We start from the raw sequence: 56,964 nt of genomic DNA, 5'->3' as shown, positions 1-56,964 counted from the left end.
ATCAGCACGACGAGGCTGCCCGCCGGCAGTTCGGCAAACGCGGCCAGCACGGCGTCGGGCGTGACGTCGTCGAAATCGATGAAGGCGGCGTCCGGCAAGGCCTGGCGATACGCTTCCGTCAGCACGACATTGAGCCAGCTGCGCTTGTCGCAGACGATCAGGGCCGGTTCGTCGGGGCGGTGGCAGATGGCCATGGCCAGCAGGTCGGCCACGTTTTGCGCGGCCACTTCGGTGGCGGCGGCGCTGATGGCGTCGAGCCGGCTGGTGTCATTCTCGGGAAGCGTCATGGTGCGGAGGTGGGGGACGTGAAGTAATCGCAGCATTATAAGGTGATTGCCACTGGCCACACCATTCCCCATCCGGCGGAGGGCAGGCGGCTGCCGCGCCCCTGATTACTTGTGTAGTGCTTTCCAGCAATGTATTATTTGATAAATGGTATTGCAGGGCATGGCAGCGAGCCTGGGAGTGGCCCGGCGCAGCGGCAAACGCATGCGCACGGCGGCTCGCTTCCAGTGATGCAGGGACAACAAGCCAACAGGCGATGATGAAGAGTGTGAAGTGATGAGCATAATCGGACAAGATATTCCCATGGAGCGGCCGGATACGGATGGGCGCGCCGCCGTCTTCGTTCCCGTCACGGGCGTCAAGGAAGATGTCCTGTTGACCATACGCAAGGGTGCGGCCATCGTCGGCTTTGCCAACCACGACCGTACCATCACCGTGTATTTTGAAAGCAACCGCTTTGACGATCCCGTGCTGGCCAAGTGGGAACACAAGGCGCGCAAGGCCTACGACCGGCTGGTCGATAATGCGCCCACCGTGTCGAAACTGACCACCAGCCCTGCCAATTTCGAGCAGATCGGTTATATCAATGGCAAGGGCATCACCATCCGCCGCATGGAAAGCCTGCAGCGCTGGCTCGCGTATTCGGATGCGATGGAGACTTGCCCGGCAACGGATATCATTCCGCGCACGGTGATAGCGAAACCTGAAAGCGTTAAAGTTTAAGAGCGGCGGATACAACGCCCTGGGCGTTGTTGCCTGCCCTGCATTTACCTCGCTGTACTGAAGTACTGTCTTCGGGGCGGCACCTGGCCCTGGGCATTTTCTCAGCGGCTCCTGGTCTGCGCGCATGAGTATCCAATGGCGCCGCTGGCGCTAATCCGACCTGCGCGACCTACGCCTGACCTCGCTTATCACTACACCACCACGATATTCGCCTGCGCCTTGAGCGGGCAGGGCAGGGTGTCGTCGAAGGTGATTTCGATGGCGCTGGCGACGAACATGCCGCCGATGTGCTGGGCGGCGATTTCGGGCGGCGTGCCGGGCTTGGTCAGGTTGACGTCCTGGGCGAAAACGAAGACGCGCCAGGTGCCGTAGACCTTTTGATCATATTGCAGCAAGGTGCGGTAAGCCCGCTTCAGGTCCAGGCTGCCTGCGTAGACGCCATCGTTGGCGCCCGGATCGAAGCCCAGACCGTCATCGGTCAGCGATTCGACGAAATACAGGCCCTGCGGCGCCTGGAACAGCACGAAGGCATACAGCTCCGTGCCGCGGAACACATTGCCATTGTCGCGCTTGAAGCTGGCACGCAGCCACAGCGGTTCGTAGGCTTGCACGACGGCGGGCGTATCTGTTTCCACGGGCCCCGCCAGGTGGATGTTGACCTGCGTTTCGTTCACGGCATGCTGGTAGGTGGCGCCCGTGGTGAAGCGCTCGTACTGCCAGCTGATGTCGGCCGTGTAGGGCAGGCCCGCGTTTGGCGCTTCCGGCAGCACCCATTTCGCCACCACGCGCTCGGCCAGGGTCAGTTCGCCGGCGGCCGGTGGTGTTGCTTCCTGGCCACGCCAGAACGGGTCCGCGATATCGGAGCAGGCGACGGCGATGGCGCCCGAGGCGATGGCCGAGGCCACGCCCGCCACCGTGAATTCGGGCTGGCCCGAGCCGGCCCCTTCCAGCGAGCAGCAGTCGACGCTGGGATCGGTTTCCTCGAAGGTGCCGCCCACGCTGAAGCTGGCCTTGCCGGAACCGAGCGCGGCCGAAATGATGGCTACCAGCGCAGCAATGATGGCGATGATAATGGCGAGTATCTTCCACCACGGGTCGGCAAACGGCAGCTCGCCATGCGTGCCCGCGTAGGCGGGGTTCGGCGTCCAGACGAGGGTCATGCCGGTCGGCACGATGGGCCCCAGGCCGGGCGGGCAGCGGCAGTCTTTCCCGTCGCCGCCCGTGCTGCCCCAGCGCTTGCCGGGCAAATGGCCTTGCGGCTTGGACAGTTCCAGTGTGCCTTCCTCGACCGTGCACGTGTACGTGTTGGTGGCGCTGTCGAAGCGCGTCTGCGAGACGAAGATTTGCTGGATCGAGCGGTGCGGCGTGTAGCCGTCCGCCTTGGCGACGAAGCTGACGAGTCTCTTGCCGGGCGCGGCATGCTGGAAGTCGGCATCCCACATCACCAGCATGGCCGCGCCGGCGGGAATGCTGGCAAAGAAGAAGGTGCGCGCCACGGGCACGATGCCGGGGTCGCCCACGCTTTCCAGGTACACGGTGACATTGTTCAGGGCGCTGCTGGACATATTGGTGACGTGGGCGGCGATGCGCAAGCCATAGATGGCATTGTCGAAGATGCCATCGGGCAGCATGATGTTGGTGACGGGCTCGATTGCGAACGGCCGCGTCAGCACCTGCAGGGGGGTATCGCTCATGATGCTTGCTCCTCGGGGCTTTGCTGGTCTTGCGCTTGCTCTTTCTCCAGGTCGGTGACGATATACGTGATGCCGCCCACGACCTTGCCTTCCTGGCTCTCCAGCACGCGCAGCAGCGCATACTGGCGGGGCGGCAAGGCTTCGGCGCGCACGCTCAGGTACGCGGCCTGCGCCTGGCCGCGCGGCACTTCCAGCGCCAGCTTTTGCTCGCCGGGCGCATCGCCATTGCAGTGGGGCGTGCGCGCCAGGCCCGCTATCAGGCGGGCGTCCCTGGCCGGCTGCCAGCGCTCGAGGCCCAGGGTGGCCAGCAAGTGTTCCGGCAGCTCGCCGCCCTGCTCAATCTGCAATTCCACTTTTTTCGTTGCGCGGGGCAGGGCCGCCACCGCGATGGACAGCGATTGCGCGCGCCTTGCCGCCAGCACCACGGTGACATTGCGCTGGGCGATCTGTTCGTGCAGGGTGGGCTGGAAAGGAAAACCGTTGGGCAGGGGATCGGGCAGCGGGTTGATGTCGCCCGCGCCGTGGGCCACGGCCAGCAGGCATTCGTGGCCGCCGTTGACGATGACGGGCACCCAGGGCACTAGGCACAGCACTTCCTGCGTGGCGCCCGGCGGCAAGTCGGCAAACGCGGAGCCGATCTGCGTGGCGGCGCCGACGGCGATCTGGCCGGAAGGGTCAGCCCAGTAAAAGTCCACGCGCACGCCGTTCGAGGCGCTGTTGCCCGTGTTGTACACGCGGCCCCACAGGTAGTTGGCGGTGCCGGCGATGGGCGCGCCGGGCGGACCATTCGGATCATTGCCCGGCACGACCCAGATATCGGCGCTGTCCCACCACCAGGGTTGGCCGTCTTCGATGATCAGGTGGGCTGGCATGGCGTTCTCCTTGTCCTTGGCCGCTGCTGGTAGCTTAGACCGCTGCGGCGGATGCTTTTTGATCGGTATCAAGGCCATGAAACACGGCGCCGTTGCGCCGTTGCCGTGCTTGCGTAAGGTAATATTGCGGCAGAACGCAGTGGAATGACTCCAGGAAAAGGTTGGAATGTGCTTGAAACAGTGAATGACGTTTGCATCAACGCCGCTTGCGGCCGGACCTTGCCGCTGCGCGTGGCGCATTGCCCGTTTTGCGGCGCGCGCCAGATAGCGCAAGCGCCTGTCCTGGAGAAAGCCGTGGCGCCGCCGCCGGTGCCGCGCATGCCGCCGCCCGTGCCCGTCGCGCCTCCCACGCCTGCGCCTGCTCCCATGCCGCAGCCCGCGCCGCAGCCCGCACCCGTTCCCCAGGCAATCCCGCCAGCGCCTGCCGCGCCGGCCAAGGCGCCGCCCGCGAAACCGGCCGTCAAGGGTTCGGTGCCGCCACCTCGCCCGCCCGTGCGCTTGCGCACGTGGATCGCGGCGGCAGTGGTATTGACCGGTATCTGGTTCTTCAACAAGCCCGCCGACAAGCCAGCCAGCGTGGCGGAACAGGTCGAGGCCGCCACGGCGCTGGCGGCGCAGTGCGACCTGGACGGGGCGCGCAGCGCGCTGGCCGTGCTGAAAAGCGCCAAGGCGCCCGCCGCGCACCTGAAACGTTTGCAGGCAAGCATCACCAAGTCCGCCGCCGCCTGCGACAGGCAACAGCAGCGGGCACAGGCGTGGACGGCGCTGCAAGACAGCGTCAGCCAGGCCCTCGATGGGGGCAAGCCGGATCTGGCCGCCACGCGCCTGGCCGCCTACGTGAAACGCTGGGGCGACGATCCCGACACACTGGAACTCGATGCCAAGGTGAAAGTGGCGCTGGCCAGCGCCCAGCTCGACCTGGCCGACGCCTGCCTGGCGCGTTCGGACCGGGTTTGCCTGGAAAACAGCCTGATCGCCGCCGAGCGCTACAAACGGCCGGAACTGGCGGCGCGCACGCAGACGCTGCGCACGGCGTTGTCGCAATTGCTCGAGCGTTCGCTGCTCGATGCGGCCCCAGGAGCGGGTCAATAACCCCAGCATGAAAAACGCCCGCCGCGGCCAGGCCGTGCGGGCGTCGCGCCTGTCGGCGAGCGCGATTACTCTTGCGGCACCAGCGCCAGCGCCGCGCTGAAGTCGCCCATCGGCTTGCCGCCGTTGGCCACCAGCGCCTTGTCGCGCGTGCTCAAGCCATCGAGCACGGGTAACGCAAAACGGTGCGTGATGGCGCGCAGGATGGAAGCCGAATCGTATTGCGTATGATCAACTAATCCCTTTTTTACATACGGCGAGACGAGGATGGCCGGCACGCGCGTGCCGGGACCCCAGCGGTCGCCCTTCGGCGGCGCCGCGTGATCGTAAAAGCCGCCGTTTTCATCGTAGGTGACGATGACCAGCATATTCTTCCATTGCGGACTTTTCTTCAGTTGGGCGATGACGCTGGCGATGTGCGCGTCGCCGTCGGCCACGCTGGCATAGCCTGCGTGCTGGTTCAGGTTGCCCTGCGGCTTGTAGAAGGTCACGGGCGGCAGCTTGCCGGCGCTGGCATCGCTGAGGAACTGGCTGTCGAAGTCGCGCAGGTGGGCGGCGCGGTAGGCGGGCGCCTTCACGGGGTCCATATTCGCAAAGTAATTGAAGGGCTGGTGGTGGAACTGGAAGTTCGGCGGATTCGGGAAGCTGCCGGCGCGCGCGCTGGCCGTGGCCAGGGCCGTCGTGTCTTTCCAGGCGCCCGCATACCATGCCCAGTCGATGTTCTTGCCTGAAAGCAAATCACCGATATTCGTCTGCGTCTGCTGCGGCAGGGTGGTGGCCTTGCCCGTGTCCGCATACAGCTTGCTGCTGTCGCCGGACGCCGGCGCATTGCTGCTGGGCTGGAATGGCGGCTGCATGGTGTTGACGGCATAGAACATGCCCGTGCTGTCGGCCGGCGTCAGCGCGCCGTCATTGGCATACGCAGGGGCGCCGTTCAGGACGGTGCCCGGCGCCGTGGCGGACGGCGTCAGGCGCAGGAAGTTGCCCTTGGCATCGACGTCGATCTTGGCGATCGAACCCTTGGCCACCGAAGTGTCGGCGTTCGGATAGGTGGGCGCGCAGGCGCAGATCAGGTACTGGTGCGTGAGGAAGGAGCCGCCGAAGGCGCCGATGAACAGGTTGTCGGCCAGCGCATATTGCCTGGCGATGTCCCACAGCTGCATCTTGCTGCCGTCGTAATAGCCCATGCTCAAACCGCCCGCATCGGAATAGGCCGTAAACTTGTCGTTGGCGCCGCCGTTGATCTGCATCTGGTTGTTGTAGAAGCGGTGCACGAGGTCGCGCGTGATCACCGATTGCGGCAGGTACAGGGGGCTGGCGGCGTCGTCGATCTGGAACGGCTTGTTCGGCAGGTTGGCCGATTGCGCCTGGGTGATGACGGTACTCTGGCCGGCTGCCGTCATGCCGCCCCAGGTGGGCGGCAGCACGGGCAGGGTGCTGCCGTCGTAGTCTTTCTGCGCCACGTAGGCGGAGGTCGACGTGGGATTGACGCCCGGCACGCCGTTCGCGCCCGGGAACAGGCCGTACAGATTGTCGAAGCCGCGGTTTTCCGCGTAGATGACGACGATGGTCTGGATATTGTTCAGCGCCAGGGCGCCGTTCAGGGCTGCCAGCGCATCGGCGGGCACCGCTTGCGCGCTGGCGCTGGCGATCAAGGCCGTCACGCTGGCGTTTTCCGCCTTCAGCTTGGTCAGTTCGTCGCCGGCGGCCTTGTTGAAGTCGGACGCCAGGCCCGCTTCCGATACGCCCAGGCGCGCGGCCAGCTTGCTGCTGGCGGCCGCAAAGTCGCCGCCGTTGCCATCCATGACTTGCGCCAGTTCCGTCGACAGGGCGCTCACAAACGCGCTGTGGCCGGCGGGAGCGCGCAGCAGCAGTTTTTGCGTCACCTTGCTGCCGCTGTCGCCGATGGCTTCATGGCGGATGGCGTCCGTGCCGATGGTCACCAGCACGGCGCCCTGGCCGTCCAGCGTGTAGCTGCCGTCGGCGGCCGTGCGCACGGTGGCGGAAGCGTTGTCGCACGTCAGCTTGGCGGTGGCGCTTTCCAGGCACACCTGGGCGTTTTCATAGTAGCTGCCGATCACCTGGCCTTGGGTGCCGGGCGTGATCGCATAGTCGCTGCCGCAGGCGGCCAGGCCCAGCGACAGTAACAACGGCAGGGGCCGCAGGGAGGGTTTTGCGTGCAAGTTCATGTTCATGCCTTCTGGGTGGAAAACGTCGCATGCTAGGCAGGCAATATGTCAGCTGCGTGACATGTCAGCGCCTGTTACATGACGTAATGTACGAACTTGATACATGACGTTTTGCGGGGTTTTGTCACGCAGCTGTCACATGCCGTTGCTACGCTGCCAGCCCATGATGAAAACGATACCCCCTCTGCTGCTTGCCATGTGCATGCTGTCCGCTTGCCAGCCCGCGCCGCCGCCGGAAGCCCAGGCCGCCCCCGCGCCTGCCTACCTGGCCGCGGCCTACGCGCCGAGCCTGAAGCTCCAGCCATCGGTGGCGGCAATGACGGCCATGGGCCGTGCCATGTTTTTCGAGCCCGGCCTGTCCGTGTCGGGCAAGCTGGCCTGCGCCAGCTGCCACAGTCCTGAACACGCGTATGGGCCGCCGAATGCGCTGGCGGTGCAGCTGGGCGGCCCGGAATTGAAGGATGCGGGCACGCGCGCGGCGCCCTCGCTGCGCTACCTGCAGACGGCGCCCGCCTTCAGCGAGCACTATCACGACGACGATGGCGACGACAGCGTCGACGCGGGCCCCACGGGCGGGCGCAACTGGGATGGCCGTGCCCAGTCCGGCCATGAGCAGGCGCTGGCGCCGTTGCTGTCGCCGCGCGAGATGGGCAACCGCGACGGGGCCGCCGTCGTCGCCAAGCTGCGGGCCGGCCCGCTGGCGGCGCAGTTCCGCCAGACGTATGGCGCGGATATTTTCGAGCAGCCGGGCCAGGCGCTGCGCTGGGCGCTGATGTCGCTGGAAGTGTTCCAGGAAAGCCCTGCCGACTTCTATCCCTACACGAGCAAGTACGACGCCGTGCTGCGCAAGCAGGTCGCTTTGAGCCCGCAGGAAGCGCGCGGCCTGGCCCTGTTCAACGATGAACGCAAGGGCAATTGCGCGTCCTGCCATATCAGCCAGGTGAGTGCCGGCGGCGCCTTCCCGCAATTTACGGATTACGGCTTGATCAATATCGGCGTGCCGCGCAACGGCAAGCTGCCCGTCAATGCGGACCCGGCGTTCTTCGACCTGGGACTGTGCGGCCCGGACCGCACCGACTTGATGCAGCACAAGGAATATTGCGGCAGCTTCAAGACACCGTCCCTGCGCAACGTCGCCCTGCGCAAGGTGTTTTTCCACAACGGCAGCTTTACCAGCCTGGAACAGGTGCTGCGTTTTTACGTGCAGCGCGACACGGCGCCGCAAAAATGGTATCCAAAGGATAAGAACGGCAAGGTGCGAAAATACAACGATATGCCGCCGGGAATGGAAGCGAACGTGAACGTGGAAGCGCCGTTCGACCGCCAGACGGGCCAGGCGCCCGCCCTGAACGCGGCGGAGATCGCCGACGTGATCGCCTTCCTGCACACTCTGACGGATGGCTATCGGGCGCCCCATCCTGCGCAGGGAAAACATGGCTAAAAAATATCAAGATACCATTGCTTACAACTACGCCACAAAAGCGTGTTTTTATGTGCGTTAGCGCACGCTAGAAAATTTTAGGCAGGTGTATATTGCGAACTGATCTGTGTCTTTTGATAACAATGAAAGGGAATATCATGAAAGTAAGCAAAAATTGGATGACCGTGTGCGCCGCCGGGATGATGGTCGTGGCACTGGCTGCCTGCCAGAAGAAGAGCGATGTCGCCGCAGGCCCTGCGGAACAGGCTGGCCAGAAGATCGATGCGGCCGCTGCCAAGGCTGAAGCCGACATCAAGGCCGCCGCTGCCAAGGCTGACACTGCCGTGAGCCAGGCCGCTGCCGATACGGGTGCCAAGATGGACCAGGTCGCCGCTGACGCCGACAAGAAAATGAGCGAAGCGGCCGACGCCGTCGGCAAGAAAGTGGAAAAAGCGGGCGAAAAGATGCAGGACGCCGCGCACAAGTAATCATCGCGATAACATCGCCAGGGCCGGCCACCGCCGGTCCGCTCCCCGCAGCGGTCGTCAGGTGACGGCGGCTGCGGTCACGCCATCGCTGGCGCCAGCCTGGCTGCCCCGCGTCGCCGTGCCTGTAGCGGCAGTATCGCCCCCGTCCGTTCCCCCCAGCACCACGCTCAAATCGACAAAGCCGTCGCGCCACGCGCGTTCCAGGTCTTGCTCCACCGCTTCCAGGGTCGTTCTTTCCACCTGCTGAAAACCGCGCAAGCCATACGCCCGGTTACGCCCGTGCGCCTTGGCCAGGTACAGCGCCATGTCGATCAGGTTGACGCTGCGTTCCCACGTGAGCGGGCGTCCCAGCGGTGCCAGCGGATAGGGCGCAAAGCCCACGGAGACGTGCACCTGGATGGCCTGCCCCTGGTAGTGGATGCTTTGCGCCGCCATGCCGTTGAGGATGCGCCGCGCGATATCGTCGAGCCCGTCGCGCGCGACAGCCGGCAGGAAGGCGAGGAATTCCTCGCCGCCCCAGCGCACGATCATGTCCGTTTCGCGCAACACGTCGTGCAAGGTTTCGGCGATCGTCGTCAGCACCAGGTCGCCCGCCGCATGGCCGTAACGGTCGTTGATATGCTTGAAATGGTCGACATCGAGCAGGAACAGCGCGCCCACGACATCGGCGCCGCCGTAGGCCGGCTGCGGCTTGCCAGCATGGCTGCGCATGAATTCCTGGAAATGGCGGCGGTTGTACAGGGCCGTCAGCGGGTCGCGCGAACTCTGGCGTTTGAGTTCCTGGTTTTTCACCTTCAGCTGCACGTTCGCATGGCGCACCTTGCGGTACAGCAAGCCGACGATGGCGGACGCCATGGCCAGTACCAGCGCCAGCAGCCACCACACGCGCTGCTGCAGGCGGCGGTTGTCGATTTCCGTGCTCTTGAGCTGATTTTCGCGGCTCAGCAGCTCGATCTGGCGCTGTTTCTTTTCCGCCTCATACTTTTCTTGCAGCTCATATACGGCTTTTTGCCGTTGTTTCTCGAACAACTGGTTCGAGATGCCCCGCTCGCGGTGGTAGGCCGTCACGGCGCCGCGCAGGTCGCCCGCCTTTTCCAGCGCCGTGCCATATTCCAGCAGCACGGCCTGCATGTCCGGCTGGTTGGCCGTGCGTTCGTAGTAGGCCAGGCCCGTGGCCACGCTTTGCTTGCCTTCCTGCAGGCGTCCCTGGCCGATCAGCGCCTGGCCGATGTTCAGGCGCGCCGTCGCTTCCACCTGTTCATTGTTGACCAGGCGCCCCGCCGTGATGGCTTCATTCGCATAGCGCAGCGCGCGCACGTAGTCGCCTTCCTTCAGGTAGCTGTCCGACAGGTTGACGAGGGTAACGGCCACCATGCCGCGCGCGTCCAGCTGGCGTTCCAGCGCCAGGGCCGCCAGCAGGGCGCGCTGGCCCCGCTGCGGCTGCTGCGCGTCGAGCGCCAGCCCGTATTCCGTATTCTTCGCCTGCGCCATGCGGCCCGGCGACGCCAGGGTGCCGGATACGGCCAGCAATTCATCGAGCACCGCGAAGCCCTTGTCGTATTCGCGCATCTGCGTGTACAGCAGGGTGAGGGCATTCAGGGCGGCGGCCAGGCTGGTGGGGGAGTTGCTCTGGCGCGCCAGGTCGACGGCCGCCTGCAGCTTGGCCAGCGCAAACGGGAAATTGCCTTCCTCGGCCCACGACTGGCCCGCGCTGATGGTCGCCTGCACGCGCACGGGCAAGTCGTCCGTGCGGTTGGCGATGCGTTCCGCTTCGAAGGCCAGCAAGTGCGAGGCGCGGCGTTCGTTCAGGGCAAACGTGATGTAGGCCTTGCAGAGCACGCCTTTCGCCAGCGCCACATCGTTCTTGTTGGCGCGGGCGTAGGCGATCAGCTCCTCGGCCAGCTGCATGGCGAGGTCGTTCTGTCCCAGACGCATGCGGACGGTGCTCAGCTGGGTCAGGAATTCCGCGCGCACGGGCAGGGGGGCGCTGCGCGCCTGCGTTTCCACCTCTTGCAGGCGCTGCAGGGCGCGCGCGGGAACGAAGCGGCCATCTTCGCGCACGGCGGCAATCTGCTGCTCCAGGTTGCCGGCCTGGGCGTGGACGGCGGGCGGCAGCAGGCAGGCCAGTACCAGCAGCCAATGCGCCTTTCGCCATGATGCCCGTCTCTGTCTGCCTGCCAACGTCCCGCTCCCGCAATGACCACCTGTCTTGAACAGATTATATTCTGTTGCAATCAAGAAATATCATGCGGTGCGCAGAAATTTGCGAAAGTGCACACGGCAGGCATTGACAAGGCCGCCTTACTGCGCCAGTTGCTGCAGCAGGTACAGGCGCTGGTACAGGCCGCCTTCGATCTGCATCAGGGCGTCGTGCGGCCCCGCTTCCGTGATGCGGCCGTGATTCAGGACGATGATCCGGTCGGCTTCGCGGATGGTCGACAGGCGGTGGGCGATGGCGATGATGGTCACCTTGCCGCGCAATTCGTTGAGGGCCAGCTGCACGATCTGCTCCGTCTGGCTATCGATGCGCGACGTCGCTTCGTCCAGCAGCAAAATGCGCGGCTGGCCGGCCAGCGCGCGGGCGATCGCGATCAGCTGCTTTTGCCCCGACGACAGGCGCGAGCCGCCTTCGCCCAGCGGCGTGTCGTAGCCGTGTTCCAGCGCGGCGATGAAATCGTGCGCATGCGCGGCGCGCGCGGCCGTCTCGATCTGCTGCTGCGTGTAGCCGCGGCCCATGTCGATGTTTTCGCGCGCCGAGGCGGCCAGCAGGAAGGGGTCTTGCGGCACCAGGCCCACGTCGGCGCGGAAATGCTCGTTGTCGATGCTGTCGAGGGCGACGCCATTGATGGCGATGCTGCCCTGTGTGACGGGGTAGAAGCGCAGCAGCAAGGAGAGCAGGGTCGACTTGCCGCTGCCCGTGTGGCCGACGATGCCGAAGAAGGCGCCTTGCGGGATGGTCAGCGACAGGTCGTGCAGCACGGGCTGGTTTTCCACGTAGGCGAACGTCAGGCGGGAAATGTCCACGGCGGGCAGGTCGACGCCCGCTTTCGCCTGCCGCAGGGCCGGTGTTTCCCTTCCCTGCGAGTGTTCGAGCGCCTGCGCTTCGTCCAACAGGGCCGAGACGCGCGCCGTCGCCACCACAGATTGCTGCAATTGACTGAACTGCATGGTGATCTGGATCAAGGGTTCGATCACGCGCGCGATGTAGCTGATGAATGCGTACAGCACGCCCACTTCGACGGCGCCCATCTCGCGCCGGCCGAAGCTGAAGATGATGACGGCCAGCAGCACGATGTTGAGCATGTCGAGCGCGGGGCGCAGCAGCCAGGCATTGGCGCGCAATTCCTGCATGCGCGCCGTGTAATGGTCCTGGTTGATGCCCGTGAAGCGCGCGCCGAAGCGCTTTTCCGCGTTATTCGCCTGCAGCACGCTCATGCCGCCGATCGATTCGGCGATCTGGCCGTTGATTTCGCTGCGCAGGGCGCGCGCGCGCGTGACGGCCGGCGCGCTCCAGCGCTGGTACAGGAAGACGATGACCAGCACGGCCGGCAGCAGGGCCAGCACGATCAGCATCAGCCGCCAGTCGAGGAAGGCCATGGCGGCCATGGTGCCGACCAGCACGATGGAGCTGTCGAGGATGACGAACAGCACTTGCACGTACAGCGATTTCACGGCCTCCGTATCGTTGGTGACGCGGCTGACCAGCTGGCCCGTGATGGCGCGGTCGAAAAAACTCATCGGCAAGCGCAGCACGTGCTGGTACACGGTTTCGCGCAGGCGCTGCACCGAGCGCATGGCCAGGCCGGACAGGCGCACCAGCTGCAGGTAGCGCAGGCCGGAAGCGACCCAGCCCGTCAACAGGCAGCCGCCCAGCAGCAGGGACATGCGCGTCCAGTCCAGATTGCGCGGCAGCAGATGCTGGTCGATCAGGGCCTTGCCCAGGATCGGCCCCGTCACTTCCAGGGCGGCGGCGAGGATCAGCCAGAACGTGGCCCAGTACAGGTGGCGCAGGTCGGGCGCGGCGGCGCGGCGCAGCAGGCCGATGGCTTGCGCGGCCTGGCGGCGCACGGATTGCGTGGCGGTGGTGGCGTGGTCGTTCTTAGATGGCATCGAGGCTGGCCTCCAGTTGTTGATAGCGCCACTGGCTGGCGTACCAGCCGTCGCGCTGCATCAGCGCGTCGTGGTTGCCCGTTTCCGTCACGTGGCCGTCGCGCAGCACCAAAATCAGGTCGGCGTTGACGACGGCGCTCAGGCGGTGGCTGGCGATGATGGCGCTGCGCTCGGGGCGGCGCGCGCGCAATTCTTCCAGGTGCTGCAGGATGCGCGTTTCCGTGCCCGTGTCGACGGCGGACAGCGCATCGTCGAGCAGCAGCAAGCCGTTGTCGGCCAGGAGAGCCCGGGCAATCGCCACGCGCTGGCGCTGGCCGCCCGACAGGGTGATGCCTTTTTCGCCCACGTGGGTCTGGTAGCCGTCGGGGAATTGCAAAATGTCTGCATGGATGTCGGCCAGCTGCGCCGCCCGTTCCACTTCCTCGCGCGTGGCGCCGGGACGGGCCAGGGCGATATTGTCGGCGATGGTGGCGGAAAACAGGAACGATTCCTGCGGCACCCAGCTGATGGCAGCGCGCAGCGCGTGTAAGGTATAAGCGTCCAGCGGCTGGCCATTCCACGTGGCCGTGCCCGATTGCGGCGTGACCTGGCGCAGCAGCACCCGCAGCAGGGTCGACTTGCCGCTGCCCGTGGGGCCCACCAGACCCAGGGTCTGGCCCGGCTGCAGGCGCAGCGAGATGCCGGACAGCGCGGGCGCCGTCTGGCCTGCGTACGCAAAGCCGATGTCCTGCAATTGCAGGAGGCCGGGCGTGAGTGTGGCGATGCTGCCATGGTCGTCGATAGCCAGCGGCGCGTCCAGCATCGGCTGCAGGCGCTGCCAGGCGGCGCGGCCCCGTTCGATCAGCGAGAGTACCCAGCCGGCGGCAAACATGGGCCAGATCAGCTGGCCCAGGTACATGGAAAAGCTCGTCAGCGCGCCGATGGTCAGCTGGTCTTGCCACACGAGGTAGCCGCCCAGGCCCAGGGTCAGCGCCGTGGCGGCCGTCAATGTCAGGCCGACGGCCGGTTCATACGCCGCTTCCCAGCGCTGCGCCGTCAGGCTGGCGTTCGCCGCGTGGCCGGCCAGGGTGGAAAACTGCTTGCTGCTGCGCTCTTCCAGGCCCAGCGCGCGCAGGGTGCGCACGCCCGACAGCGATTCCTGCACATGGTCGTTCAGCGCCGAAAAGCGCTTCAGCGAATCCGTCGACGCCGTGTGGATATGGCTGGAAATGCGCCAGAAGGCCAGTCCCATCAGCGGGAAGGGCAGCAAGGCGATGCAGGCCAGGCGCCAGTCCACGCCCAGCAGCATGATGCCCAGCACCATCAGCAGGGTCAAGGTGCCATCGAAGCCGGCCAGCATGGCTTCGCCGGCGGCCATTTCGATGGCGTCGATGTCGTTGGTCGCCAGCGCCATCAGGTCGCCCGTGCGCTGGTTCTGGTAGAACGACGCGCCCTGCTGCGACATGCGCGTGTAGAAGCGCGTGCGCAGCATCACGCCCAGCTGGTAGGCGGCCTTGAACAGGGTGATGCGCCAGCCCACGCGCAGGAAGTAGATGACGACGCCGACGGCGAGCAGGGTCAGCAGCTCAAGCCACAGTTCGGCCGCCGTCATGCGGTGTGCGGCCAGGGCGTCGATGATGGCGCCCACGCGGCGCGGGATCCAGACGGTCAGTGTTGCCACGCCTGTCAGCATGACGGCAGCGGCGGCATACGCCGGCCAATGCTGACGCACGAAGCCGGCGATGAGCCTCGATAAACTCATGGTTACCTTTTGTTTTGAATAATGGGGTGTCGCGGGGCGGAAGGACGGGCACGCGGACGGAAAGTACGCGTAGGATACAACAAGGCGGAAAAGCGCGCTGTGGGCGGGCACGCAAAAAACGGGCCGTAGCCCGTTGTTTTGCTGCATCAGTGCCGTGCGCGAGGCTTACTTGCGACCGCTGCCTTTGCCGCCCAGCATGTCGAGCTGTTTCGATGGCGTGCCCTTGGGCGCAACCTTGGCTGCCGGCTTGGCGGCTGGCGCAGGGGTGTGCTTCACGGCGGCCTTGGCCACGGTCTTGCCGGCGGCGCTGGCCGATTTGCTCGTAGGAAATGGTTTCGCGGCCGGCTTGGCCGGTGCTGGCGCGGCGGCTTTCGCTGGCGCGGCGACGGGCGCCGGTGCGGGCTTGGCCGCTTCAGGCTTGGCTGCCGGCTTGGCTTCGACCGCTTTCACGGCAGGCTTGTCGGCAATCTTTTCGGCAACCTTGGCAGGCGCCGCTTCCGGTTTGGCTGCCGGCGCGGCGACTGGTGCGGGGGCTGGCGCTGCCTTGGCGGCAGGCTTGACCACGTCGGCAGGCTTGGCGGCAACGGGGGCAGGTGCCGCTGCAGGCGCAGGCGCAGGTACGGCGGCCAGCGTTGGCTTGGCTGCGGCAGGCGCTGGAGCGATGGCAGGGGCGACCGCATCGAGGCGGGCCTTGGCCGAGGCCAGCAATTCAGCCTGGGTGCTCGAGGCGATGCCGAACAGCTGGCGGCTGTAGGCCAGCACGCTTTCGATGTTCGGCTGGGCCTGGCTGGTGCTATAGCTGAAGAAGTCGCGCGGGTCCTGCGTTTCCAGCAGGTGCTGCGCCGTTTCCGCCGTATGCGACAGGGCGGCCTTGCCTGCGTTCAAGTTCAGGGCGATGATTTTCTCGGCGCTTTCAAAGACTTTGCTGGTGAGGGTGCTGAAGATTTGCAGCTGGTTTTCCAGTTGCGACTTGGCGGCGCTGGAAAATTGTTCAGGAAGCGGAAACATATTTACTCCTTTGTACGGATTAAAATGCTGGCAAAACGCTCTGCAAAATCCCGAAAACCAGAGTTGGCCGCGTTTTGTAAAGTGGGTAGCGCGCTAAAAGCTGATCATGGACTTTTTATGATGCAACGCAATATGAATATTCTAGCGGTGATTCGAGTTAGTTGAAAGCTATTTTCTCAAGGGCGTGTGCCGCATGTTTGCCACGGGCTGGCTGTATTCATGCGCCTGGCAGCATCCTTGAGGAAATAAGATGACAATGCACTGGAAGCACCAGGTACCGCAGTCAACCGAAGGAGTGTCCGCATGGACCTAGTCATCCGCAATGCCAGCCTGCCCGACGGGCGCCGCGCCATCGATATCGCCATCGAGGGTGGCCACATCGCCGCCGTCGGCCCCGCCTTGCCCGTGACGGGCGCGCAAGAGATCGACGCCGCCGGCGACCTGGTCACGCCACCGTTTGTCGACGCCCACTTCCACATGGATGCCACGCTCAGCTATGGCCTGCCGCGCGTGAACGCCTCCGGTACTTTGCTCGAAGGCATCGCCCTGTGGGGCGAATTGAAGCCGCAATTGACGCAGCAGGCGCTGGTGGACCGCGCCTTGCAGTATTGCGACTGGGCCGTGGCGCGCGGCTTGCTGGCCATCCGCTCGCACGTGGATATCTGCGACTCGCGCCTGCTGGCCGTCGAAGCGCTGCTCGACGTGAAACGCCAGGTGGCGCCGTATCTGGATTTGCAGCTGGTGGCCTTCCCGCAGGATGGCATCCTGCGCAGCCCCGGCGCCTTCGACAATCTGAAGCGCGCCATCGCCATGGGCGTCGACGTGGTGGGCGGCATCCCGCATTTCGAACGCACCATGGCCGACGGCGCGGAATCCGTGCGCCGGCTGTGCGAATTCGCCTGCGAACGGGGCCTGATGGTGGACATGCATTGCGACGAGTCGGACGACCCGCTGTCGCGCCACATCGAAACCCTGGCCTTCCACAGCCAGCGCCTTGGCATGCAGGGCCGGGTGACGGGTTCGCACCTGACGTCCATGCATTCGATGGACAATTACTATGTGAGCAAACTGCTGCCGCTGATCCGCGAGGCGGGCGTGGCGGCCATCGCCAACCCCCTCATCAACATCACCTTGCAGGCGCGCCACGATACGTATCCGAAGCGGCGCGGCATGACGCGCGTGCCCGAGATGCTGGCCGCCGGCATTCCCGTCGCCTTTGGCCACGACTGCGTGATGGACCCGTGGTACAGCCTCGGTTCGGGCGACATGCTGGAAGTGGCGCACATGGGACTGCACGTGGCGCAGATGACGGGCCAGCAAGCGATGCACGACTGCTTCCTGGCCGTGACGGAGACGCCGGCGCGCATCCTGGGCCTGGACGGCTACGGCATCGCGCCCGGCTGCCATGCAGACTTGCTGATCCTCGATTGCAGTTCGACGGTGGAAGCGCTGCGCCTGCGCGCGGCGCGGCGCCTGGTGCTGCGCCGCGGGAAAATCGTCAGCGAATCGCCCCGCGCGCAATCGCGCCTGCACCTGCCGGGGCGGCCCGATAGCGTGAATTTCCGCCTGGGGCGCTGATACAATCAGCCATCACTTGTTATCGGGAGCACTGCCTTGAAAGAAATTGACATCCGCCCGGCCACCGAAGCCGATTTTGACGCCATGTGGCCGATCTTCCAGACGCTGGTGGCGGCCGGCGACACCTATACCTTCCCCGCCGATACCACGCGCGAAGCGTGCCACGCCTACTGGTTCGGCCCTGGCGTGCAAAGCTTCGTCGCCGTGATGGGTACGGAGCGGCTGCTGGGCATGTACAAGCTGGTGGCGAACCAGCCGGGCCATGGCTCGCACGTGGCCAATGCCTCGTTCATGGTCGATCCGGCTGCGCAGGGCGTGGGCGTAGGCCGCCTGCTGGGCGTGCACTGCATGGAAGAAGCGCGCCGCGCGGGCTACCTGGCGATGCAGTTCAACTTCGTCGTCAGCACCAACCTGGCCGCCGTCACCCTGTGGAAAAAACTGGGCTTCACGGTGGTCGCTACCCTGCCGCTGGCCTACCGCCACGCGCAACTGGGCTATGTGGACGCCTACGTGATGTACCAGCTGCTGAGCGACCCGATGCAGTGGCCGGCATGAGCGGCGCCATCACCATCTGCGAGACGCCGCGTCTGCGCCTGCGCACGGTGACGCCGGACGACGCGGCCTTCTACCTGGAGCTGGTCAACGACCCGTCGTGGATCGCCAATATCGGCCAGCGTAATCTCCACACCGTGGAGGCGGCCCGCGCGGCCCTGGAAACGGGGCCGATGGCGCAGTTCCGCGAGCAGGGCTATTCCCTGTACATCGTCGAGCGCCGCAGCGATGGCGCGCCTGTGGGCATGGCTGGCCTGGTGCGGCGCGACAGCCTGCCCGGCCCCGATATCGGCTATGCCGTGCGTCCCGCCTACTGGGGCCAGGGCTTTGCCTACGAGGCGGCGGCCGCCATCGTGCGGCACGCGCAGCAGGTACTGCGCCTGCGTACCCTGTACGGCATCACTTCGCAGCAGAACCAGGCGTCGATCAATCTGCTCAACAAGCTGGGGTTGCGCTTCGAACGTTTCTCGCGCCTGCCGCCGGAGGGCAGGGAGACGAATATCTACCGCAAGGATTTTCGCCAGGACTGAGATGGAAAATCCGTATCGGTGAAGTGAAAAAAAGTATTTAGAAAGCCGCGCCTTTTGTAGTGGTGGTGCGCCGTCTTTGTTTTTATAGTGGTTTCACCGGTGGAAAACCGCCGGACTATAAAAATGGAGACGTGTTATGAAAATCATGACTGCTGTTGCATGGGGCGCCCTCATGTCCGCCGGGTTTGCAGACGCCTCGGCGCAAAGCTGCTCGGTGCCCGTGATCAAGGTGCTGGCGCAAAAAAGCCTGGGCCTGACGGTGATGGAAAAGACCCTCGCCGAGTATGAAAAGAAAAGCGGCACCAAGGTACAAATCAGCTATTTCGGCGAAAACGACCGCCGCTCCAAGGCCAGGCTCGATGCTTCCACCAAGGCCGGCTCCTACCAGATCTACTACATCGACGAAGCCAACGTGGCCGAATTTGCCACGGCCGGCTGGGTCGTCCCCCTGCTCAAATACCTGCCCAAGGAAGCCGACTACGACGACTTCCTGCCGGGCCGCCGCGCCGTCGCCTCGTACAAGGGCGTGGCGTATTTCGCGCCCCTGATCGGCGGCAGCGACTTCCTGTTCTACCGCCGCGACCTGCTGGAAAAGGCCGGCATTGCCGTGCCGAAGACGCTCGACGAACTGGTCGCCGCCGTGAAGAAAATGAACAGCCCGCCGAATGTCTACGGCTGGGCGGCGCGGGGCCAGCGCGGCTCGGGCATGAATGTCTGGCGCTGGTCGCCGTTCATGCTGGCCGCCGGCGGCAAGTGGGAGAAGGATGGCGTGCCGACCTTCAATTCGCCGCAGGCCGTGAAAGCGACCACCCTGTACCGCGATCTGTTCAAGTATTCGCCGCCGGGCGGCGCCACCTACGACTGGAGCAATGCGCTCGAAGCATTCAGGTCGGGCAAGGTGGCCTTCATGATCGAGTCGACGCCCTTTGCCGACTGGATGGAAGACCCGAAAAAATCGTCGGTGGTCGACAAGGTCGGCTACGTGCGCCCGCCCGCGCCGCTGGCGTCGGCCGCGTACGGCCATGGTCTGGCCATTTCCGCCACGGGCGCCAAAGATGAATGCACGCGCCAGGCGGCCGGCAAGTTCATCGCTTTCGCCACGGGCAAGGAGCAGGAACAGGCGCGCCTGAAGGACAACGTCTTCAGCGACTACAACCGCACCAGCACCATCAACAGCGACTATTTCCGCAAGCACGTCAAGCCGCAGATCCAGGCGGGCCTGACGGATACCACGCCCGTCTCGCGCGTCACCATCTGGCCAAGCCCCGAGTGGCCGGACATCGGCGACAACCTGGGCGTGGTGCTGGAGGAGGTGTTTACGGGCACGCGCGGCGACGTGCAGAGCGCGCTCGATGAAGCGAATGAGTATGCGGCGGAAGTGATGCAACGGGCCAGCAAGCGCAAATAGAGACATCTGACCAAACCTGCTGCGCGTCGGTATAGGCGGCCTGCGATGCTCACTGTGCATAAAGCACAGTTCCGCTTCTCGGCCACCTCTACCTTCCGCTCGCTACGGTTTTGTCAGGTGTCGTGACGCAGCCTGTTTGCTTGTCCGTTCTCGTTTGAAAGCCATGACCATGCCGCATTCCATTCGTAAAAAACGCCACACCTGGCTGCCGGCCGTCTTCCTGACGCTGCCGCTGCTGACCCTGCTGATACTGGGCCTGGTGCCCACCATCGCCGCCATCAACCTGGCCCTGCAAAACCGCGTGCTGCGCTACAGCGACAGCGACTACGTCGGCTTTGCCAATTTTCTCCGCCTGTTCGGCGACCGCCGCTTCGTCAACGCCGTGCAGGTGTCGGCCATCTGGGAAGTGGTCACCGTGGCCGGCTCGCTGATCGTCGGCGTGCTGCTGGCCGTGTTCCTGTTCGAAAGGGTCAAGGGCCGCACCCGCGATCTTCTCGCGCTGCTCCTGATCGTGCCGGTGCTGCTGCCGCGCGTGTCGGCCGCCTTCATCTGGAAGTTCATGTATTCGCCGCTGATGGGCATTTTGAACTGGCTGCTGGAATGCGTGGGCCTGGGCGGCACGGCCTTGCTGTCCGACCCTGCCACGGCCCTGTACGCGGTGGCGCTGGTCGATATCTGGCAGTGGGGCCTGTTCTTCGGCGCCGTCATCCTGAAGCTGCTGGAAACCCTGCCAGCCGAACCGCTGGAAGCGGCGCGCCTCGACTACGCCAGCACGCTCCAGGTGTATGCGTACATTGCGCTGCCGATGCTGAAGGTACCCATCATGAGCCTGGTGTTCATCAAGATGGTCGAGTCGCTGCGCTCGTTCGACCTGATTTACGTGATGACCAAGGGCGGCCCCGGCATCTCCACCGAAACGCTGGACATGTACGCGTACGCGCAAGGCATCGGCCTGATGGGCAAGGTGTCGTACGCGTCCAGCATGGCCGTGCTGATGATGCTGGCCACCACCGTCATCTTCACCTTACTCTGGAAGCGGGTCGCCAAATGGGAAAACTGACTGTTACGCGCGGCCTTGGCGCCGTCACCACCACTGCCATCACCACGGCGATCGTTCTGGTGGCGCTGTTTCCCATCCTGTGGGCCGTGCTCAATTCCTTCAAGGAGCTGATGGACATCGTCACGCCCGTGCCGCGCTTTTTCTTCAGCCCGACGCTGGCCAACTACAAGCAGGTGCTGGCCAGTCCGGAAGTGCTGACGGGATTGGGCAACAGCGTGGCCATCGTCGGCGTGGCCGTGCTCCTGGGCGCCGTGCTGGGCGTGCCGGCCGCGTATGCGATCGCCCGCTATCCGGTTCCCGCCAAGAAGGATATCCAGTTCTTCCTGCTGTCCTTGCGCTTCTTGCCGCCCGTGGCCGTCGCCATTCCGCTGATCTCGATCTGGATCGATCTGGGCTTGTACGACTCGCGCCTGTCGATGGTGGTGACGTATCTGCTGGTGACCCTGTCGACCATCATCTGGCTGTCTATTCCCGCCTTTGCGCGCATCCCGAAAGAGATCGAGGAAGCGGCCGCGCTCGATGGCTACGGCCCGTACCAGGTGTTCTGGCACGTGGCCCTGCCGGTGGCCTCGAAGACCCTGATGGGCGGCATCGTCTTCAGCTTCGTGCTGGTCTGGAATGAACTGATGATCGCGCTGGCGCTCACCTCGTCGAAAAGCATGACCCTGCCCGTGGTGGCGTCGGCGTTTACCTCGATGGGGCAGGAAGTGCCGTGGGGCGTGGTGAACGCCTCCACCGTGCTGCTGGCGCTGCCGCCGCTGCTGTTCGTTGGCATTCTGGGCCGGTTGCTCAACTCCATGCTCAAACATAAATAACGATAAACAAGGAAGACAATCATGCAAGCACTCGTACTGGAACAGGCGCATTCAATCACCTTGCGCGACATCGACGTGCCGCTCGCCGTCGGCCCGCGCGACGTGAAAATAAGGATTCATACCGTGGGCATCTGCGGCAGCGACGTGCATTACTTCAAGCACGGCAGGATCGGCCCCTTCGCCGTCGAAGCGCCGATGGTGCTCGGCCACGAGGCCTCCGGCGTGGTGGACGAAGTGGGCGCGGAAGTCACGCACCTGAAGGTGGGCGACCGGGTCTGCATGGAGCCGGGCGTGCCGCAGTTCGATTCGCCGGCCACCATGCGCGGCCTGTACAACCTCGATCCCGCCGTGCGCTTTTGGGCTACGCCGCCCATCCACGGCTGCCTCACGCCGTATGTCGTGCATCCGGCCTCGTTCACCTTCAAGCTGCCCGACAGCGTCAGCTTCGGCGAAGGCGCCATCGTCGAACCGCTGGCCATCGGCTTGCAGGCGGCGAAAAAGGCGGCCATCAGGCCGGGTGACGTGGCCGTGGTGGTCGGCGCCGGCACCATCGGCGCCATGAACACCCTGGCCGCGCTGGCGGGCGGCTGCTCGCGCGTGATCCTGGCCGACCTGGTGCCGGAAAAGCTGGCCCTGTTCGCCGATAACCCCGCCGTGACCACGGTCGACGTGCGCCAGGCCAGCCTGGCCGACACGGTGCGCAAGGCTACCGATGGCTGGGGCGCCGACATCGTCTTCGAGGCCAGCGGCAGCATGCGCGCCTACGACAACATCGTCGACTTGCTGTGCCCGAACGGTTGCCTGGTGCTGGTCGGCATGCCGCCGGATAAGGTGCCTTTGGATGTCGTCGCCATCCAGGCCAAGGAAGTGCGCATCGAATCAGTCTTCCGCTACGCGAATATCTTCCCGCGCGCCATCGCCTTGCTGGCCTCCGGCAAGATCGATGTGAAGCCTTTCATTTCGCGCACCTTCGGCTTTGCCGACGGCGTGCAGGCGTTCGAGGAAGCGGCCAAGGGTCATCCGCGCGACGTCAAGATCCAGATCGAACTGGCGGGAGACTGATCATGGCAAATATCGCCTGCAGGCAGCTGCACAAGACGTATGACGAGAAGACGGCCGTGCTGCAGCCGTTCGACCTGGAAATCGATGACGGCGAATTCATCGTCCTGCTGGGGCCATCGGGCTGCGGCAAGTCGACCTTGCTGCGCATGATCGCGGGCCTGGAAGACATCAGCGGCGGCGAGCTGCTGATCGGCGGCGCCGTCGTTAACGACTTGCCGCCCCGCGCGCGCAACGTGGCGATGGTATTCCAGAACTACGCGCTGTATCCGCACATGACGGTGTACGACAATATCGCTTTCGGCCTGCGCCGCCTGAAGGTGCCGAACGACGAGATCGAGCGCCGGGTGCGCGAGGTGGCGGCCATCCTCAGCCTGGACAGCCTGCTCGATCGCAAGCCACGCGCCATGTCGGGCGGCCAGCAGCAGCGCACGGCGATTGCGCGCGCCATGATCAAGACGCCGCAGGTGTTCCTGTTCGACGAACCGCTGTCGAATCTGGACGCCAAGCTGCGCGCGCAGCTGCGCGCCGACATCAAGCGCTTGCACCGCCGCCTGCGCACCACCACGTTGTACGTCACGCACGACCAGCTCGAAGCCATGACCCTGGCCGACCGGGTGGTGCTGATGAAGGGCGGGCATATCGAGCAGATCGGCACGCCGGCGGAACTGTACAACCATCCGCGCACCCTGTTCGCGGCTGGCTTCATCGGCACGCCGGCCATGAACTTCATCGATGGCGTCGTCGAAAAAGAGGGCGGACAAACGGTGCTGGTGTGCGCCGGCTACCGCTGGCCGCTGGTATCGCCCCGCTTCGCCGCGCTGGCGGCGGGTTCGCGCGTGGTCTTCGGCCTGCGCCCGAACCATTTGCGGGCGGCGCAAGCGCAGGCACAAACGCTGGCACCGGCCGGCACGCATGGCCTGGCGTGCGTGGTCGACCTGGTCGAGCTGCTGGGCGCGGAAGCGCTGATCAGTTTTCAGTGCGGCGCCTTGACCTTGGCGGCCCTGCTGCCGGCGAATGCGGCCAACAGCGCGGCGCAGGTAGGGCAGACCCTGGCGCTGGCCTTCGATGAAGAGCACGTGCATCTGTTCGACGCCGACAGCGGGCTGGCCGTGGCGCTCAGTGGTCAGTAAGTGGTTAGAATAGCTGGCACCGAGACTGCGCAAGGGAACTGCCGTGACGCCTGACCTGGAACTGATCCACAAACCGATCCACGAATCGTTTCGCGCGTGGGCGCACGGCTTTCCGCACACCGTGGCGAAATGGCATTTTCATCCCGAGTACGAGCTGCACTTCATCATTACATCGAGCGGAAAATTCTTTATCGGCGACCATATCGGCAGTTACGGGGCGGGCAATCTGATCCTGACAGGGCCGAACCTGCCCCATAACTGGGTCAGCGAATTGCCGGAAGGCGTGGTCCTGCCCGAGCGCGACCTGGTGCTGCAGTTTTCCAGCGACTTCATCGAACGTTGCGCGCTGCTGTTTCCGGAAATGGCGCCCCTGAAAGCCCTGCTGGGCGAGGCGGGCAGGGGCTTGCAGTTTCCCGATGCGCTGGGCCTGCGCCTGGTGCCGCTGATGAAGGAATTGACGACGGCGCAGGGCTTGCGCCGCGTCGAACTGTTTACGCGCCTGTTCGGCGAGCTGTGCGACTGCCGCGAGCGGCGCCCGCTGGCCAGCGTCACCTACCTGGCGCAGGCGGGGCGCTACATGTCGTCGACGATCAACCTGGTGCTGGCCTATATCAAGCAGAACATCACGCTCGATTTCTGCGAGCAGGACGTGGCCGACGTGGCGGAGATGAACACCCTGAAATTCACGCGTTTCTTCCGCAAGCATACGGGCACCTCATTCATTCAATACGTGAACCAGGAGCGCATCGCGCTGGCCTGCGAGCTGCTGATGAACACGGACATGAAGGTCACCGATATCTGCTATCGCACGGGATTCAACAACCTTTCCAATTTCAACCGCCAGTTTTTGGCGCACAAGCAGATGTCGCCGTCGAAATTCCGCTCCTGCCTGCTGATGAACATGCCCGAGCCGTCCGGCGACGGCCATTCTTAACTTTCTTTTGGAATCAAATGACTTATCTCGGTATCGATATCGGCACTTCCGAAGTCAAGGCCATCCTCACCGATGACGCCCAGGCTATCCTTGCCAGCGCCGGCGTGACCCTGCGCGTCTCCAGTCCCCATCCCGGCTGGTCGGAACAGAATCCCGAGGATTGGTGGCATGCCACCCTGGACGTCATCGCCGCCATCCGCACTGCGCAGCCGGTGGCGTTTTCCGGCCTGCGCGGCATCGCCCTGTCGGGCCAGATGCATGGCGCCACCCTGCTCGACAAGCAGCAGCACGTGCTGCGCGCGGCCATCCTGTGGAACGATACGCGCGCCTTTGCCGAATGCGTGGAACTGGAAGCATTGGTGCCCGAGTCGCGCGCGATCACGGGCAACCAGGCGATGCCCGGCTTCACGGCACCTAAGCTGCTGTGGCTGCAAAAGTACGAACCGTCGCTGTTCCGCGCCACGGCCAAGGTCTTGCTGCCGAAGGATTACGTGGCCCTGCGCCTGACGGGCGAGTATGTGTCCGACATGTCCGACGCTTCCGGCACCCTGTGGCTGGACGTGGCCAGGCGCGACTGGTCCGAGCGCATGCTGGCCGCCACGGGTTTGTCGCGCGAGCACATGCCGCGCCTCGTCGAAGGCAGCGCCGCCGCCGCGCAGGTGCGATCCTCGCTGTGCCAGGAATGGGGCATCGCGCACACGGTGCTGCTGGCCGGCGGCGCGGGCGACAACGCGGCCGCCGCCGTGGGCCTGGGCGTGGTGGAGCCGGGCGCCGGCCTGCTGTCGCTGGGCACGTCCGGCGTGCTGTTCGCCGGCAGCGACGGTTTCGCGCCGAATCCGGACCAGGGCGTGCATGCGTTCTGCCATTGCCTGCCCGAGCGCTGGCACCAGATGAGCGTGATCCTCAGCGCCGCCTCCAGCCTCAGCTGGGTGGCGCGGCTGACGCAGTCGGGCGACATCGGCGAACTGGCAAGGCTGGCGGAAAACGTCGAGGCGCGCACGGCGCCCATCTTCCTGCCGTATTTGAGCGGCGAACGCACGCCGCACAACGACGCCTCCGCGCGTGGCGTGTTCTTCGGCCTGTCGACGGAACACGGGCGCGCCGAGCTGGCCTACAGCGCGATGGAAGGCGTGGCCTTTGCCATGGCCGACGGCAACGCGGCCCTGCGCAGCGCCGGTACGCAGCTGCAGGAAGCGTCATTCGTGGGCGGCGGTTCGCGCAGCCGCTTCTGGGCCCAGCTGTGCGCGAATGCGTCCGGCCTGGACGTGCTGCGCCACGACCACGGCGTGGCCGGCGGCACCATGGGCGCGGCGCGACTGGCGCAGATGGCGGTGACGGGCTTGCCGCCCGCGCAGGTGTGCACGCGTCCGCCCGTGCAGGAAACGGTGGCGCCGCAAGCGTCCGCCGTGCTGGACGACCGCCTGGCGCGCTACCAGCGCCTGTATCCGCTGCTGCGCGCGGAGTTCGCGGGAACGGCTGCGCACTGACGCCGGCAGGTATTTTTGCATTGACATACGCAACGTATGTCAATAACATGCTTTCACATACGCTACGTATGTGAAAGGACTGTCCATGCCCGTCTCCACCGTATCACCCCCGCGCCGCAGCCGCAGCAGCATGATCGAGGAAACCCGCGCCCGGCTGCTGGCGGCGGCGCGCCATGCGTTCGCCGAGCAGGGCTATGCGAATACCTCGATGGATGATTTCACGGCTGCCGCCGGCCTGACCCGCGGCGCGCTGTACCACCATTTCGGCAGCAAGGAAAAATTGCTGCTTGCCGTGATCGATCAGCTCGAGGGCGAAGTTGGCGAGCGCCTGCAAGCCATGGCGGACGCCGCGCCCTCTTCGTGGCAGGCGTTTCGCCGCCGCTGCCAGGGCTACCTGGAACTGGCGCTGGTGCCCGAACTGCGCCGCATCATCCTGCAGGATGCGCGCGCCATGTTCGGCGACGTGCCGCAGGCGCACCAGAGCGTCGGCATCGCCGCGTTGCAGGCGGCGCTGCAGGGGCTGATCGATGAAGGCGTGGCGCTGCCTGCGCATACTGGCGTGACGGCCCGCATGCTGTATGGCGCCGTGACCGAAGCGGCCTTCTGGATCGCCGAAGCCGATGGCGACCCGCCCGCGCGGCTGGCCATGTCGCTGGCCGCCCTCGACAAGCTGCTCAGCGGCCTGCTGGCCGACCCCGCATCCGCTTTCACTTCCCAGGAACCGCCCCATGCAATGGAAAAATAACGCCGACCGTTTTGGCGCGCTCGCCAAGTTCTTTCACTGGATCAGCGCCGCCGCCTTTATCGGCGCGTATGTCGTTGTCTACTATGTGATCTGGTTCCTGGACGAGGAGGCGCCCGGTACGCTGGCGGTATTGAACGTGCACTGGATGCTGGGCTTGCTGGCGGGCGCGCTGGTCTTGCCGCGCCTGGCGTGGCGGCTGCTCGACGTGCAGCCGCAGGACCCGCCCGGCTCCGCGCTGGAGCACAGGCTGGCGCATGCCGCGCACTGGGGCTTGTATGGCTTGCTGATCGTGCTGCCCCTGACCGGCTACGTGGGCACGGGCCTGCATACCGACTTTGGCCTGTTTGCCGTGCCCAGCTTTCGCGATACGGCGCTGTTCGAGTCGATGGCGACGACTTTCGGCATGACCTGGGAAAGCTTCGAGGCGCCAGTGGATATCGTGCACCACTTCCTGGGCAAATGGGTCGCCTGGGGCGTGGTGGGCTTGCATGTGCTGGCCGCCGTGTTCCATCACCGCGTGCGCAAGGACGATGTACTGACCCGCATGTTGCCTTGATGCGGGTACGGGCAAGCTTGCCCGGATGACCATGACGGTGACGGAAAATCATGACCATCCAGTCAACCTTGCGCTGTAATTTGTTGTTTCTATGTTGAAAGTGTTTCTCTAACGAAAGCGCTGCTTGGTTTTTCACGGGGCGCGCCCCATGATTTCCCTATTTGGTGAGAATTGGATAGTTTTGGTGGCGCCTTTGTTGCCATCCTGTTCTTGCCGCCGGGAGAAACACATGCAACTCGCGAATCTGAAAATCTCCGTCCGCCTGGGTCTGTTGGGCGCCTTCTTCTTTCTTGCGCTGGTGTTCGTTGGCGCGCGTGGCTGGAGCGCGCTCGATGCGGCCAGTGCGCGCAGCGCGGACGCCATGCAGCGTTCCGTGGCCCTGACGGAAGCGGTCGACGCGGCGCGCAGCGCGCAGGTGGAATTCAAGATCCAGGTGCAGGAATGGAAAAACATCCTGCTGCGCGGCGGCGATGCGGCCGCCTTCCAGCGCTACCGCGAAGCGTTTGTCGCCAGCGGTGCGCAGACGCGCAAGGAATTGAAAAGCCTGCAGGCGATGATGGGCGCATTAAAACTCGACACGGCACCCGTGGAGCAGGCGCTGCAGGCGCACGACGCGCTGGGCGTGAGCTACCTGGCGGCGCTGCAAAAGTATGACGGCGCGCGCGCCGACAGCGCGCAGGCCGTCGATGCGCTGGTCAAGGGCATGGACCGCGAACCGACGCGCCAGATCGACGCCATCGTCACGGCCATCGGCAAGCAGTCACACGCCCTGATGGCGCAGATGAAGGAGCAGGATGATGCCGCGCACCGCAGCGCCAGCATCGCCATGCTGGCCACCGTGCTGGTGACCCTGGTCGTGGGCTCCATCACGGTGTGGTGGCTGATCCGCAGCATCACGGTGCCGCTGGGCGCGGCCGTCGGCATCGCCCAGCAGGTGGCGGCCGGCGACTTGCGCGCCGTGGTGGCCGACGGCAGCCGCGATGAAATCGGCGACCTGCTGCGCGCCTTGAAAGCGATGAGCGGCAACCTGGCCGCCATCGTGGGACGCGTGCGCGCCGGCACGGACGCCATCGCCACGGCGTCCGCTGAAATCGCCAGCGGCAATATGGACCTGTCGTCGCGCACGGAGGAGCAAGCCAGCTCGCTGGAAGAAACGGCCGCCTCGATGATCGAGCTGACGTCCACCGTGCGGCAGAATAACGACAACGCGGACCAGGCGCGCCAGCTGGCCGGCGGCGCTTCCGACGTGGCGCAGCGCGGCGGCGAGGCCGTGGCGCAGGTGGTGCAGACCATGAGCCATATCAATGCCTCGTCGAAGCGCATCGTCGACATCATCGCCGTCATCGACGGCATCGCCTTTCAGACGAATATCCTGGCCCTGAATGCGGCCGTGGAAGCGGCGCGCGCGGGCGAGCAGGGACGCGGCTTCGCCGTCGTGGCGACGGAAGTGCGCAACCTGGCGCAACGCTCGGCCGCAGCGGCCATGGAAATCAAGCAGTTGATCGGCGAATCCGTGCGCACGGTGGAAGAGGGCAGCGTGCTGGCCGGCCAGGCGGGGCGCACGATGGATGACGTGGTGAGCAGCGTGCAGCGCGTCAACGCCATCATCGGCGAGATCGCCGTGGCCAGCGTGGAGCAGCGCGACGGCATCGAACAGATCAGCATCGCCATCAGCCAGATGGATGGCGTGACGCAGCAGAACGCGGCCCTGGTGGAGCAGGCCGCCGCCGCCGCGGACGCGCTGCAGCAGCAGGCGGCCAGCCTGGCCGACGCCGTCAGCATCTTCAAGCTGCATGCGGCGCCGGCGCTGGCGTCGACGCCGGAACTGAAGCCGGGCCGGCTGGCGCTGGCTTAAAACGTGTACTTCGCCGTCAGCACGGCGCTGCGCGGATCGCCGAATGCATTGCCGCTGTCGATGCTGCTGATGGCCTGGTAGTAGCTGCGGTCGAAGACGTTGGTCACGCTCAGGCGCACGTCGAGCTGGCGGCTCACTTGCCAGCCCGCGTTCAGGTCGGCCACCGCGTAGCCGCCCTGGCGGATGGCGCTGTTGGTCTTGTAGATCTGGTTCTGCGCCCGTAGCGCGCCGCCGACGCGCCATGCATCGGACAGGCGATAGCTGGTGGACAGGCGCAGCAGGCGGCTGGGGCGCTCGGCCGCATAGCGCGCGCCGACGGCATTGCTGCCTTGCGCCTTGGCATATTCGGCCGTGTTGTAGGTAAAGCCCGCGCTCACCTGCCAGCGCGGCGTCAACGCGCCGGACACGCTCAGTTCAAACCCGTCGCTGCGCACTTCACCGGCCGCCTCGGAGCAAGACAGCAGGCCGGGACCGCACTGCGTCAGCGGCAGCGCGGTCGCCAGGTTCTTTTGCACGATGCGGAACACGGCCGCCGAGGCGTTCAACGCGCCGCCGAAGTATTCGCCCTTCACGCCCGCTTCCATGTTGATGCCCGTGACGGGATCGAGCAGCACGCCATTCCTGTCGACGGCGCTTTGCGGATTGAAGATGCTGGTCCAGCTGCCGTACAGCGAATGGTGGGCGTCGACGTCGTACACCAAGCCGGCATATGGCGTGACTTCCCGGCTCACCTTGTAGCCGGAGCGCGCGCCCGACAACGTGTTGATGGCGCGATAGTCGTACCAGTCGACACGGCCGCCCACCAGCAGGGCCAGCGGATCGGCCAGGCTGAAGCGGGCCGTCGTGTAGACGCCCGTCTGTTTCGTCTTGCTGTCCTGGCCATAATAGAACGTGCCGATCGCGGGTTTCACGGGCGCTCCCGTATCCCAGCGCACGGGGTTGAAGGTGTAGCTGTAGTCGGGGACCGACTTGTAGCCCTTGTCCTCGGTATCGCGCGTGCGGTAGTTGGCGCCGAAGACGATTTCATGGCGGCGGCCCAGCAGGCTGAAAGGGCCGGCTGCCTGCGCATCGACAATGCGCTGCTGGCGGTCGTAGACAAAGGCGTTGGCCGCGCTGAGGCGGAACAGATTCGTCTTCGGCACGCGGGCGATGCCCGTGACGACGGAGTCGAGTTCGTCCTGCAGCGCCTGCGCCGCCAGTTTGACCTTCCAGCCGTCGCCCAGCCGGTGTTCGAGTTCGGCGAACAGGCGCGTGTTTTTCTTGTTCCAGAAGGTCCAGTCGGGCGCGTTGCTGGCCGAGCGGTCGAGCGGCAGGAAACTGCCGTCGAGCGCCGTTGGCAAGCCGTACCACGTGGAGCCGGGATTGCGCTCGTCGTTGACGTGAAAGCCCACGCTCAGGGTCGTGTCGCGCGACAGGTCGGCATCGGCGGTGGCGTAGAGCAGGGCGCGCTTGTGGCGGTAGTTCGAGATGAACGTGTCGGTATCCTGGTAGGCGGCCACGGCGCGCCCGCGCAGGCTGCCCGCCTGGTTCAGTGCGCCGCGCGCATCGACTTCGCCGCGGTAGTCGTTGTAGCGGCCGATGCTGCCCGTGAGCGACACCTCGTTCTGCGCCGTGGGGCGCTTGCGCACGAAATTCATCGTGCCCGACGGGTTGCCCACGCCATTGAGCATGCCGGCCGCGCCGCGCAGGATTTCGACCCGGTCGTACATGGCCAGGGTAGCGAAACCCAGGGTGTCGCCGTCGGCCGACATGGTCAGGCCGTCTTCCGTGAAATTGCTGATCGAGAAACCGCGCGAATAAAAGCTGGCCCGCTCGGTGGCGCCCTTGTTCAGGCTCAGACCCGGCGTGATATTGGCGATGTCCTCGACCGAGCGGATATTCATGTCGTCCATTTGCTGGCGTGTGACGACGCTGACCGATTGCGGTGTCTCGCGCACGGACAGGTTCAGGCGCGTGGCCGCGTTCATGCTGCCGCTGGTGTAGGAGCCGTTGCCTTCTGTGGTGGCCGAGGCGGCCTGCGCGTTGACACGCACCTCGGGCAGATTCTGTTCCTGCTGCTGCGTCTGGCCATGGGCTGGTGCACCCAAGGTGCCGAGAATGGCCGCGGCCATGAGGGTCGGCGCCAACGCGGCGGCCTTTCGCTGTGCGCTGTGTATTGTCATTGATTACTCCCGGTGTCGCGATGATGTGGTGGATGAAGCAGGCGGATGCCTGTTTCAAAATATGCGTCGCTGGGGGAGTGTTGCGCCTGGCTTGCCTGGCCATGCCGCTGCGGTCCTGGCGTGGGCGCAGGGACTCAGATGAATGGAGTTGACTCCCAAGAATGAGAATCATTCTCATTTTAGTGTTGCGCAGCAATTGTTGCAATAATTGGTGAGATTGTCTGTGGGAGGATTGCAACAGTGATCACGCCCCGCCGTGATTGACACCAGTCAAGCGGCGCCCGATCAGGCAAATATCGCGCCGGAATTCTTATATTATTTCCTTTCCGCATGGTTCTGCGCCTGGCCGCATGGCGCGCGTTGCAAAGGAAAAGCATGTCTTCCACCTCTTGCCTGCCGGGTGACGCATGACGACGCTGCTGCTGGCGCTGTGCCTGACCCTGGCCGTGATGCTGAGCGTGCTGCTGGCCTGCCAGTGGCAGGCGGCGCGCACGTGGCGCCTGCGCCATGCGACAGGCGTGGTGCTGCAGGCGGCGCAGGCGCAGCGCATGGCAGATGCGCTGGCGCTGCTGCACGCCTTGCCGGCGGCCGTCGTCGGCACCGACCACGCTGGCGTGGTGCGCTACCTGAATCCCCGCGCCAGCGCCATGGGCGGGCTGCTGGGCAACGATGGCCTGGGCCAGCCCGTGACGCAGCTGCTGCCGCTGTTCCATGACGGCACGCCCATCGATGCGGCGCGCCAGGTGCGCGACTGCGTGGCGCAGCAGGAAGTGCTGGAAGTGGCACGCGGCGCCGTTCTGCTGCGCCATCTCGACGGCAAGCGCATCGACGTGCAGTACAGCTGCGCACCGCTGGCGCAGGGCGGTGCGGTGCTGCTGCTGCACGATGTGTCGGCGCGCCGGCGCGCCGAGCAGCAGCTGGAATTCATCGCCCACCACGACGGCTTGACGGGCTTGCCGAACCGGCTGCATTTCCAGATCCGCTTCGAGCACGGCATCGCCTACGCGCGCCGCCACCAGGCGTTGCTGGCGGTGCTGTTCGTCGATATCGACCGCTTCAAATCCATCAACGACAGCCTGGGGCACGACGTGGGCGACCAGGTGCTGACGGAGTTCGCGCGCCGGGTGCAGCAGTGCGTGCGCAAGGTCGACACGGTGGCGCGCCAGGGCGGCGACGAATTCATCATCCTGCTGACGGAATTGCGCACGGCGCACGATGCCGAGCGGGTGGCCGAGAAAATCGTCGGCGCCATCGCCGCCCCCTTCGTCATCGGCGAATACAGCCTGTCGGTGGCGGCCAGCGTGGGCGTGGCCCTGTACCCGGACGATGACGACGATGTCAATGCGCTGATCGAAAAGGCCGACCTGGCCATGTATGCGGCCAAGCGCCACGCGCCCGGCACCTGCCTGCGCTACGCGCCGCGCATGCAGACGCAATCGTATTCGCGCACCATCCTCGAGACGGCCTTGCGCCACGCGCTCGAACGCAATGAATTCGCCCTGTTCTACCAGCCGCGCATGGATTTGAAGACGCGCACGATCACGGGCGTGAAGGCGCTGCTGCGCTGGAAGCACCCGGAGCTGGGCCTGATGATGCCGCTCGACTTTTTACCGGTACTGGAGGAAATCGCCCTGATCCTGCCGGTGGGAGCGTGGGTGATGGCCACGGCGGTGGAACAGGCGCGCAGGTGGATCGCGCAGGGGCAGATGCTGACGGTGTCCGTCAGCCTGTCGGCGCGCCAGTTCTACCAGCGCGACATCGCGCGCAATTTCGCCGCCGCGCTGGAAGCGGCCGGCGTGCCGGGGCATTGCATCGAGCTGGAAATCGCCGCCGGCATCCTGATCGACCGCAACCAGAACTGCGAACTGATATTGCGCCAGTTCCGCCAGCTGGGCATGGCGATCGCCATCAGCGATTTCGGCACGGGCGACGCTTCGCTCAATTACCTGAAACGCTTTCCCACGGATGCCGTGAAGATCGAAAAATGCTTCGTCGACGACGTGGGCAAGCCGGGCGGCGACGGCGCCATGGTGCGCGCCATCGTGGCGATGGCGCGCACGCTGGGATTGCGCACCATCGCCGGCGGGGTGGAAAGCGGCGAGCAGCTGGAACTGCTCGCCGAGATGGGCTGCGACGAGGCGTTTGGCTATTTCCTGGGCCGCGCCATGGCGCCCGAGGGCATCGAGGTGCTGCTCAAAAGCAGCGAAGCCATTCAGAACTGATAGCGCAGCGACAGCATGGCGTTGCGCGGATCGCCGTAGTAGCCGCCCATGCCCGTCGAGTAGTACTTCTTGTCGAAGACGTTGTTCACGTTCAGGGTCGCCACCAGCTGCGGCGTGAACTGGTACTGCGCCATCAGTCCCGCCACGGCATACGCCTTCTGCGTGAAGCGTTCGCCGTTCGGCCCGCGGTCGTCCATGTAGATATCGCTCTGCCAGTTCACGCCGCCGCCCAGCACCAGGCCCGGCACGCCCTGCGCCAGGCGCCACGTGGTCCACAGCTTGGCCATGTTCTGCGGCTGGTTGGTCTGGATGCGCTCGCCGGCGGCGTTGCGGATGCGGCTATACGCATAGCTGGCCGTCAGCTGCCAGTCGGGACGCAGCTGGCCCGATACTTCCGCCTCGAAGCCGCGCGTGGTGGCGCCCTTCACCGTGTGATAGGCGTAGGAGCCGCCGCCCGTGCCGATGATCCAGATGTTGCCCGGATCGGCTTCGGCCAGGTTTTCCTGCTTCAGCTGGAACAGGGCCGCGCTGGTGGTGAGCTTGCCGCCGAAGAATTCGCCCTTGGCGCCCACTTCGTAGTTCTTGCCTTCCAGCGGCGCCAGGAAGCGGCTGTTGACGTCGCGCTGGCTTTGCGGCGTGAAGATGCTGGTGTAGCTGGCGTAGGCCGACCAGTGCTGGCCCAGGTCGTAGACCACGCCCGCATACGGCGTGATCTTGCCGTTTTCGCGCATGGCGTCGTACAGGTCCGTATCGTTGAAATAATCGCTGCGGATGTCGCGCTTCCAGTACGACAGGCGCGCCCCGACAATCACCGACAGCGCGTCCGTCGGGCGCAGGCGCAGGGTCGAATACACGCCGCTTTCCCGTTCCTCGTCGTACGAGGAGCCCAGGCGCGTGCCGCTGTAGTCGGGCACCGGCATGGCGCCATGCCAGGCGTGGATATCCGGCACCGTGTAGTCGTAGCCGTCGAGGCGCCAGTTCGGGTAGATGGGGCCATTCGTCTTGAGTTCCGAGGCGCTCACGCCCAGCACCAGTTCATGCTTGCGGCCGAAGGCCTGGAACGGGCCGCTCACGTACGCATCGAGCGAGGTCTGTTGCGGCTTGCTGTGCCAGTTGGCCAACCACAGCTTCATGCCGCCGCCCGTCACGCGGTCCGGGTAGCCGTTGCCGGAAAAACCCTGCAGGGCGTCGTACTGGTTGCTGCTGCGGCTGACGGCCACCTTGGCGATCCAGTCGTTGTCGAAATAGTGGTCGAGCGTGGCGAACAGCATGTTCTGTTCGCGGTCATACGTGCTCCACGCGGCCGTGCCGTTCATCGAGCGGGGAAAATGGGTTTGCGAGCCGTCGGCGTAGAACACGGGGAATTCACGCCCCGCGCTCTTGAGCTTTTCCTTTTGGTAGTTGATGCCGGCGCTGAGCACCGTCGAAGGCGACAGGTCCGCTTCGACGATGGCGTACAGCACGTCCTTTTTCTGCTGGTAGCGGTCGATGAACGAGCGCTGGTCTTCATGCGCGGCGACGAGGCGCGCGCGCACCTTGCCGTCCGCCGTCAAGGGCGTCGAGACATCGCCCTCGACGCGGTAACGGTCCCATGATCCCAGCTGCGCGCCGGCCGTGGCGGCGAACGTTCGGCCCGGGCGCTTGCGCACCAGGTTGATGGCGGCCGACGGGCTGCCCGTGCCGCTGATCAGGCCTGTCGCGCCGCGGATGACCTCGACGCGGTCGTAGATGGCCATGTCGTAGGTACGCGCTTCCAGGCTCTTGCTGGTCGGGATGCCGTCGAACATGTACGACGTGACTTCGAAGCCGCGGGAAAACACCTGGTCGTATTCGCGCGTGCTCGACGAATGGTCCACCGTGATGCCGGGCGCCTGCAGCAGCACGTCCTGCAGGGTCTTCAAGCCCTGGTCCTCGATCTGCTGGCGCGTGATGACGCTGACGGCTTGCGGCGTTTCGCGCAGCGACAGGTTCAGGCGCGTGGCGCTGGTCAGGCCTGCGTAGCCGCGCTTGCCTTCCGTGGTGCCGTCGCGCAGGGCGCTGGAGCTGACGGCCACTTCGCCCAGGGTGGCGGCGATCGGCGCGGCGGGCGATGCAGCGCCCGACTTGCGCAGCACGTAGCTGCGTTCTCCGCTGGGCAGTGCTTCGAGGCCCGTGCCGGCCAGCAGGCGGGCCAGCGCCTGCGGCACCGTGTAGCTGCCGCTCAGGCCCGGCGTGCGCACGCCTTGCAGCAGCTCGGCCGCCGCGCCCACGCTCACCTTCGCCTCGATGGCAAAGCCGGCGATGGCGGCGGACAGCTCGCCGCCCGGCACGTTGAAGGCCGTTTGCGCGGCAACCGGCGCGGCGGCGGCATCGGCTGCCATGGCCGGCGCCTGCGCCAGCGACAGCAGGAGCACGGCGCTGCCGATGGCGCGCGCGAGGGGAGTCAGACGAGGAGGGTGCATGGTGTTGCCTTTCCGGTGAGTGTCGTTGTAATACTCACAGGACAGGCAGCGGTGAAAAAAGGGGCCAATTTTGTAAGTTATTTTTTGCGGGCCGCGATGGTGACCCAGTACGGGCTGCGGTACAGCACGTCGACGGGCAGCATGCGCGCCAGGCTGTCCAGCACGGCGTCCGTGTCGTCGAGCTGGAAGGCGCCCGACAGGCGCAAGCCCGCCACCTGCGGTTCCACGCGCAGCAGGCCGGGGCGGTAGCGCGACAGTTCGAAGGCGAAGGCGTCGAGGCGCATGTCCTGCGCCGCCAGCATGCCGCGCGCCCACGCGTCGGCTTGCGGCGGCGCCGGCGTGGGCAGGCTGGCGTGGCTGGCGTCGAAGCGGCCCTGCTGGTTCGCCATGAGCGTGCGGACGGTGGCCGAGGGCGCGCGCGGCGTGATTTCCACCGCGTGTTCGAGCACCGTCACGCGGCTGCCGCCGTCGTCGACGCGCACGGTAAAGCGCGTGCCCAGCGCGCGGATGCGCCCATGGCAGGTGGCGACGATGAACGGGCGGCTGCCCGCGTGGTCGGGGCGCGTCTGCACCAGTACTTCGCCGCGGCGCAGGGTCAGACGGCGTTCGTCGGGGCCATACGCCACATCGACGGCGCTGTCCGTGTTGAGCACCAGGGTGCCGCCATCGGGCAAGGATATATCTCGCCGCTCGCCCACGCCGCTGCGGTAATCGGCCAGTATCTCGTGGCGCGCCAGCAGCCAGGCGGCGGGCGCCGCCATCAGCGCCAGCAGCAGCTGCACGGCCACGCGGCGCTGCGGACGGCGCAGCACGGGCACGGCCAGCTCCGGCGGCAGCAGACCGGCGGTCTGGCTCACTTGCTGCACCCTGTTCCAGGCGCGCGCGTGTTCCGGGTCGAGCGCGCGCCACTGCGCACTGGCGGCCAGGTCGTCCGGCGTGGCCTGGCCCGACTGCTCCAGCAAATACCATTCGACGGCCTGGCGCGCCACCTTGCGCGACAACAGAGGAGGCGGTGGCGCGGCCGCGCTCATGGCAGCAGATCCGGCGCCAGCAGCACGCATTCGGTCAGCGCCTCGGCCATGTAGCGCTTCACGGAGCGCTCGCCGATGCCCAGTTGCGCGGCGATGTCCGCATAGGCATGGCCTTCGATCTGTGCCAGGATGAAGACGGCGCGCACCTTCGGTTTCAGGCCGTCGAGCATGGCATCGACCGCTTGCAGCGCCTGCAGGATTTGCGCGCGCTGCTCGGTCGATGGCAGATGCTGTTCGGGCAGGGCAGCGAGCGCTGCCAGCCACGCGCGTTCCAGCGATTGGCGCCGCAAGTGATTGATCAGCAGGTGCTTGGCGACGGTGGCCAGGTAGGCTTTCGGCGCGCGCAGGGCCGGTGTCTGCGGCTGCGCGGGCGCGCCGGCCAGCAGGCGCGCGAAGGTATCCTGCATCAGGTCGGCCGCATCAAAGGCATTGCCCAGGCGCCGCTGCAGCCAGTGTGCCAGCCAGCCGTGGTGCGCGCGGTAATGGGTTTCCAGCTGCGTGGGCAGCAGGGGAGAGGGCGCGAACGGACTGCCTGGCATGGTGGGGAAAACCTTAATGCAAATAAGAATTATTCTCATTTTAGCGTGGCAGGCGTGGCGGCGCAATGCGCTGTTGCTGCGCCGCCACGCATGACCGTCGCGTGGCGGCGCAGCCAGTCCCGCTACAGCACGGCCAGTGCGATGGCGGCCAGCACGGCCGCGCCGCCGATGAGGCGCGCCAGGCGCATGGCCTGGTGCGGCGCGTAGGGCAGCAGCCAGATCAGCAGCAAGCCGCAGCCCGTCAGGCTGCCGACCCAGTAGACGAGGCCGTAGCCGCCGCCGGCGATGTGCATGGCCCAGGCCAGGCCGGCCGCCAGCGCCAGCCACCCCGTCCACTGCAGGCGGCGGCGCAGCGGCGCGGGCGGTTCGGCGCCGCGTCCGTGCAAGTCGGCGTAGTGGCGGTCCATCGCCAGGCACAGCGAGGACAGGCCTGCATAGCACAAGGCAAAGACGAGGAAATTGGCTAACAGTTCCATCACGCGGCCTCCATCGTTTGCGCCGGTTTTACCGCATCCGTTGCCTTGTGTGCCTTGGCCGCCTTCACGGGCAGCGGTTTCAATTTGAACGCCGCATACGCGAGGCCCAGGCCCAGCACCAGCACCACCAGGTCGAAGGCGGCCACCGCCACGGGGCCGCGGCCCAGGAACAGGGTTACGCCCAGGTGCGATTCGGTGGTGAAGACGTTCAGCACGGGCAGCGACGCCAGCAGGAAGGCGCCGGCGGCCAGCTGCATGCGCCACATGGCGCGCGACGGACGCAGCTGCGCGATGATGGCGGCCAGGGCCCAGGCGCCGAAGAAGCAGGCGATTTCCTCCTGCGGCCGGTCTTCCATCGTCACCGACAGCAGGCGGTTGGCCCAGAAATAGGCGCCGAAGGCGATCGGGATGCCGGCGATGGCGCCGATGTTGAGCGCTTCCACCAGGCGCAGGCCGAAGCTGGCGCGCTTGCCGGCGGCCAGCGCCTTGGCCTGTTTCTGGCGCGTCTTGACGGCCCACAGCAAGGCGCCCGTGGCGACCATGGCGCAGCCGGCCAGGCCGGACAGGAAGAACAGGGCGCGCAGCAGCGGTCCGCCGAAACGGGCGATGTGCAAGCCATACATCACGCCGTGCGTGGCTGCCGCGCCGGGCAGCGCGTCGCCGTCGGTGGCCAGCAGCTTGCCGGACACGCCATCGAATTCCAGCGATGGCTGCTTCGACGACATGTCGCGTCCGGACGCGCGCGACAGCGTCACGGTGGCGTTGGCGTCGCCCGGATTATTCACGGAGATGCGCTCGACCTTGCCGCCGCCCCAGTGCTGTTCCGCCCGGCGCACGAGGGGCGCGAACGGCGTCAGCGGCGCGGCCACGCCGGCTGCCTTGCGCTCGTCCGAGCGGCCCGGGAAGGCTTCGGCGAAGAAGGCATCCTGGTCGCCCTTGTAGGCGGCCGTGGCGCCGGACGGCATGTACAGGAACATCAGGGTGACGAGGCCCGTGTAGGTGATCATCATGTGGTAGGGCAGGGCCAGCACGGCCGTCACGTTGTGCGCGTCCAGCCACGAGCGCTGGCCCTTCTTCGGCCGGAAGGTAAACAAGTCCTTGAAGATGCGCTTGTGCGTGACGATGCCGCTGATGATGGAGACGAACATGAACATGGCGCAGAAGCCCACGATCCAGCGGCCCCAGATGGCGGACATGTAGTGCAGGTCGAAATGCAGGCGGTAGAGGAATTCGCCGCCCCGCGTCTCGCGCGGCTTGGACAGCACTTCGCCCGTGGCCGGGTCGGCCTTTTCGCTATGAAAATTGCCGCGCCGTCCGCGTTTCTTTTCGCCCGGTTGCGACGGCTTGCTCCAGCCCAGCTGCGTGGCGGGATTGCGTTCGCCGGGCAGGCTGATGAACCAGCGCGTGGCGCCCGTGGCCCGCTCCTCCATCGCTTGTTGCGCGACCTTGGCCGCCACTTCCGTCGTCACTTCGCTGGCGGCGGCGCCATGCAGTTCGGGCTGCATCCACAGGGTGATTTCATTGCGGTAGTAGCTGGCCGTGCCGGCGCAAAACACCAGCAGCAAGATCCAGCAGACGAGCAGGCCGGACCAGGTGTGCAGCCATGCCATCGACTGGCGGAAACCTTCTTTCATGCGAGACTCCAGGATAGTGCGTCCATCCACTGCAGGATGGCGGCGATGACGGCGGCGGGGATCGCGAGGCCCAGCCAGGCGCGCAGGGCGCTGCGCGTGGCGAAGACCCACATCACGGCGCAGGTATAGATGGCAAATGACAGCAGGGTAGCTGTCATGACGGCTTCGGAGCGGGCCATGGGCAGGCTTACCGACAGCAGCATGGTGACCAGCGCGGCCAGCACGTAGCCGCCGACGATGGCCGCCACGCTGCGCGAAGCCACGCCGAGGCGGTACACGGCCCCGGCGGAGAGCCGCAGGCGTGGCATTTTTTCAGTGGTGGCTGGCGCTTGCATGGTCAGTCGTGATCCTTGCTCGGTGGCAGGGCCGGGCCGGCCGGCAGCGGCGTCACGCCTTGCGGCTGCACCAGGCTCAGGGTCGTCACGAACATGGCCTTGTCATAGGCTTGCGTGCCGCGCTGGCCGGCCGTCTTGTCCGTGTGCTGCACTTCCAGCACATAGCTGCCCTTCCATGGCAGCGGGAAGCTGACCAGGCCTTGCGCATCGCTCCACGCTTCCTTGCCCCAGCCCGACTGCACCACGGCGTTGACCTTGGCTTGCGCCAGCGGCTTGCCCTGGTAGCTGACCTGGAACTGGCCTGGTTTGCCGGTCGGCACCAGGTCCAGGGTCAGCGCGGGCGCTTGCGCCTTGCCGTCGGCGATCAGGCGCGCGGCCGGGACCCACACGGTGCGCGTGGCCTTGCCATCCTTTTTCTCTTCCCACGACGGGTAGTTGTCTTCCTCGACGATGATGCTTTCGCCGGCGCCCACCTTGCCATTCAGGATGAACGCGCCGGCCGTCTTGCTCGCCTGCAGCGGCTGCGCGCCCTTGGCGGACACCCACGTCACGTTCTTGATGCTGAACTTGTCCAGCAGTCCGGGCGAGGCTTCGCGCAGGTTGTCGCCGAATTCTCCGAAGTACACGCTGGCCGCCTTGCCGTCCTGCTGCAGCCAGATCTGGTGCGCGCTGGCCGTGCCGGAAACGAGGGCCGCGCCCAGCAGGGCGGCGGCGAGGGCGCCGAGGCGCGCGATGGAAGTGAGGTGCATGGTGTATGCCTTAGTTTGTGGTGAGAAACGTGGTTGTCGCAGCGGTGCAAAGTACCGGAAAGTGGCGGCGGCAGCGCCGGCCAGCGAACGTGCTCGCGCCATGAAACGACCTTTTTGCGTTATGGATATGGGAAGGCTTGCTTGGCAGGGATGCCTGGCTGGCGCAGCGTGTCATCCAGCTGCGCATCGGCCATGCCGTCCTGGCCGGTCGATGGCAGGCGGGACATGCGAGATGCAGACTCCGAACGGAATCCAAATGTGAATGAGAACTATTCTTATTATAGTGCGAGGTTGCGAGACATGCAAGAGTGTGATGTTGTAAACGCGCACGGCCACCGCAGTGACGCGGCGGCCGTGCGTGCGCGGGAGCGCGAGTTTACAGCTGGCCGCGCAGGGTCAGCATGGCGTTGCGCGGTTCGCCATAGAAGTTGGAACCATACGCGGCCCACACGCGCGTGTAGTACTTTTTGTCGAACAGGTTGTTCACCGTCAACGACAGTTCCAGCGTGGGACTGAGGCGGTACCCCGCCTGCAAGCCCACCGTGGTGACGGGGCCCTGTTCGAATTTCACGGGCCCGTTCAGGCGGTACATGCTGCTGACGCTGCGCAAGCCACCGCCCACGCTGATCTTGTCGAGCGCGCCGGCGAGCCGGTAATTGGTCCACAGGTTGAAGTTATGCCGTGGCGCGATGAAGGAATACAGTTGCGCCTTCTGGTCATCGCTGCCTTCGAGGGTGCGCGTGCTGGTGTAGGAATAGCCGCTCGTGATGTTCCAGCCCGGCAGGGGGCTGCCGCTCAGCTCGGCTTCCAGGCCCTGGCTGCGCATCTTGCCGGCGCCGATGGAAAACAGCGGGTTGGCCGGATCGGGCATGTCGCGGTTCTCGTCTTCCATGCGGAACAGGGCCGCATGCGCGTTGACGTTCTTGTCGAACAGCTCCGCCTTCAAGCCCAGTTCGAATTGCTGGCCCGTGCGCGGCTTCAGGGTTTGGCCTGCTGCATCCGTGCTGGTCTGGGGCGAGAAGATACGCGTGTAGCTGCCGTAGGCCGACACCTGCTTGTCGAGCTCATAGACCAGGCCCGCGTACGGCGTGAACTTGGCCTTGATGGTGTTGCTGACGTCGGTGAACTGGTTGAAATACGTATTGCGGCTGACGGTATGGTTATTTCGGTGCGTCAGGCGCCCGCCCAGGTTGACGGCCAGCCGGTCCGTCGCCTGCAGGCGGGTGCGCGCATACAGGCCGAACTGTTTGGTGCGGTTGTCGTTTCCGTCAGTAAAAGTGTAGCTGGGCTGGGGGATATTGTTATCCGGATGGAAGATGTTGATCGGGGTGTCCTTGCCGCCGCCGTAGCGGAAATTCTTGTGCACCTGGCGGTAGTCGGCGCCCACGATCAGGTCGTGGCTACGGCCGAACGCCTGGAAGGGCGTGGCCAGGTAAGCATCGAGTCCCTGCGTCTTCCAGTGGCTGCGGTAGCTCCAGGTGATCAGGCAGCTGTCGCCCGTGACAGGGTCTGCCGAACAATCGGACCAGCCGAAATGGCGCGATGGTTCGTCCTGTTCGCGGGACAGGGCGGTCACCTTGAACTGGCCGCCGTTGTCCAGCTTGTGATCGAGTTCGGCAAAATATTCCGTGACCTTTTCCGTGATGTGGTTCCAGGCCGGGTCCAGGTAGGTCGAGCGGGGCACGTCGAGCAGGCGCCCGTCTTCATAGGCGGGCAGGCCGAAGGCGGGACGGCCCTTGTATTCCTGCCAGGTGACACCGCCCGTCAGCACGGTGCCCGGCGCCAGGTCGATGGCGACGGTGCCGTACAGCAGCGGTTTTTCCGCATACACGTGGTCGACGAAGGAGCGCCGGTGTTCATAGGCGGCCACCAGGCGGCCGCGCACCTTGCCATCCGCGCTCAGGGGGCCCGTGACGTCCGCTTCCGCATAGTAGCGGTCCCAGGAACCCGCGCTGAGCACGCCGCTGGCGGCGAAGGTGTCGCGCGCCCGCTTGCGCACCAGGTTGATGGTGCCGCCCGGATCGCCCGCGCCCTGGAACAGGCCGGCGGGGCCGCGCAGCACTTCCACGCGGTCATAGATGGCCAGGCCGTAGCCGGCCGACAGGTCGTTACCCGTGCTGGCGGGCGTCATCACGCCATCGACCTGCACCGAGTCAAGCGCATGGCCGCGCGAGTAAAAATTGCCGTGGTTGCCGCCCGTGCTGCTCGCTTCGACGGTGATGCCCGTCACGCCGCGCATGGCGTCGTCCAGGCTCAGCAAATTCTGGTCGTTCAGCTGCTGGCGCGTCAGCACGGAGACGGACTGGGGAATGTCGCGCAGGCTTTGCCGGCCCTTGCCGATGCTCACCGCTTGCGCCGCATACGACTTCGTCAGCTCGGTATCGATGGTCGCGTCCTGGCGCGCGCTGACGGTGATTTCCGCCAGGGTCGCCACCTTGCCCGTGGCGGCGGGTGCCGGGCGGATGATGACGCTGTTGCCGTCGATGCTGGCGGCCAGGCCGCTGCCGGCCAGCAGGCGCTCCAGGCTGTCGGCCACGCTCAGGGTGCCGCTGACGGCAGGCGCCGTCTTGCCGGCCACCAGTTCCGGCGCAAACAGCAGTTGCAGATTGGCTTGCCGTGCCAGCTCATTCAGGGCTTGCCCCAGCGGTTGGGCGGCGATGGCCAGTTTGACGGGGGACAAGGTTTGCGCCTGTGCCAGGGGGATGTTGCCCAAGGCCAGCATGGCGGCCAGGGCGAGGGGAGCGGGTGTCAGATTGAGGCGGGGGGACCACATGTTGCATTTCTCCAGGTTAATTTATTGTCGATTAACTTGGTAGACGCGGCAGCGGAGAAAACCCTCACCTGCGAATGCGAATTATTTTCATTTATTGCAGTTGCATGGCCGGTGCCTGCGCGGCGGCTTTCGGCGCCATGCCGATGGTGCTGACGGTGCCGCTGCGCACGATCTGCACGGGCAAGAGTTGCGGCAGGGCAGCGGCGAAACGGTCCAGCTGGGTCAGGCTGAAGCTGCCGCCGATGCGCAGCCTGGCGACGGCGGGATCGTGCACGACGAAGCCCGTGTCGCCATAGCGTTCGAACTCGGCCAGCGCCGCGCCCAGCGGCACGTTGTCGAAGGTGACCCTGCCGTCGCGCCACGACGCCACGCTGCCCGGGGCCAGGCTGGCGATGGCCGACAGGCGGCCGCTGGCATCGCTGCTGACGCCCTGGCCGGCCCGCAGGTCGACCCGGTCTTGCCGCGCACCCGCCACGCGCACCTGGCCATGCTGCACGGCCACGCGCAGCTTGCCGTCGTGTTCGAGGGTATTGCGCACGGAAAACTGCGTGCCTACCACCGTCACTGTCAAGGGACCGCTCAGCACGTCGAAGGGCTGGCCCTGCTTCGATTGCACCTGGAACAGCGCTTCGCCGTGCGCCAGGCGCACTTCGCGCCGCTGGCGGTACAGGGTGACGTGCAGCTGCGTGGCCGTATCGAGCTGCAGCTGGCTGCCGTCGGGCAGCGCGACGGCCAGGCGCTGGCCGCGCACGGTGGCATACGACTGGCTGAACACGGCTTGCTGTTGCCACCACCGGTAGCCGCCCGCGCCCACGCTCAGCAGCAGCATGGCGGCGGCCGCATACGGCAGCGCGCGCAGGGAGCGCAGAAACGGGCGGCGCGGCAATGGCGCCGCAGTCGGGGGCACCGCCCAGCGCGCGGCGACTTGCGCGGGAATCCGCAGTGCTGCGCGGTGGGTCTGCTGCAGCTGCGCATATGCCTGCGCGTGCAACGCATCGGCCGCCAGCCAGGCGGCAAACTCCGACTGGCCCTGCGCATCGAGGTTGCCGCGCCGGCTGAACCAGGTGGCGGCTGCCAGCGCCACGCCATCTTGCGTGGCGGCAAAGTCGGCGTACTCGCGCAAGTCCGCCTGCTCCTGGGCAGAGGGGCCGAAATCATGGCGGGGCGAGTGGGCGGTCATGGGCGCCATTATGTGGCTTCCCGCAAAGAATGCAACTGCGCCTGGCAACTGAGCATGCCGCGCGCGATATGTTTTTCCACCATGCTCACGGAAATGCCCATGCGCGCGGCGATCTGCGCGTGCGGCAATTCCTCGAACACGTGCAGCACGAAGGCGTCGCGGCAGCGGGGCGGCAAGGCGTCGATGGCGGCCACGCAGGCTTGCCAGTCCTGGCTGCTTTCCAGCGCCTGTTCCGGCTGCAGATGACGGGGGGCGGCCGGATGCGCGGCCTCCGGCAGGGCGTCGAGCTCCTCGTGCTGGCGCAAGGCGGCGCGGCGGTGCTTGTCGATCAGCAAGTTGCGCGCCGTGCGGTACAGCAGCGCGCGCGGTTCGCGCACGGCCGCTTCACCCAGCACGCGCGCATAGCTTTCCTGCACCAGGTCGGCAGCGGCCTCGCGGTTGCGCAAGCTGCGCCAGCAAAAGTTCAACAGTTCTTGGTAATAGCGTGCAACCACGGCGTCCGATATATGAGTCCGCAGCCAGGAATGCCGCATATGAGAATGATTCTCATTATATGTCATGCCGGGATGTGGTGCTAAGCGGCTTGGCGCACCGTGGCAGATGTACAACGCTTTGCCGCTTGCCTGGCATGCGTTACCATCGGAAGTTAATAAGGAGGCAAGATGGCTATTCAAATCATCAATACGGCGCCGGTAGCGGGCCAGCGGCCCGGCACTTCGGGCTTGCGCAAGAAGGTGGCTGTCTTCAGCGCACCGCAATACCTGGAAAATTTCGTGCAGAGCGTTTTTGACACGCTGGGCGACTGCCGCGGCCAGACCCTGGTGCTGGGCGGCGACGGCCGCTATTACAACCGCGCGGCCATCCAGACGGTGCTGCGCATGGCGGCCGCGCACGGTTACGCGCGCGTGCTGCTGGGACAGGGCGGCATCCTGTCGACGCCGGCCGTCAGCTGCGTCATCCGCAAGCATGGCGCCAGCGGCGGCCTGATCCTGTCGGCCAGCCATAACCCGGGCGGCCCCGACGGCGATTTCGGCATCAAGTACAACATCGCCAATGGCGGCCCGGCGCCCGAAAAAGTCACCGAGGCCATGTTTGCGCGCACGCAAACGATCACCGAATACCGCATCAGCGACGCTGCCGACATCGACCTCGATACCCTGGGAGTGGTGCGTATCGAACAGATGACGGTCGAGGTGATCGACCCGGTGCTCGATTACGCGGAACTGATGCAGCAGCTGTTCGACTTCGACGCCATCCGCGCCCTGTTCGCGGGCGGCTTGCGCATCTGCTTTGACGGCATGCACGCCGTTTCCGGCCCGTATGCGACGGCCATCCTGGAAGGCATGCTGGGTGCGCCCAAGGGCAGCGTCATCAACGGCGTGCCCCTGGAAGATTTCGGCGGCGGCCACCCGGACCCGAATCCCGTCAACGCGCAGGAATTGATCGCCATCATGGCGGCCGACGATGGGCCCGACTTCGGCGCCGCCTCGGATGGCGACGGCGACCGCAACATGATCGTCGGCCGCCGCTTCGACGTGACGCCCTCGGACAGCCTGGCCATCCTGGCCGCCAACGCCACCGTGGCGCCCGGCTACCGCGCCGGGCTGAAAGGCATCGCCCGCTCCATGCCCACGTCGGGCGCGGCCGACCGGGTCGCCAGCGCGCTGGGCATACCGTGCTACGAGACGCCGACGGGCTGGAAGTTCTTCGGCACCCTGCTCGACGCGGGCCTGGCCACCCTGTGCGGCGAAGAAAGCTACGGCACGGGCTCGAACCACGTGCGCGAAAAGGATGGCCTGTGGGCCGTGTTGTTCTGGCTCAACCTGCTGGCTGAGAAAAAGCAATCGGTGGAAGAGATCGTGCGCGCCCACTGGGCCACCCATGGCCGCAATTACTATTCGCGCCACGATTACGAAGACATCGACAGCGCCGGCGCGGCGCAGCTGATGGACGCCGTGCGCGGCCAGCTGGCCGCCTTGCCGGGCCAGGCGCTGGGCGGCTACACGGTGGCGCTGGCCGACGATTTCAGCTACACGGACCCCGTCGACGGCTCGGTGGCGACGCAGCAGGGCATCCGCATCATCATGACGGACGGCGCGCGCATCGTGCTGCGCCTGTCCGGCACGGGTACCGAAGGCGCCACCCTGCGCCTGTACCTGGAGCGCTACGCAGCCGATCCGGCCCAGCATGACTTGCCGACCCAGCAAGCGCTGGCGGGGCTGATCGCCGTGGCGGAAACAGTGGCGCAGATCCGCGCGCGCACGGGGCGCGACGGGCCGACGGTGACGACGTAAAAAAAGGCGCCCGAGGGCGCCCTTTTGCGTTACATCAAACCGGCATCACGCTTTCGCCGGGATGACTGCCTGGCGGTAGTTGTCCACCATCTTGTAGCGCTTCGCATACAGGCCGAAGGCCAGCATGGCCACGGCGGCGAAGGCGGCGAAGAAGAACATCTGGAAGGCTGTCACGCTGATGCCGCTCTCGGCGATCTTGCCGATCACGCCTTCGTTCATGACGCTGCGGTTGACGATCAGCACCCACAGGTTGCCCACCGTGGTCGACAGGTTCCAGAAGCTCATGATGGCGCCCTTCATGGACACGGGCGCCTGGCTGTACGCAAACTCCAGGCCCGTCGCCGAGACCAGCACTTCGCCGAACGTCAGCAGGGCGTACGGCAGGATCTGCCACATGATGGAGACGGCGTTGCCGCTGTCGAGCGCCAGCTGCAGCAGACCGATGACGATCCACGCCAGCGAGGAAAAGCCGATACCGGCCGTCATGCGGCGCAGGGCCGTCGCTTCCAGGCCGAAGCGGTTCAGCATCGGGTACAGCACCAGGTTGTTGAACGGGATCAAGAGCATCACCAGCATCGGGTTCAACGCCTGCATCTGCGCCGGCAGGAACCAGCTTGGTTTTTCCATGGTGTTCGCTTGCACGATCCACGTCGAGGCCTTCTGGTCGAACAGCGAGAAGAACGGCGTGACGAGGGCGAAGATGACGAGGATGCGCAACACGGCGCGCACGCCTTCGACGGCTTCGTCAGGGTGGATGCCGCGTGCGCGTTCCAGCTGCATGGCCGTGCCGATGCTGCCGAAGGCCAGCAGCAATACCAGTGCGGTACACGCAGAAATCACGAAGCCCCATTCGGGAATGCTGTAGAACGCATACAGGGCGCCGATCACGCCGACGTAGGCCACGTACAGGCCGGGACGGGAACCGCCGTCGACGCGCGCCAGCAAGGCCGTGCGGGCCACGCGGGTGAACGAGTCGGGATTCGGCGGCGCCGGCGGCACGTGCACGTATTTCTTGGCGCCCATCCAGAAGACGATGGTGGCGGCCAGCATCATCAGGCCGGGGATGCCGAAGGCGATCGACGGGCCGAAGTCGCGCAGGAACATCGGCATCAGCAGCGAAGCGAAGAAGGAGCCGAAGTTGATGATCCAGTAGAACAGGTCGAATACCAGCTTGGCCTTGTGCTTGTTGGTCTGGTCGAACTGGTCGCCGACAAACGAGGCCACCAGCGGCTTGATGCCGCCGGAACCGAAGGCGATCAGGAACAGGCCGAAATAGAAGCCGTTGACGCTGTTTTCAAACAGGGCCAGGCAGGCATGGCCGGCGCAATACACGAGGCTGAGCCAGAAGATGGTGTTGTATTTGCCAAAGAAGCGGTCGGCCAGCCAGCCGCCCAGCAGCGGGAAGAAGTACACGCCGATGACGAAGGTGTGGAAGACGTGCTTGGCTTCGCCCGTGCGCTGGTCGATCGGGATCATCAGCAGCAAGGTGCTGATGAGGAATGGCGTCAGGATGTTGCGCATGCCGTAGAAGCTGAAGCGTTCGCAGCCTTCGTTGGCGATGATGTACGGTATTTGCCGCGGCATTTTGCCCGTGGCGGTTTGTGTCTCGGCCGATGACATTGGCTCTCCCCCAAGTTTTTTTTGTAAGCCGCGATGCTAAGGCCTGCCGCGTTTGCTTGCAACAGAAAAAACGGCCTGTCCGCTATTTCGCAGAGATTTGTAAGGTATTGATTTTCATAAAGACATTACTTTCGGCACTTGCGCGTGCCGGGCGGGGCAGCCACAGCTGCATTTGCAGCATGCCATCCGATGCGGGACAGTCTTCCAGGGTAAAACCGCAACCGAGGTACAGGGTCAATGCCGCGTGGCTGTCCTGCGCCACGGCCAGGCGCACGCGGCCCAGTTCGGGAATGGTGCATGCATGGGCGATGGCGGCCTGCACCAGTTGCCGTCCCGCGCCGCGCCCGCGCGCCTGCGGCGCCACGTACACGCCCCACAGGCTGGCCTTGTCATGCACGACGGCAATCGGTTCGCGGCGCAGGCCTGCCAGCGCGATCAATTGTTCCTCGTCGAAAGCGCCAAATATTATTTGGTGGGAAGTGGCGCGCAAGCGCTGGGCTATCTGTGCCAGCGGCAAGCCGCTTTCCGCCGCATGCGTGGTGCAGAAGGCGGCGGGCAGTTCGGCGATGCCGGCCAGGCGCAGCGCGCGGTAGGCGGCAACGTCGTCTGGCGCGAGGGGGCGGACAGTGATGGCTGGCATGTGGGCGAGTATCGGGCTTCGATGCCAAAAAGTAAAGCTTGCGCTGCAAGGCAAGCGTCCCTGGCCATCGCGCCCGTCGCCGGCGCAGGGGTGTTACTGGGTGGCGACGCGCTGCATGGGCGCATTGTCCTTGCGCCATTGTTCCAGGCTGATCAGCTCAGCGCTGACGATGTCGTCGACGAGGATGCGCTTGCCGTCGGGCGAGACGACGAAACTCTCCCACCGATGCGCCGCATCGGGCGTATTTTCGAAAAAGCTCAGCTGATAACAGGCGACGCCATCGACGAGGCGCGTCTCGGGCGACGTTTCCATCACGGCGCCATGGGCGCGGCCGCCCGATGCCTTTTCGATATGCGCCGACCAGGCCTTGATTTCCGGCAAAGCCATCAAGGCATCGATTGCGCGCGCGTTCTGCTCCGGCGCCGCCGTCTGGTTGCTCGCGGCGGGGGCATTGCCTGCCTGCGGCGCGGATTGCTGGTGCAGGTAGAACGCGCCGAGCCCGGCGGCCAGCAAGCCGGCCAGGATGCCTGCGATGATGGTGGTTTTGGAAGAGGAGGCGCGTGGCGGCATGATGGTGAGCGTGAGAAAGAGGGACGATGGCGGCCATGCTAAAGCAAAACGCCCAGGCCGGCAATCGCCGGGGCAGGTAAGCAGCTGTTCACGGGGCGGGTGCCGCATCCAGGGCTGGACGCTCCTGCCTTCGGTTTACCTTTGATATGTTATTAAAAAACATGGCCCCATGAAATTTCCAAATTGAATCAATTAGTGCTTGTATGAAATTGCTTATGTGCTAACTTTGGTGCAGACGCCCTGTTGCAGGCTGTCTGTTGCGCTGGCGAGGCACGGAATGTCCGGGTTTGGGCTCAGCACATCAACGTCCACGGAGAAACGATGAACATGATCAAACGTACGGCGCTGCTTATTGCGTCATGTTTTCTGGCTGCGTGCGCAAGCACGGATAAGCAGTTTCCAACGCTCCATGAATCGGCGCATACTGCTGCCGGCGCCGTGGAAAAGACCTTGCCGACCGGCGAGGCGCTTGCCATGCTGCGCCAGATATCAAAGCATGCCGACATGGCCGAAGCAGTTTACCGGCGTGATCTTGATGTGTCGGAGCGCCAGGAGCGCGCCTGCGATTATGTTACCGCCACGGACTCGCCCCCCTTGCGCAGTGGCTTGCCCGATGGGTGGTTTCGGCTGAACCAGCAACTTATCAGGAAACTGGGCATGCAGCCAGCGGGGGAACAAGGTCGCCCGCTGCAACCTTGCCGTGGCGCCAGGGGCTTGCAATATGAGACCTACATCAGGCTGGACGCGTCGGGCCGCCCGCTGGAGGCGGTGCTGGCCTTTCGCGGTACGGAAAATACCAAGTATGAGTGGCGCAGCGACTGGATCGCCAACTTCAGCAACGTCGATTTTGGAGTAGGCGCCAATCCCCAGTTTAGCGAGGCCCGTATAGAAGGGGGGCGCCTGATCGAAGCGCTGGTGCGGGTGTTGCCGAAGACGACATCGTCGCCTGTCTGCAAGGCAGCCAAGAACAGGTCCGAGGGCGTGCAAGCGCCCATCGACCTGGTCGGCCACTCGCTGGGAGGGGGCTTGGCGCAACATCTGGCGTATAGCAGCAAGGCGTGCGATGTGCGCGCAACGATTGCCTTTGATCCCAGCCCGGCAACCGGCTGGTTCTTCTTGCATTGGCGCGGGTGCGTGGTGACGACGGATCCGAATATCTACCGTGTGTATCTTGATGGCGAGGCGCTGTCGTTTGTCCGCAAGGTATCGACCAAATTCAATCAAACGCGTGATCACCGGCGCGACATCCGCATGACTTTTCCCGACGTTGATGTCGGGGCATTCGGGCGGCATAGCATGACTTTGCTGGCTGCCGGTATCAAATATGCCGCGAACAGTCTGCCGCCCGATGATACGGAGAATCGCATTGATTATGCATCGTCCATCGTGTATCCGGAGAGCCTCGGCCAGAACTGAGGGTGCGCCAGGCGAAAAAAAGCCACCTTCCGTAGAAGGTGGCTTTCGGGGCCGCCGGGAGGCGCTGGCAGCTTTTGGTCTGCCAGCCCTGTCCCTGCGTATGCGGCCAGTCGCGCCGTCGCCTGCGCGACTGGCCGCCGGACATTACATCATGCCGTCCATGCCGCCCATGCCGCCCATACCACCCATGCCGCCGCCCATGCCGCCGCCTGCTTTGTCGTCAGCGATTTCGCAGACCATGCAGTCGGTCGTCAGCATCAGCGAAGCGATCGAAGCGGCGTTTTGCAGCGCCGAACGGGTCACTTTGGCTGGGTCCAGGACGCCCATTTCAACCATGTCGCCATACGTGCCGTTGGCAGCGTTGTAGCCGTAGTTGCCCGAGCCAGCCAGTACGGCTGCCACGACGACCGAAGCTTCTTCGCCAGCGTTTTGCACGATCATGCGCAGTGGCTCTTCCATTGCGCGCAGGACGATCTTGATACCAGCGTCTTGATCAGGATTGTCGCCCTTGACCGTGATGTTGGCGCGTGCGCGCAGCAGGGCTACGCCACCGCCAGGCACGATGCCTTCTTCCACGGCAGCGCGGGTTGCGTGCAGTGCATCTTCAACGCGGGCTTTTTTCTCTTTCATTTCGACTTCGGTGGCTGCGCCAACCTTGATCACGGCAACGCCGCCAGCCAGTTTGGCGACGCGCTCTTGCAGTTTTTCACGGTCGTAGTCCGAGGTCGCTTCTTCGATCTGTACGCGTACTTGTTTCACGCGTGCTTCGATCGAGGCAGCTTCGCCGGCGCCATCGATAACGATGGTGTTTTCCTTGCCCACTTCGATGCGTTTCGCCTGGCCCAGTTCGGCCAGGGTCACTTTTTCCAGGGTCAGGCCGACTTCTTCAGCGATCACTTGGCCGCCGGTCAGGACAGCGATGTCTTCCAGCATGGCTTTGCGGCGGTCGCCGAAGCCAGGGGCTTTCACTGCGCAAGTTTTCAGGATGCCGCGGATGTTGTTCACAACCAGGGTCGCCAGCGCTTCGCCTTCGATGTCTTCCGCGATGATCAGCAGTGGACGGCCAGCTTTTGCGACTTGTTCCAGTACCGGCAGCAGGTCACGGATGTTCGAGATTTTCTTGTCGCACAGCAGGACGAATGGGCTGTCCAGTACGGCAACTTGTTTCTCTGGGTTGTTGATGAAGTATGGCGACAGGTAGCCGCGGTCGAACTGCATGCCTTCAACGATGTCCAGCTCGTCGTTCAGCGACTTGCCGTCTTCTACGGTGATGACGCCTTCTTTGCCGACTTTTTCCATCGCTTCAGCGATACGCTCGCCGATCGAGTAGTCCGAGTTGGCCGAGATCGCGCCAACTTGGGCGATTTCCTTGGTCGTAGTGCAAGGACGGGCGATTTTCGCCAGTTCTTCGACGGTGGCTGCAACAGCCTTGTCGATACCGCGCTTCAGGTCCATCGGGTTCATGCCGGCGGCAACGAACTTCATGCCTTCGCGCACGATGGCTTGTGCCAGCACGGTCGCGGTGGTGGTGCCGTCGCCGGCGTTGTCGCTGGTGCGGGAAGCAACTTCCTTGACCATTTGCGCGCCCATGTTCATGAGCTTGTCTTTGAGTTCAACTTCTTTCGCTACCGACACACCATCCTTGGTGACGGTAGGGGCGCCGAACGAGCGCTCCAGGACCACGTTGCGGCCTTTCGGGCCCAGCGTTACTTTGACTGCGTTGGCGAGGATGTTGACGCCTTCGACCATCTTGGCGCGCGCTGCGTCGCCGAATACTACTTCTTTAGCTGCCATGTTCAATTCTCCTGAGTTTCGGGATGTATCTGTCTACAACGTGGAAACAATTACTTGACGACGATCGCCATGATGTCTTCTTCGCGCATGACCAGCAGCTCATCGCCGTCAACTTTGACGGTTTGGCCGGCGTACTTGCCGAACAGGACGCGGTCGCCCACTTTGACATCCAGAGGACGGACTTTGCCGTCGTCGAGAATCTTGCCATTGCCTACGGCAAGGACTTCGCCTTGATCCGGTTTTTCAGCAGCTGCATCAGGAATGATGAGGCCGGACGCAGTTTTGGTTTCCTGGTCGAGGCGTTTGACGATGACGCGATCGTTCAATGGGCGCAGATTCATACAAAACTCCTTAAAGTTCAATGGATAAGTGTTGCTAAATGAATACATGCCTGGCGCAGCGCCAGGCCTGCTTTCAGTGACCGCCGTTGAAAGCAGCCCGCAACGGTCAAGCAAACCCCATGGCATCGAGTGCGTGCCGGCGCTGGGCAGTGGTGGCATCGCGGCGTCGCCCGCCGCGTAGCGTTCCCTGCTGTTGTCCGGCATACACCATCATGTCCTGAGGATTGCTACGAAAGAGTTTGTTAGCACTCTCTACTAACGAGTGCTAATTATAGGGACGGTAGGGGGCTTATTCAAGGGGAACATATAGATAGATGCTGAGCAGAGCCTGCATCTACACAGGGTTTGCGCCAGCACAAGCCTCGTTCCCGGGCGTCAGCAACAGGCGCGACTCTAGCATGTCGTTCGGAGAGGGGGTGTTCCTGTACGCACAGGAAACAGAGTTTGACTATGAAATTTGATAAGATGATTGCAATTGCATATCAATATCGCCACATATCACCGCTCGCGCCAGAAAGAACACCATGCCATTCCCGCTTTCCCGTCCCGCCCTGCGCCTGCTGGGCGCTACCGTCATCGGCCTCGCCTGCCTGGGCAATGCCGCCGCACAAACGCCCACCATCGTCGATGAAATCACCGTGGCGGCTTTGACCCCGCTGGAAAAGGACATGCTGCTCAATGACTTGTTCAACGACTTGAACAAGGACGACGACGACCAGGAAGCCCATGTGTGGGATAACGGCGGCGACCGCGGCGTGCTGGTGAAAGTCACGTATAACTTCAGCAACTCCGGCATGACGGAGCACAGCCTGAAGGCGCACGTCTGCCGCGACCTGAAATTCGTCGTCACGGCAGGCGACAAGTCGCAGGACCTGAGCCGCCGCACCTGTTCGCAAAACAGCGGCCGCTGGGATGTGCAGGGCAAGGATCCGGCGCCCGTCGTGTATCCGCCATTCCTGTCCGACGTGACCATCGCCAAGCTGAATGCCAAGGAAAAACAAGCCTTGCTGACGGCCGCCGTGCGCACCTTGAAGGATGAAGAGGATGGCAAGACGCGCCAGTGGAGCAACAAGGGCCTGGGCAATGCGGTGCCGCTGGCAGTGCGCCTGACGCCTTCGGGGACGGACGCCAAACCTGGCAGCTACCGCAGTACTTGCCGCGACTTGACGATGGTGCTTGACGGCAAGAGTGGACAACAGACGCTGACGCGCCGCTCTTGCGAAAACCGCTATGGCGGACTGGATATCGAACCCGATTACGTCGACGAGTAAAACGCTGCCATCGCGGCGCTGGCGGATGCGTGCAGATGGCGAAAAGCGCCGGAAAAAGCGTGTATTGTCCGCCAACTGCCCTGCATTGATGTAAATATGTGTGACAGCGGCGTGATTCGATTGACGCCCATGGAGCGTCCGCCCTATAGTGGCGGGATGATTTCCGAATTCAACGAATTATCCGACAAAATAGGCCTGCTGGCCGAAATGACCCATGCGCTGCGCCGTGAAAACGCGCAATTGCGCAAGGACAATGCCGCGCTGGCCGCCGACAACGCCCTGTACGTGCAACGCATGCGCGAGGCGCAGGAGCGGGTGGAAGCGTTGCTGGAAAAAATTCCCGAACTGGTGCAAGCTGGCCTGGAGCAAGCCGCTTCGGAAGCGGGCGCCTATATTGCCGAGAACGAGAAGGAAGCGTAATGCCGCGTGTCGATGTCAATATCATGGGCCAGTCCTACAGCATGGTGTGCCGCGACGGCGAAGAGCGCGCGCTGCGCGAAGCGGCGATCTATCTCGATAGCAAAATGAAAGCCATCCGCGACGCGGGCAAGGTCAAGGGCAACGACCGCATCGCCGTGCTGGCCGCCTTGGGCGTGGCTGCGGAATTCCTGTCCGTGAAGTCGCCGCAAGGTCCGCTGTCGGAATTGACGATACTGGAAGTGAAGCAGAAAATCTCGGCCATGCACACAGTATTGGATAGTGCTCTGACGCCCCAGGAAAACCTTTTTTAAGCGCGTACGCGACGATTTGTCTTTGCGATGCGCGATCAAAGGAGTAAACTTGGGTCTACCCTGCGGTGTTCGCGATTGCCATATATTCCTTGAACCATTTATGCGCATCGGTTGCGAATTTTGTTTGATGGGAGTGAGCGTCGCTCGTTCGACGAACCCGAAATTGAACTAACGTGACCACCTTGAACCGTTTGGTTCGGGATGCCGGCATAGCGGCACAGGCGGGGCCCAATTTGCAGTACCAAGAAAACGGTTGCAGCATCATGCTCAGCCGTTTTTTTACGCCTGTTGCTTTTGATAGGGAGTGAACATGAAACAATACTGGCTGATGAAATCCGAACCCGATGAAGTGAGCATCGACGACCTGATGGCCGCGCCGCAGCACACCATGCCGTGGTTTGGCGTGCGCAACTACCAGGCGCGCAACTTCATGCGCGATGGCATGCAGCCGGGCGATGGCGTGTTGTTCTACCATTCCAGCTGCCCGCAGCCGGGCGTGGCGGGCGTGGCTGAAGTGGCCAGCGGCGCGTATCCCGATCACAGCCAGTTTGAAGCGGGCGGCAAATATTTCGATGCCAAGGCGACGCCTGAACAGCCGCGCTGGATCAGCGTCGACGTGCGCGGCCTGAAGAAGACGGCGCTGCTGCCCCTGTCCGAGATGCGCCAGATGCCGGAGCTGGAAGACATGCTGCTGCTGAAGAAGGGCAGTCGCCTGTCGATCACGCCCGTGACGCCGGCGCAATGGAAAGTCATTACCGGCAAGCTGAAAGCCTAGACTTCGACCCGGTTGCGGCCATTCTGCTTGGCCCGGTACAGGGCCTGGTCGGCGGCGGCCAGCAATGCTTCCGGCGTTTGTCCTGCGTCACTCAAGGCCAGGCCGATGCTGGCCGTGACCAGGCCGCCGCGCGACGGCGCGTGGGCGATGGCGGCCGCGGCGATCGCTTCCTGCATCTTGTGCGCCACCGCCAGGGCGCCCGCGCCATCGGTGGCGGGCAGGATGGCGGCAAACTCCTCGCCGCCGAAGCGGGCCGCCAGGTCGCTGGCGCGCGGCAGCGCGGAATGCAGGGCCGCCGCGATCTGCACCAGGCACGCGTCGCCATACGGGTGGCCGAAGGTATCGTTGAGGCTTTTGAAGAAATCGATATCGATGATCAGCAGCGCCAGCGCTTGCTGGTTGCGCGCGGCCCGCTGCCACTCCAGCTGCAGGGTCTGGTCGAAGCAGCGCCGGTTGGCGATGCCCGTCAAGCCATCCGTCAGCGACAGCTTTTCCAGCTTGTCATGCGCCGCGCGCAAGGCCAGTTCGCTTTGCATGTAGCGGCTTTGCAGGGTGGCCGAGCGCAGCGCGTGGACCGTCAGCGCGACAAACAGGGCGCTGGCCGCCAGGTAAAAATTCTCGCGCAGCACGACGAATCCC

General features: G+C 64.8%; 48 protein-coding genes, 1 other RNA gene and 1 pseudogene (2 of these 50 running past the window's edge). 25 read left to right on the top strand and 25 right to left on the bottom strand.

Features of this window, described 5'->3' with window-relative positions; all coding sequences use genetic code 11:
• A protein-coding gene (locus O3298_RS04465) for a hypothetical protein (protein ID WP_289916963.1) crosses the window boundary here: on the bottom strand, positions 1-287 show its 5' end (the start). 784 nt of this gene lie to the left of the window's left edge; only the first 287 of its 1,071 coding nucleotides appear in the window; it begins with the start codon at positions 285-287; the stop codon falls past the left edge of the window.
• Positions 288-588: 301 nt separating this feature from the next.
• Here O3298_RS04465 and O3298_RS04460 point away from each other — a divergent pair, with 301 nt between their 5' ends.
• Entirely contained in the window at positions 589-1,008 is a 420-nt protein-coding gene (locus O3298_RS04460; protein ID WP_077408133.1) for a hypothetical protein, read from the top strand.
• Between the two features lie 191 nt (positions 1,009-1,199).
• Here O3298_RS04460 and O3298_RS04455 read toward each other — a convergent pair whose 3' ends face one another.
• Both O3298_RS04455 and O3298_RS04450 read right to left on the bottom strand, forming a co-directional pair.
• Positions 1,200-2,702 carry a hypothetical protein gene (locus O3298_RS04455; protein WP_289916962.1) on the bottom strand — a complete coding sequence of 501 codons (1,503 nt, stop codon included), beginning with the start codon at positions 2,700-2,702 and terminating at the stop codon, positions 1,200-1,202.
• Positions 2,699-3,574, bottom strand: coding sequence for a hypothetical protein (locus O3298_RS04450; protein WP_289916960.1), 876 nt, complete (start codon positions 3,572-3,574; stop codon positions 2,699-2,701). Before O3298_RS04450 ends, O3298_RS04455 begins: the two co-directional genes overlap by 4 nt.
• A 168-nt stretch (positions 3,575-3,742) precedes the next feature.
• Between O3298_RS04450 and O3298_RS04445 the strand changes: the two genes are divergently transcribed.
• The gene (locus O3298_RS04445; protein WP_305058600.1) at positions 3,743-4,666 is read left to right on the top strand and encodes a hypothetical protein; all 924 of its coding nucleotides are present in this window, start codon (positions 3,743-3,745) and stop codon (positions 4,664-4,666) included.
• A 65-nt stretch (positions 4,667-4,731) separates the two neighbouring features.
• Here the strand turns inward: O3298_RS04445 and acpA are convergent, their stop codons facing one another.
• Entirely contained in the window at positions 4,732-6,852 is a 2,121-nt protein-coding gene (gene acpA / locus O3298_RS04440; protein ID WP_305058599.1) for an acid phosphatase, read from the bottom strand.
• Positions 6,853-7,018: 166 nt separating this feature from the next.
• Here acpA and O3298_RS04435 point away from each other — a divergent pair, with 166 nt between their 5' ends.
• On the top strand, positions 7,019-8,293 hold the full coding sequence (locus tag O3298_RS04435; RefSeq protein WP_305058968.1) for a cytochrome-c peroxidase: 1,275 nt from the start codon (positions 7,019-7,021) through the stop codon (positions 8,291-8,293).
• Between the two features lie 137 nt (positions 8,294-8,430).
• Positions 8,431-8,760 carry a hypothetical protein gene (locus O3298_RS04430; RefSeq protein ID WP_289903778.1) on the top strand — a complete coding sequence of 110 codons (330 nt, stop codon included), beginning with the start codon at positions 8,431-8,433 and terminating at the stop codon, positions 8,758-8,760.
• A 57-nt stretch (positions 8,761-8,817) separates the two neighbouring features.
• On the opposite strand, the gene O3298_RS04425 is transcribed toward O3298_RS04430, so the two are convergent.
• The 4 genes from O3298_RS04425 to O3298_RS04410 all read right to left on the bottom strand — a co-directional run bounded on the left by O3298_RS04425 (position 8,818) and on the right by O3298_RS04410 (position 15,619).
• On the bottom strand, positions 8,818-10,941 hold the full coding sequence (locus O3298_RS04425; protein WP_305058598.1) for a GGDEF domain-containing protein: 2,124 nt from the start codon (positions 10,939-10,941) through the stop codon (positions 8,818-8,820).
• 120 nt (positions 10,942-11,061) lie between these two features.
• Entirely contained in the window at positions 11,062-12,870 is a 1,809-nt protein-coding gene (locus O3298_RS04420; RefSeq protein ID WP_305058597.1) for an ABC transporter ATP-binding protein, read from the bottom strand.
• On the bottom strand, positions 12,860-14,611 hold the full coding sequence (locus O3298_RS04415; RefSeq protein WP_305058596.1) for an ABC transporter ATP-binding protein: 1,752 nt from the start codon (positions 14,609-14,611) through the stop codon (positions 12,860-12,862). Before O3298_RS04415 ends, O3298_RS04420 begins: the two co-directional genes overlap by 11 nt.
• Positions 14,612-14,776: 165 nt before the next feature.
• Entirely contained in the window at positions 14,777-15,619 is an 843-nt protein-coding gene (locus O3298_RS04410) for a phasin family protein (protein ID WP_305055948.1), read from the bottom strand.
• A 303-nt stretch (positions 15,620-15,922) separates the two neighbouring features.
• Here O3298_RS04410 and O3298_RS04405 point away from each other — a divergent pair, with 303 nt between their 5' ends.
• The 13 genes and pseudogenes from O3298_RS04405 (at position 15,923) to O3298_RS04345 (ending at position 29,331) form a co-directional block, all read left to right on the top strand.
• Positions 15,923-17,197, top strand: coding sequence for an amidohydrolase family protein (locus O3298_RS04405; protein WP_305058595.1), 1,275 nt, complete (start codon positions 15,923-15,925; stop codon positions 17,195-17,197).
• A 36-nt stretch (positions 17,198-17,233) separates the two neighbouring features.
• The gene (locus O3298_RS04400) at positions 17,234-17,752 is read left to right on the top strand and encodes a GNAT family N-acetyltransferase (RefSeq protein ID WP_099666740.1); all 519 of its coding nucleotides are present in this window, start codon (positions 17,234-17,236) and stop codon (positions 17,750-17,752) included.
• On the top strand, positions 17,749-18,279 hold the full coding sequence (locus tag O3298_RS04395) for a GNAT family N-acetyltransferase (protein WP_305058594.1): 531 nt from the start codon (positions 17,749-17,751) through the stop codon (positions 18,277-18,279). The genes O3298_RS04400 and O3298_RS04395 overlap by 4 nt, the downstream gene beginning before the upstream one ends.
• A 136-nt stretch (positions 18,280-18,415) precedes the next feature.
• Complete coding sequence (locus O3298_RS04390; RefSeq protein WP_369811463.1) at positions 18,416-19,687, top strand: sugar ABC transporter substrate-binding protein; 1,272 nt, start codon at positions 18,416-18,418, stop codon at positions 19,685-19,687.
• A 169-nt stretch (positions 19,688-19,856) separates the two neighbouring features.
• Positions 19,857-20,747: a carbohydrate ABC transporter permease gene (locus O3298_RS04385; protein WP_369811508.1), complete on the top strand. Its 891-nt coding sequence runs from the start codon at positions 19,857-19,859 to the stop codon at positions 20,745-20,747.
• Positions 20,735-21,562 carry a carbohydrate ABC transporter permease gene (locus O3298_RS04380; RefSeq protein WP_305055952.1) on the top strand — a complete coding sequence of 276 codons (828 nt, stop codon included), beginning with the start codon at positions 20,735-20,737 and terminating at the stop codon, positions 21,560-21,562. Before O3298_RS04385 ends, O3298_RS04380 begins: the two co-directional genes overlap by 13 nt.
• A gap of 21 nt (positions 21,563-21,583) precedes the next feature.
• Positions 21,584-22,624 carry an NAD(P)-dependent alcohol dehydrogenase gene (locus O3298_RS04375; protein WP_305058592.1) on the top strand — a complete coding sequence of 347 codons (1,041 nt, stop codon included), beginning with the start codon at positions 21,584-21,586 and terminating at the stop codon, positions 22,622-22,624.
• 2 nt (positions 22,625-22,626) lie between these two features.
• A pseudogene (locus O3298_RS04370) lies at positions 22,627-23,742 on the top strand (ABC transporter ATP-binding protein); the annotation flags it as partial.
• A 55-nt stretch (positions 23,743-23,797) separates the two neighbouring features.
• Positions 23,798-24,688 carry an AraC family transcriptional regulator gene (locus O3298_RS04365; RefSeq protein ID WP_077408099.1) on the top strand — a complete coding sequence of 297 codons (891 nt, stop codon included), beginning with the start codon at positions 23,798-23,800 and terminating at the stop codon, positions 24,686-24,688.
• A gap of 17 nt (positions 24,689-24,705) precedes the next feature.
• Positions 24,706-26,175: a xylulokinase gene (xylB, locus tag O3298_RS04360; RefSeq protein ID WP_305058591.1), complete on the top strand. Its 1,470-nt coding sequence runs from the start codon at positions 24,706-24,708 to the stop codon at positions 26,173-26,175.
• A gap of 85 nt (positions 26,176-26,260) precedes the next feature.
• Positions 26,261-26,920 (top strand): TetR/AcrR family transcriptional regulator, encoded by a 660-nt coding sequence (locus O3298_RS04355; RefSeq protein WP_289916947.1) that lies wholly within the window; start codon positions 26,261-26,263, stop codon positions 26,918-26,920.
• A complete protein-coding gene (locus O3298_RS04350; RefSeq protein WP_305058590.1) occupies positions 26,904-27,476 on the top strand; it encodes a cytochrome b in 573 nt (190 codons plus the stop codon). Before O3298_RS04355 ends, O3298_RS04350 begins: the two co-directional genes overlap by 17 nt.
• A 229-nt stretch (positions 27,477-27,705) precedes the next feature.
• Entirely contained in the window at positions 27,706-29,331 is a 1,626-nt protein-coding gene (locus O3298_RS04345) for a methyl-accepting chemotaxis protein (RefSeq protein WP_251350624.1), read from the top strand.
• On the opposite strand, the gene O3298_RS04340 is transcribed toward O3298_RS04345, so the two are convergent.
• On the bottom strand, positions 29,328-31,493 hold the full coding sequence (locus O3298_RS04340; protein ID WP_305055956.1) for a TonB-dependent siderophore receptor: 2,166 nt from the start codon (positions 31,491-31,493) through the stop codon (positions 29,328-29,330). The two genes, O3298_RS04345 and O3298_RS04340, sit on opposite strands and share 4 nt — an antisense overlap.
• A 407-nt stretch (positions 31,494-31,900) precedes the next feature.
• On the opposite strand from O3298_RS04340, the gene O3298_RS04335 reads away from it, so the two are divergent.
• Positions 31,901-33,715, top strand: a complete 1,815-nt coding sequence (locus tag O3298_RS04335; RefSeq protein WP_289903795.1) for a bifunctional diguanylate cyclase/phosphodiesterase — start codon at positions 31,901-31,903, stop codon at positions 33,713-33,715.
• Here O3298_RS04335 and O3298_RS04330 read toward each other — a convergent pair.
• From O3298_RS04330 to O3298_RS04285, 10 genes are all read right to left on the bottom strand, one after another.
• Positions 33,706-36,156, bottom strand: coding sequence for a TonB-dependent receptor (locus O3298_RS04330; RefSeq protein ID WP_305058589.1), 2,451 nt, complete (start codon positions 36,154-36,156; stop codon positions 33,706-33,708). The genes O3298_RS04335 and O3298_RS04330 overlap by 10 nt on opposite strands.
• Before the next feature lie 77 nt (positions 36,157-36,233).
• The gene (locus tag O3298_RS04325; protein WP_305058588.1) at positions 36,234-37,187 is read right to left on the bottom strand and encodes a FecR domain-containing protein; all 954 of its coding nucleotides are present in this window, start codon (positions 37,185-37,187) and stop codon (positions 36,234-36,236) included.
• The gene (locus tag O3298_RS04320; RefSeq protein WP_305058587.1) at positions 37,184-37,726 is read right to left on the bottom strand and encodes a sigma-70 family RNA polymerase sigma factor; all 543 of its coding nucleotides are present in this window, start codon (positions 37,724-37,726) and stop codon (positions 37,184-37,186) included. The genes O3298_RS04325 and O3298_RS04320 overlap by 4 nt, the downstream gene beginning before the upstream one ends.
• A gap of 122 nt (positions 37,727-37,848) precedes the next feature.
• Positions 37,849-38,202 carry a DUF3325 domain-containing protein gene (locus O3298_RS04315; protein ID WP_289904812.1) on the bottom strand — a complete coding sequence of 118 codons (354 nt, stop codon included), beginning with the start codon at positions 38,200-38,202 and terminating at the stop codon, positions 37,849-37,851.
• Positions 38,202-39,836 carry a PepSY domain-containing protein gene (locus O3298_RS04310; RefSeq protein ID WP_305058586.1) on the bottom strand — a complete coding sequence of 545 codons (1,635 nt, stop codon included), beginning with the start codon at positions 39,834-39,836 and terminating at the stop codon, positions 38,202-38,204. The genes O3298_RS04315 and O3298_RS04310 overlap by 1 nt, the downstream gene beginning before the upstream one ends.
• Positions 39,833-40,171, bottom strand: coding sequence for a DUF3649 domain-containing protein (locus O3298_RS04305; RefSeq protein WP_289898722.1), 339 nt, complete (start codon positions 40,169-40,171; stop codon positions 39,833-39,835). The genes O3298_RS04310 and O3298_RS04305 overlap by 4 nt, the downstream gene beginning before the upstream one ends.
• 2 nt (positions 40,172-40,173) lie before the next feature.
• Positions 40,174-40,920 (bottom strand): DUF4198 domain-containing protein, encoded by a 747-nt coding sequence (locus O3298_RS04300; protein ID WP_305058585.1) that lies wholly within the window; start codon positions 40,918-40,920, stop codon positions 40,174-40,176.
• Between the two features lie 376 nt (positions 40,921-41,296).
• The gene (locus O3298_RS04295; protein WP_305058584.1) at positions 41,297-43,693 is read right to left on the bottom strand and encodes a TonB-dependent receptor; all 2,397 of its coding nucleotides are present in this window, start codon (positions 43,691-43,693) and stop codon (positions 41,297-41,299) included.
• Between the two features lie 91 nt (positions 43,694-43,784).
• Positions 43,785-44,882: a FecR domain-containing protein gene (locus tag O3298_RS04290; RefSeq protein WP_305058583.1), complete on the bottom strand. Its 1,098-nt coding sequence runs from the start codon at positions 44,880-44,882 to the stop codon at positions 43,785-43,787.
• Entirely contained in the window at positions 44,882-45,367 is a 486-nt protein-coding gene (locus O3298_RS04285) for a sigma-70 family RNA polymerase sigma factor (RefSeq protein ID WP_289903810.1), read from the bottom strand. Before O3298_RS04285 ends, O3298_RS04290 begins: the two co-directional genes overlap by 1 nt.
• A gap of 168 nt (positions 45,368-45,535) precedes the next feature.
• On the opposite strand from O3298_RS04285, the gene O3298_RS04280 reads away from it, so the two are divergent.
• Positions 45,536-47,167 (top strand): alpha-D-glucose phosphate-specific phosphoglucomutase, encoded by a 1,632-nt coding sequence (locus O3298_RS04280; RefSeq protein ID WP_289903811.1) that lies wholly within the window; start codon positions 45,536-45,538, stop codon positions 47,165-47,167.
• A gap of 45 nt (positions 47,168-47,212) precedes the next feature.
• Here the strand turns inward: O3298_RS04280 and O3298_RS04275 are convergent, their stop codons facing one another.
• The 3 genes from O3298_RS04275 to O3298_RS04265 form a co-directional block, all read right to left on the bottom strand.
• The gene (locus O3298_RS04275) at positions 47,213-48,787 is read right to left on the bottom strand and encodes an oligopeptide:H+ symporter (RefSeq protein ID WP_305058582.1); all 1,575 of its coding nucleotides are present in this window, start codon (positions 48,785-48,787) and stop codon (positions 47,213-47,215) included.
• 82 nt (positions 48,788-48,869) lie between these two features.
• A complete protein-coding gene (locus O3298_RS04270; RefSeq protein ID WP_289916934.1) occupies positions 48,870-49,427 on the bottom strand; it encodes a GNAT family N-acetyltransferase in 558 nt (185 codons plus the stop codon).
• Between the two features lie 93 nt (positions 49,428-49,520).
• Positions 49,521-49,997, bottom strand: coding sequence for a hypothetical protein (locus O3298_RS04265; protein WP_289916933.1), 477 nt, complete (start codon positions 49,995-49,997; stop codon positions 49,521-49,523).
• A 321-nt stretch (positions 49,998-50,318) separates the two neighbouring features.
• Here O3298_RS04265 and O3298_RS04260 point away from each other — a divergent pair, with 321 nt between their 5' ends.
• Positions 50,319-51,413, top strand: coding sequence for a hypothetical protein (locus O3298_RS04260; RefSeq protein ID WP_305058581.1), 1,095 nt, complete (start codon positions 50,319-50,321; stop codon positions 51,411-51,413).
• A 144-nt stretch (positions 51,414-51,557) separates the two neighbouring features.
• On the opposite strand, the gene groL is transcribed toward O3298_RS04260, so the two are convergent.
• Positions 51,558-53,207, bottom strand: coding sequence for a chaperonin GroEL (gene groL, locus O3298_RS04255; RefSeq protein ID WP_034786546.1), 1,650 nt, complete (start codon positions 53,205-53,207; stop codon positions 51,558-51,560).
• A gap of 50 nt (positions 53,208-53,257) precedes the next feature.
• Positions 53,258-53,548, bottom strand: coding sequence for a co-chaperone GroES (gene groES, locus O3298_RS04250; RefSeq protein WP_010400979.1), 291 nt, complete (start codon positions 53,546-53,548; stop codon positions 53,258-53,260).
• A 524-nt stretch (positions 53,549-54,072) separates the two neighbouring features.
• Here groES and O3298_RS04245 point away from each other — a divergent pair.
• From O3298_RS04245 to O3298_RS04225, 5 genes are all read left to right on the top strand, one after another.
• Positions 54,073-54,819: a hypothetical protein gene (locus tag O3298_RS04245; protein WP_305058580.1), complete on the top strand. Its 747-nt coding sequence runs from the start codon at positions 54,073-54,075 to the stop codon at positions 54,817-54,819.
• A 129-nt stretch (positions 54,820-54,948) separates the two neighbouring features.
• On the top strand, positions 54,949-55,239 hold the full coding sequence (locus O3298_RS04240) for a DUF904 domain-containing protein (RefSeq protein WP_306558416.1): 291 nt from the start codon (positions 54,949-54,951) through the stop codon (positions 55,237-55,239).
• On the top strand, positions 55,239-55,550 hold the full coding sequence (locus O3298_RS04235; protein WP_034747344.1) for a cell division protein ZapA: 312 nt from the start codon (positions 55,239-55,241) through the stop codon (positions 55,548-55,550). Before O3298_RS04240 ends, O3298_RS04235 begins: the two co-directional genes overlap by 1 nt.
• 54 nt (positions 55,551-55,604) lie before the next feature.
• A non-coding RNA gene (gene ssrS / locus O3298_RS04230) (6S RNA) lies at positions 55,605-55,782 on the top strand.
• Positions 55,783-55,860: 78 nt separating this feature from the next.
• A complete protein-coding gene (locus tag O3298_RS04225) occupies positions 55,861-56,325 on the top strand; it encodes an EVE domain-containing protein (RefSeq protein ID WP_099666763.1) in 465 nt (154 codons plus the stop codon).
• Here the strand turns inward: O3298_RS04225 and O3298_RS04220 are convergent.
• Positions 56,322-56,964, bottom strand: the 3' portion of a protein-coding gene (locus O3298_RS04220) for a diguanylate cyclase (RefSeq protein ID WP_305058579.1). It continues 875 nt past the right edge of the window; 643 of the gene's 1,518 nt are visible here — the last part of the coding sequence; the start codon falls outside the window, past its right edge — the gene reads right to left on this strand; its stop codon occupies positions 56,322-56,324. The genes O3298_RS04225 and O3298_RS04220 overlap by 4 nt on opposite strands.

This window comes from Janthinobacterium sp. SUN137, assembly GCF_030587265.1.
Classification (GTDB): Bacteria; Pseudomonadota; Gammaproteobacteria; order Burkholderiales; family Burkholderiaceae_D; genus Janthinobacterium; species Janthinobacterium kumbetense.
The sequence above is the reverse complement of the archived record's forward strand: the minus strand, read 5'-3'. Positions and strand labels throughout refer to the sequence as shown.

What these genes read in the sequence shown, in the direction of transcription:
- O3298_RS04460 (WP_077408133.1), top strand. Translation starts at nt 589, where the DNA reads ATGGAGCGGCCGGATACGGATGGGCGCGCCGCCGTCTTCGTTCCCGTC.
- O3298_RS04455 (WP_289916962.1), bottom strand. Translation starts at nt 2,702, where the DNA reads ATGAGCGATACCCCCCTGCAGGTGCTGACGCGGCCGTTCGCAATCGAG.
- O3298_RS04450 (WP_289916960.1), bottom strand. Translation starts at nt 3,574, where the DNA reads ATGCCAGCCCACCTGATCATCGAAGACGGCCAACCCTGGTGGTGGGAC.
- acpA (WP_305058599.1), bottom strand. Translation starts at nt 6,852, where the DNA reads ATGAACTTGCACGCAAAACCCTCCCTGCGGCCCCTGCCGTTGTTACTG.
- O3298_RS04435 (WP_305058968.1), top strand. Translation starts at nt 7,019, where the DNA reads ATGAAAACGATACCCCCTCTGCTGCTTGCCATGTGCATGCTGTCCGCT.
- O3298_RS04430 (WP_289903778.1), top strand. Translation starts at nt 8,431, where the DNA reads ATGAAAGTAAGCAAAAATTGGATGACCGTGTGCGCCGCCGGGATGATG.
- O3298_RS04420 (WP_305058597.1), bottom strand. Translation starts at nt 12,870, where the DNA reads ATGCCATCTAAGAACGACCACGCCACCACCGCCACGCAATCCGTGCGC.
- O3298_RS04415 (WP_305058596.1), bottom strand. Translation starts at nt 14,611, where the DNA reads ATGAGTTTATCGAGGCTCATCGCCGGCTTCGTGCGTCAGCATTGGCCG.
- O3298_RS04410 (WP_305055948.1), bottom strand. Translation starts at nt 15,619, where the DNA reads ATGTTTCCGCTTCCTGAACAATTTTCCAGCGCCGCCAAGTCGCAACTG.
- O3298_RS04405 (WP_305058595.1), top strand. Translation starts at nt 15,923, where the DNA reads ATGGACCTAGTCATCCGCAATGCCAGCCTGCCCGACGGGCGCCGCGCC.
- O3298_RS04395 (WP_305058594.1), top strand. Translation starts at nt 17,749, where the DNA reads ATGAGCGGCGCCATCACCATCTGCGAGACGCCGCGTCTGCGCCTGCGC.
- O3298_RS04390 (WP_369811463.1), top strand. Translation starts at nt 18,416, where the DNA reads ATGAAAATCATGACTGCTGTTGCATGGGGCGCCCTCATGTCCGCCGGG.
- O3298_RS04385 (WP_369811508.1), top strand. Translation starts at nt 19,857, where the DNA reads ATGCCGCATTCCATTCGTAAAAAACGCCACACCTGGCTGCCGGCCGTC.
- O3298_RS04380 (WP_305055952.1), top strand. Translation starts at nt 20,735, where the DNA reads ATGGGAAAACTGACTGTTACGCGCGGCCTTGGCGCCGTCACCACCACT.
- O3298_RS04375 (WP_305058592.1), top strand. Translation starts at nt 21,584, where the DNA reads ATGCAAGCACTCGTACTGGAACAGGCGCATTCAATCACCTTGCGCGAC.
- xylB (WP_305058591.1), top strand. Translation starts at nt 24,706, where the DNA reads ATGACTTATCTCGGTATCGATATCGGCACTTCCGAAGTCAAGGCCATC.
- O3298_RS04355 (WP_289916947.1), top strand. Translation starts at nt 26,261, where the DNA reads ATGCCCGTCTCCACCGTATCACCCCCGCGCCGCAGCCGCAGCAGCATG.
- O3298_RS04350 (WP_305058590.1), top strand. Translation starts at nt 26,904, where the DNA reads ATGCAATGGAAAAATAACGCCGACCGTTTTGGCGCGCTCGCCAAGTTC.
- O3298_RS04345 (WP_251350624.1), top strand. Translation starts at nt 27,706, where the DNA reads ATGCAACTCGCGAATCTGAAAATCTCCGTCCGCCTGGGTCTGTTGGGC.
- O3298_RS04340 (WP_305055956.1), bottom strand. Translation starts at nt 31,493, where the DNA reads ATGACAATACACAGCGCACAGCGAAAGGCCGCCGCGTTGGCGCCGACC.
- O3298_RS04335 (WP_289903795.1), top strand. Translation starts at nt 31,901, where the DNA reads ATGACGACGCTGCTGCTGGCGCTGTGCCTGACCCTGGCCGTGATGCTG.
- O3298_RS04330 (WP_305058589.1), bottom strand. Translation starts at nt 36,156, where the DNA reads ATGCACCCTCCTCGTCTGACTCCCCTCGCGCGCGCCATCGGCAGCGCC.
- O3298_RS04325 (WP_305058588.1), bottom strand. Translation starts at nt 37,187, where the DNA reads ATGAGCGCGGCCGCGCCACCGCCTCCTCTGTTGTCGCGCAAGGTGGCG.
- O3298_RS04320 (WP_305058587.1), bottom strand. Translation starts at nt 37,726, where the DNA reads ATGCCAGGCAGTCCGTTCGCGCCCTCTCCCCTGCTGCCCACGCAGCTG.
- O3298_RS04315 (WP_289904812.1), bottom strand. Translation starts at nt 38,202, where the DNA reads ATGGAACTGTTAGCCAATTTCCTCGTCTTTGCCTTGTGCTATGCAGGC.
- O3298_RS04310 (WP_305058586.1), bottom strand. Translation starts at nt 39,836, where the DNA reads ATGAAAGAAGGTTTCCGCCAGTCGATGGCATGGCTGCACACCTGGTCC.
- O3298_RS04305 (WP_289898722.1), bottom strand. Translation starts at nt 40,171, where the DNA reads ATGCAAGCGCCAGCCACCACTGAAAAAATGCCACGCCTGCGGCTCTCC.
- O3298_RS04300 (WP_305058585.1), bottom strand. Translation starts at nt 40,920, where the DNA reads ATGCACCTCACTTCCATCGCGCGCCTCGGCGCCCTCGCCGCCGCCCTG.
- O3298_RS04295 (WP_305058584.1), bottom strand. Translation starts at nt 43,693, where the DNA reads ATGTGGTCCCCCCGCCTCAATCTGACACCCGCTCCCCTCGCCCTGGCC.
- O3298_RS04290 (WP_305058583.1), bottom strand. Translation starts at nt 44,882, where the DNA reads ATGGCGCCCATGACCGCCCACTCGCCCCGCCATGATTTCGGCCCCTCT.
- O3298_RS04280 (WP_289903811.1), top strand. Translation starts at nt 45,536, where the DNA reads ATGGCTATTCAAATCATCAATACGGCGCCGGTAGCGGGCCAGCGGCCC.
- O3298_RS04275 (WP_305058582.1), bottom strand. Translation starts at nt 48,787, where the DNA reads ATGTCATCGGCCGAGACACAAACCGCCACGGGCAAAATGCCGCGGCAA.
- O3298_RS04270 (WP_289916934.1), bottom strand. Translation starts at nt 49,427, where the DNA reads ATGCCAGCCATCACTGTCCGCCCCCTCGCGCCAGACGACGTTGCCGCC.
- O3298_RS04265 (WP_289916933.1), bottom strand. Translation starts at nt 49,997, where the DNA reads ATGCCGCCACGCGCCTCCTCTTCCAAAACCACCATCATCGCAGGCATC.
- O3298_RS04260 (WP_305058581.1), top strand. Translation starts at nt 50,319, where the DNA reads ATGAACATGATCAAACGTACGGCGCTGCTTATTGCGTCATGTTTTCTG.
- groL (WP_034786546.1), bottom strand. Translation starts at nt 53,207, where the DNA reads ATGGCAGCTAAAGAAGTAGTATTCGGCGACGCAGCGCGCGCCAAGATG.
- groES (WP_010400979.1), bottom strand. Translation starts at nt 53,548, where the DNA reads ATGAATCTGCGCCCATTGAACGATCGCGTCATCGTCAAACGCCTCGAC.
- O3298_RS04245 (WP_305058580.1), top strand. Translation starts at nt 54,073, where the DNA reads ATGCCATTCCCGCTTTCCCGTCCCGCCCTGCGCCTGCTGGGCGCTACC.
- O3298_RS04240 (WP_306558416.1), top strand. Translation starts at nt 54,949, where the DNA reads ATGGAGCGTCCGCCCTATAGTGGCGGGATGATTTCCGAATTCAACGAA.
- O3298_RS04235 (WP_034747344.1), top strand. Translation starts at nt 55,239, where the DNA reads ATGCCGCGTGTCGATGTCAATATCATGGGCCAGTCCTACAGCATGGTG.
- O3298_RS04225 (WP_099666763.1), top strand. Translation starts at nt 55,861, where the DNA reads ATGAAACAATACTGGCTGATGAAATCCGAACCCGATGAAGTGAGCATC.